Annotated in this window: 45 protein-coding genes and 1 riboswitch (2 of these 46 cut by a window edge); of the genes, 26 read left to right on the top strand and 19 right to left on the bottom strand. The window is 71.1% G+C overall.

Annotated features, from left to right (window positions below; genetic code table 11):
• The 3 genes from ACERZO_RS16370 to ACERZO_RS16360 all read right to left on the bottom strand — a co-directional run.
• On the bottom strand, nt 1–231 hold the start of the coding sequence (locus tag ACERZO_RS16370) for a SigB/SigF/SigG family RNA polymerase sigma factor (RefSeq protein ID WP_372665492.1). Its footprint begins 561 nt before the window's first position; only the first 231 of its 792 coding nucleotides appear in the window; its start codon is at nt 229–231; its stop codon lies off the left edge, out of view.
• On the bottom strand, nt 228–677 hold the full coding sequence (locus tag ACERZO_RS16365) for an ATP-binding protein (protein WP_372665491.1): 450 nt from the start codon (nt 675–677) through the stop codon (nt 228–230). Before ACERZO_RS16365 ends, ACERZO_RS16370 begins: the two co-directional genes overlap by 4 nt.
• 62 nt (nt 678–739) lie before the next feature.
• Entirely contained in the window at nt 740–1,069 is a 330-nt protein-coding gene (locus ACERZO_RS16360) for a plasmid stabilization protein (RefSeq protein ID WP_372665490.1), read from the bottom strand.
• Nucleotides 1,070–1,189: 120 nt separating this feature from the next.
• On the opposite strand from ACERZO_RS16360, the gene ACERZO_RS16355 reads away from it, so the two are divergent.
• Nucleotides 1,190–2,152 carry an LLM class F420-dependent oxidoreductase gene (locus ACERZO_RS16355; protein ID WP_372665489.1) on the top strand — a complete coding sequence of 321 codons (963 nt, stop codon included), beginning with the start codon at nt 1,190–1,192 and terminating at the stop codon, nt 2,150–2,152.
• A gap of 82 nt (nt 2,153–2,234) precedes the next feature.
• Nucleotides 2,235–4,007 (top strand): aa3-type cytochrome oxidase subunit I, encoded by a 1,773-nt coding sequence (gene ctaD, locus ACERZO_RS16350; protein ID WP_372665488.1) that lies wholly within the window; start codon nt 2,235–2,237, stop codon nt 4,005–4,007.
• 96 nt (nt 4,008–4,103) lie between these two features.
• Here the strand turns inward: ctaD and ACERZO_RS16345 are convergent, their stop codons facing one another.
• On the bottom strand, nt 4,104–4,469 hold the full coding sequence (locus tag ACERZO_RS16345; protein WP_372665487.1) for an STAS domain-containing protein: 366 nt from the start codon (nt 4,467–4,469) through the stop codon (nt 4,104–4,106).
• Nucleotides 4,470–4,767: 298 nt separating this feature from the next.
• Here ACERZO_RS16345 and ACERZO_RS16340 point away from each other — a divergent pair, with 298 nt between their 5' ends.
• Nucleotides 4,768–5,499, top strand: coding sequence for an ANTAR domain-containing protein (locus tag ACERZO_RS16340; protein ID WP_372665486.1), 732 nt, complete (start codon nt 4,768–4,770; stop codon nt 5,497–5,499).
• Nucleotides 5,500–5,545: 46 nt separating this feature from the next.
• Here the strand turns inward: ACERZO_RS16340 and ACERZO_RS16335 are convergent, their stop codons facing one another.
• Complete coding sequence (locus ACERZO_RS16335) at nt 5,546–5,755, bottom strand: hypothetical protein (RefSeq protein ID WP_372665485.1); 210 nt, start codon at nt 5,753–5,755, stop codon at nt 5,546–5,548.
• Nucleotides 5,756–5,947: 192 nt separating this feature from the next.
• On the opposite strand from ACERZO_RS16335, the gene ACERZO_RS16330 reads away from it, so the two are divergent.
• From ACERZO_RS16330 to ligD (ACERZO_RS16315), 4 genes are all read left to right on the top strand, one after another.
• On the top strand, nt 5,948–6,145 hold the full coding sequence (locus ACERZO_RS16330) for a hypothetical protein (protein WP_372665484.1): 198 nt from the start codon (nt 5,948–5,950) through the stop codon (nt 6,143–6,145).
• 140 nt (nt 6,146–6,285) lie between these two features.
• Nucleotides 6,286–7,212 (top strand): non-homologous end joining protein Ku, encoded by a 927-nt coding sequence (gene ku, locus ACERZO_RS16325; RefSeq protein ID WP_372665483.1) that lies wholly within the window; start codon nt 6,286–6,288, stop codon nt 7,210–7,212.
• Nucleotides 7,213–7,217: 5 nt separating this feature from the next.
• Nucleotides 7,218–8,162 carry a non-homologous end-joining DNA ligase gene (gene ligD / locus ACERZO_RS16320; protein WP_372665583.1) on the top strand — a complete coding sequence of 315 codons (945 nt, stop codon included), beginning with the start codon at nt 7,218–7,220 and terminating at the stop codon, nt 8,160–8,162.
• Nucleotides 8,159–9,022: a non-homologous end-joining DNA ligase gene (gene ligD, locus ACERZO_RS16315; RefSeq protein WP_372665482.1), complete on the top strand. Its 864-nt coding sequence runs from the start codon at nt 8,159–8,161 to the stop codon at nt 9,020–9,022. The genes ligD (ACERZO_RS16320) and ligD (ACERZO_RS16315) overlap by 4 nt, the downstream gene beginning before the upstream one ends.
• On the opposite strand, the gene ACERZO_RS16310 is transcribed toward ligD (ACERZO_RS16315), so the two are convergent.
• Nucleotides 9,015–9,647 (bottom strand): UdgX family uracil-DNA binding protein, encoded by a 633-nt coding sequence (locus ACERZO_RS16310; RefSeq protein WP_372665481.1) that lies wholly within the window; start codon nt 9,645–9,647, stop codon nt 9,015–9,017. The two genes, ligD (ACERZO_RS16315) and ACERZO_RS16310, sit on opposite strands and share 8 nt — an antisense overlap.
• A gap of 89 nt (nt 9,648–9,736) precedes the next feature.
• Here ACERZO_RS16310 and ACERZO_RS16305 point away from each other — a divergent pair, with 89 nt between their 5' ends.
• Nucleotides 9,737–10,153, top strand: a complete 417-nt coding sequence (locus ACERZO_RS16305) for a CBS domain-containing protein (RefSeq protein ID WP_372665480.1) — start codon at nt 9,737–9,739, stop codon at nt 10,151–10,153.
• Between the two features lie 43 nt (nt 10,154–10,196).
• Nucleotides 10,197–11,324: an NAD(P)-dependent malic enzyme gene (locus ACERZO_RS16300; RefSeq protein WP_372665479.1), complete on the top strand. Its 1,128-nt coding sequence runs from the start codon at nt 10,197–10,199 to the stop codon at nt 11,322–11,324.
• On the opposite strand, the gene ACERZO_RS16295 is transcribed toward ACERZO_RS16300, so the two are convergent.
• The 6 genes from ACERZO_RS16295 to ACERZO_RS16270 form a co-directional block, all read right to left on the bottom strand.
• Entirely contained in the window at nt 11,321–11,632 is a 312-nt protein-coding gene (locus ACERZO_RS16295; RefSeq protein ID WP_372665478.1) for a DUF3040 domain-containing protein, read from the bottom strand. The two genes, ACERZO_RS16300 and ACERZO_RS16295, sit on opposite strands and share 4 nt — an antisense overlap.
• Nucleotides 11,633–11,712: 80 nt before the next feature.
• Nucleotides 11,713–13,479, bottom strand: coding sequence for an IlvD/Edd family dehydratase (locus tag ACERZO_RS16290; protein ID WP_372665477.1), 1,767 nt, complete (start codon nt 13,477–13,479; stop codon nt 11,713–11,715).
• A gap of 516 nt (nt 13,480–13,995) precedes the next feature.
• Nucleotides 13,996–15,360: a GH1 family beta-glucosidase gene (locus tag ACERZO_RS16285; protein ID WP_372665582.1), complete on the bottom strand. Its 1,365-nt coding sequence runs from the start codon at nt 15,358–15,360 to the stop codon at nt 13,996–13,998.
• Between the two features lie 44 nt (nt 15,361–15,404).
• Entirely contained in the window at nt 15,405–16,262 is an 858-nt protein-coding gene (locus tag ACERZO_RS16280) for a carbohydrate ABC transporter permease (protein WP_372665476.1), read from the bottom strand.
• Nucleotides 16,259–17,248, bottom strand: coding sequence for a carbohydrate ABC transporter permease (locus ACERZO_RS16275; RefSeq protein WP_372665475.1), 990 nt, complete (start codon nt 17,246–17,248; stop codon nt 16,259–16,261). The genes ACERZO_RS16280 and ACERZO_RS16275 overlap by 4 nt, the downstream gene beginning before the upstream one ends.
• A 4-nt stretch (nt 17,249–17,252) precedes the next feature.
• A complete protein-coding gene (locus ACERZO_RS16270) occupies nt 17,253–18,554 on the bottom strand; it encodes an ABC transporter substrate-binding protein (protein WP_372665474.1) in 1,302 nt (433 codons plus the stop codon).
• Nucleotides 18,555–18,805: 251 nt separating this feature from the next.
• Here ACERZO_RS16270 and ACERZO_RS16265 point away from each other — a divergent pair, with 251 nt between their 5' ends.
• From ACERZO_RS16265 to ACERZO_RS16250, 4 genes are all read left to right on the top strand, one after another.
• Nucleotides 18,806–19,801, top strand: a complete 996-nt coding sequence (locus ACERZO_RS16265) for a LacI family DNA-binding transcriptional regulator (RefSeq protein WP_372665581.1) — start codon at nt 18,806–18,808, stop codon at nt 19,799–19,801.
• A gap of 481 nt (nt 19,802–20,282) precedes the next feature.
• Nucleotides 20,283–23,210, top strand: coding sequence for a glycoside hydrolase family 48 protein (locus ACERZO_RS16260; protein WP_372665473.1), 2,928 nt, complete (start codon nt 20,283–20,285; stop codon nt 23,208–23,210).
• A gap of 10 nt (nt 23,211–23,220) precedes the next feature.
• Nucleotides 23,221–24,768, top strand: coding sequence for a cellulase family glycosylhydrolase (locus tag ACERZO_RS16255; RefSeq protein WP_372665472.1), 1,548 nt, complete (start codon nt 23,221–23,223; stop codon nt 24,766–24,768).
• A 31-nt stretch (nt 24,769–24,799) separates the two neighbouring features.
• Complete coding sequence (locus tag ACERZO_RS16250; RefSeq protein ID WP_372665471.1) at nt 24,800–26,608, top strand: glycoside hydrolase family 6 protein; 1,809 nt, start codon at nt 24,800–24,802, stop codon at nt 26,606–26,608.
• A gap of 492 nt (nt 26,609–27,100) precedes the next feature.
• Here the strand turns inward: ACERZO_RS16250 and ACERZO_RS16245 are convergent, their stop codons facing one another.
• On the bottom strand, nt 27,101–28,372 hold the full coding sequence (locus ACERZO_RS16245) for an ABC transporter substrate-binding protein (RefSeq protein ID WP_372665470.1): 1,272 nt from the start codon (nt 28,370–28,372) through the stop codon (nt 27,101–27,103).
• Between the two features lie 116 nt (nt 28,373–28,488).
• On the opposite strand from ACERZO_RS16245, the gene ACERZO_RS16240 reads away from it, so the two are divergent.
• Complete coding sequence (locus ACERZO_RS16240; protein WP_372665469.1) at nt 28,489–29,802, top strand: LacI family DNA-binding transcriptional regulator; 1,314 nt, start codon at nt 28,489–28,491, stop codon at nt 29,800–29,802.
• A gap of 21 nt (nt 29,803–29,823) precedes the next feature.
• Here the strand turns inward: ACERZO_RS16240 and ACERZO_RS16235 are convergent, their stop codons facing one another.
• The gene (locus tag ACERZO_RS16235) at nt 29,824–30,852 is read right to left on the bottom strand and encodes a lytic polysaccharide monooxygenase auxiliary activity family 9 protein (protein WP_372665468.1); all 1,029 of its coding nucleotides are present in this window, start codon (nt 30,850–30,852) and stop codon (nt 29,824–29,826) included.
• Nucleotides 30,853–31,042: 190 nt separating this feature from the next.
• On the opposite strand from ACERZO_RS16235, the gene ACERZO_RS16230 reads away from it, so the two are divergent.
• Both ACERZO_RS16230 and mgrA read left to right on the top strand, forming a co-directional pair.
• The gene (locus tag ACERZO_RS16230) at nt 31,043–32,236 is read left to right on the top strand and encodes an AGE family epimerase/isomerase (protein ID WP_372665466.1); all 1,194 of its coding nucleotides are present in this window, start codon (nt 31,043–31,045) and stop codon (nt 32,234–32,236) included.
• Between the two features lie 32 nt (nt 32,237–32,268).
• Entirely contained in the window at nt 32,269–33,264 is a 996-nt protein-coding gene (gene mgrA / locus ACERZO_RS16225) for an L-glyceraldehyde 3-phosphate reductase (RefSeq protein WP_372665465.1), read from the top strand.
• On the opposite strand, the gene ACERZO_RS16220 is transcribed toward mgrA, so the two are convergent.
• Nucleotides 33,261–34,394 (bottom strand): cellulose-binding domain-containing protein, encoded by a 1,134-nt coding sequence (locus ACERZO_RS16220; protein WP_372665464.1) that lies wholly within the window; start codon nt 34,392–34,394, stop codon nt 33,261–33,263. The two genes, mgrA and ACERZO_RS16220, sit on opposite strands and share 4 nt — an antisense overlap.
• Before the next feature lie 424 nt (nt 34,395–34,818).
• On the opposite strand from ACERZO_RS16220, the gene ACERZO_RS16215 reads away from it, so the two are divergent.
• A complete protein-coding gene (locus ACERZO_RS16215) occupies nt 34,819–36,321 on the top strand; it encodes a cellulase family glycosylhydrolase (RefSeq protein ID WP_372665463.1) in 1,503 nt (500 codons plus the stop codon).
• 47 nt (nt 36,322–36,368) lie between these two features.
• Here the strand turns inward: ACERZO_RS16215 and ACERZO_RS16210 are convergent, their stop codons facing one another.
• The gene (locus tag ACERZO_RS16210) at nt 36,369–39,065 is read right to left on the bottom strand and encodes a cellulose binding domain-containing protein (protein WP_372665462.1); all 2,697 of its coding nucleotides are present in this window, start codon (nt 39,063–39,065) and stop codon (nt 36,369–36,371) included.
• Between the two features lie 344 nt (nt 39,066–39,409).
• Here ACERZO_RS16210 and ACERZO_RS16205 point away from each other — a divergent pair, with 344 nt between their 5' ends.
• Entirely contained in the window at nt 39,410–40,795 is a 1,386-nt protein-coding gene (locus ACERZO_RS16205; RefSeq protein WP_372665461.1) for a sugar porter family MFS transporter, read from the top strand.
• A 289-nt stretch (nt 40,796–41,084) separates the two neighbouring features.
• Nucleotides 41,085–42,269, top strand: coding sequence for a GNAT family N-acetyltransferase (locus ACERZO_RS16200; RefSeq protein ID WP_372665460.1), 1,185 nt, complete (start codon nt 41,085–41,087; stop codon nt 42,267–42,269).
• An 8-nt stretch (nt 42,270–42,277) separates the two neighbouring features.
• Here ACERZO_RS16200 and ACERZO_RS16195 read toward each other — a convergent pair whose 3' ends face one another.
• Complete coding sequence (locus ACERZO_RS16195; protein ID WP_372665459.1) at nt 42,278–43,132, bottom strand: TIGR03619 family F420-dependent LLM class oxidoreductase; 855 nt, start codon at nt 43,130–43,132, stop codon at nt 42,278–42,280.
• 207 nt (nt 43,133–43,339) lie between these two features.
• Nucleotides 43,340–43,418: riboswitch (S-adenosyl-L-homocysteine riboswitch) on the top strand.
• A 14-nt stretch (nt 43,419–43,432) separates the two neighbouring features.
• On the opposite strand from ACERZO_RS16195, the gene metH reads away from it, so the two are divergent.
• On the top strand, nt 43,433–47,062 hold the full coding sequence (metH, locus tag ACERZO_RS16190) for a methionine synthase (RefSeq protein WP_372665458.1): 3,630 nt from the start codon (nt 43,433–43,435) through the stop codon (nt 47,060–47,062).
• On the opposite strand, the gene ACERZO_RS16185 is transcribed toward metH, so the two are convergent.
• Entirely contained in the window at nt 47,044–48,195 is a 1,152-nt protein-coding gene (locus ACERZO_RS16185) for an FAD-dependent monooxygenase (RefSeq protein WP_372665457.1), read from the bottom strand. The genes metH and ACERZO_RS16185 overlap by 19 nt on opposite strands.
• A 199-nt stretch (nt 48,196–48,394) precedes the next feature.
• Between ACERZO_RS16185 and ACERZO_RS16180 the strand changes: the two genes are divergently transcribed.
• Nucleotides 48,395–50,278, top strand: coding sequence for a hypothetical protein (locus tag ACERZO_RS16180; RefSeq protein WP_372665456.1), 1,884 nt, complete (start codon nt 48,395–48,397; stop codon nt 50,276–50,278).
• Nucleotides 50,279–50,346: 68 nt separating this feature from the next.
• Here the strand turns inward: ACERZO_RS16180 and ACERZO_RS16175 are convergent, their stop codons facing one another.
• Nucleotides 50,347–51,747, bottom strand: coding sequence for a hypothetical protein (locus ACERZO_RS16175; RefSeq protein WP_372665455.1), 1,401 nt, complete (start codon nt 51,745–51,747; stop codon nt 50,347–50,349).
• 129 nt (nt 51,748–51,876) lie between these two features.
• Between ACERZO_RS16175 and ACERZO_RS16170 the strand changes: the two genes are divergently transcribed.
• From ACERZO_RS16170 to ACERZO_RS16150, 5 genes are all read left to right on the top strand, one after another.
• Nucleotides 51,877–52,308 carry an LppU/SCO3897 family protein gene (locus ACERZO_RS16170; protein WP_372665454.1) on the top strand — a complete coding sequence of 144 codons (432 nt, stop codon included), beginning with the start codon at nt 51,877–51,879 and terminating at the stop codon, nt 52,306–52,308.
• Nucleotides 52,309–52,312: 4 nt separating this feature from the next.
• The gene (locus ACERZO_RS16165; protein WP_372665453.1) at nt 52,313–52,918 is read left to right on the top strand and encodes a hypothetical protein; all 606 of its coding nucleotides are present in this window, start codon (nt 52,313–52,315) and stop codon (nt 52,916–52,918) included.
• A gap of 201 nt (nt 52,919–53,119) precedes the next feature.
• Nucleotides 53,120–55,684, top strand: a complete 2,565-nt coding sequence (locus tag ACERZO_RS16160; RefSeq protein ID WP_372665452.1) for an AAA family ATPase — start codon at nt 53,120–53,122, stop codon at nt 55,682–55,684.
• Nucleotides 55,685–55,814: 130 nt separating this feature from the next.
• On the top strand, nt 55,815–57,227 hold the full coding sequence (locus ACERZO_RS16155; protein WP_372665451.1) for a hypothetical protein: 1,413 nt from the start codon (nt 55,815–55,817) through the stop codon (nt 57,225–57,227).
• Between the two features lie 47 nt (nt 57,228–57,274).
• Nucleotides 57,275–57,671, top strand: partial view of a dynamin family protein gene (locus tag ACERZO_RS16150; protein ID WP_372665450.1) — the 5' end (the start) only. 1,442 nt of this gene lie beyond the right edge of the window; 397 of the gene's 1,839 nt are visible here — the first part of the coding sequence; it begins with the start codon at nt 57,275–57,277; its stop codon lies off the right edge, out of view.

Here is a 57,671-nt window from a genome sequence, read left to right as displayed (position 1 = left end):
GTTGATCAGGCCGATCCGCGCCACCTGCACCAGGTCTTCCCGGGGCTCGCCGCGCCCGGAGAAGCGGGTCGCGATGTGCTCGGCCAGCGGCAGGAGCTCGGTCACCAGCTTGCTCCGGACCGCCTCCCGCCGCGGGTCGCCGTCGTCGAGGGTCCCCAGCTCCTCGAACAGCGGTTCGCAATGGGCGTATTCGTCCGGGCGGTGGAGGAGGGTTTTCCGCTCGCCGCTCACGCGCTCGTTCCCGGGTTCAGCACCAGCTCGATCGTGACGATGCCCGCGCCTCCACCGGGAAGGACGTCGCAGTGCGCGGTCACCGACCGGCTCAGCGTGGTGAGCACGTGCCAGCCGAACGTGCGGTCGCTGGGCGGCCGCGCGTCGCTCGACCGGGTGGAGACGACGACGTGCAGGCCGTCCTCCTTCTGCACGAACCGGCAGTGCAGCTGGGAGCCGAGCTCGGCCAGCTGGACGAGCTGCGCGCAGGCCTCGTCGACGGCCATCTTCGCGTCGGCGATGGCGTCCAGCCCGAAGTCCGCGCGCGAGACGACGCCGTGCGTGAGCATGCGGACCAGCGGGATCTGCTCCGCCATGGCGGGCAGGCGCAGCTCCACCGGCTCTTCGAGCAGCTCGTCCAACGTCGGCTTGCCGCCGTGCGAGCTGCCGCTTCGTGTTTCTTCCATGCGGGAGGTACTACCCATCTGGGGGAATGGTGACACTTGCTGATCAGGTGTTTCCGGTTTCGTCACCGGCCCAGCGCCCGTTCGAGTTCCTTCTTGGTCATCGTCGAGCGGCCGTTGATGTTCCGCTTCTTCGCTTCGTTGTACAGCTGGTCCTTGGTCGGGCCGCCGGGACCTTTGCGGTTGCCGGAGCGCTCACCGCCGCGCTTCTGCGGCGACTTGTCCTTGACCGACGTCTTGCTGGCCTGCCGGGACTCGCCCGACTGCGCGCGGTTCTTGTTCACGGTCCGGGCGGCGATCTCCTTGGCCCGTTTCGTGCTGGCCCCGCGGTCCTCGGCCGAGTCCTTGACGTGCTCATATTGCCGTTCGCGCTTGGCGCTCCACGACTGGGGCATGGCACACTCCCTTCTCTTCGCGGGCGGGATACCCGGTTGATCACCCGGTAAACCCCCGCGACGGTCGGTTACCCGCGCCACCGGGCGGGTACGCGGGGAGCTGACCGAGAGGAGGCGCCGATGAAGATCGGCTACACGCTGATGACCGAGCAGGCCGGCCCGAACGACCTGGTCCGGTTCGCCGCCGGTGCGGAACAGGCCGGCTTCGACTTCGAGGTCATGAGCGACCACTACTCGCCCTGGCTGGACGAGCAGGGGCACGCGCCCTACGCCTGGAGCGTGCTCGGCGCGGTCACCCAGAGCACCGAGCGCGTCGAGCTGATGACCTACGTGACCTGCCCGACCATGCGGTACCACCCGGCGGTCGTGGCGCAGAAGGCCGCGACGATCCAGGCGCTCTCGGGCGGCCGGTTCACCCTCGGGCTCGGCGCGGGGGAGAACCTCAACGAGCACGTCGTCGGCCGCGGCTGGCCGCCGGCGAACGTGCGGCACGACATGCTCGCCGAGGCCCTGCAGATCATCGGCGGCCTGTTCGACGGCGGCTACTTCGACTACGAGGGCAAGCACTTCCGCGTCGACTCCGCGAAGCTGTGGGACCTGCCGGAGCGGCGGACGCCGATCGGCGTCGCGGTGTCCGGTGCGCAGTCGGTCCGGCGGTTCGCCCCGGTCGCCGACGCGATGATCGCCGTCGAGCCGAAGGCCGAGCTGGCGAGCGAGTGGGACGCGACGAAGCCCGGGCCGCCGAGCCGCAAGATCGGGCAGATGCCCGTGTCCTGGGGCACCGACCGCGACGCGGCCGTGAAGCGCGCCCACGAGCAGTTCCGCTGGTTCGCGGGCGGTTGGAAGGTCAACGCCGAGCTGCCGGGCCCGGCCGGGTTCGCCGGCGCCACGCAGTTCGTCCGGGAGGACGACGTCGCCGGGTCGATCCCGTGCGGCCCGGACGTCGAGCCGATCGTCGAGGGCCTGCGCGAGTTCGAGAAGGCCGGTTTCACCGACGTCGCCCTGGTCCAGATCGGCGGCGACCAGCAGGACGGCTTCCTCGACTTCGCCGAAAAGGAGCTGCTCCCGGCCCTGCGGAGCTAGTTTCACCCGTCCGGGGGAACGCGGTGCACGGTCATCAGGAGTAGTACGCGGTTACGGGACAGTCCGGCGACAGGAGTTGCGGATGACCGAGGTGAAGCCGGCACCGAGCCTGCGGGCGGTGCCCCTGGCGGTGGCGCGGCGGGGACCGAAGGGCGGGACGCTGCTCGCCCTGTTCCGGACCACCGACCCGAAGCAGATCGGCCTGCTGTACCTGACGACGTCGTTCGCCTTCTTCATGGCGGGCGGCGCGATGGCGCTGCTGATGCGGGGCGAGCTGGCCCGGCCGGGGCTGCAGTTCCTCTCGCCGGAGCAGTACAACCAGCTGTTCACCATGCACGGCACGATCATGCTGCTGCTCTACGCCACCCCGAACCTGTTCGGGTTCGCCAACTACATCCTGCCGCTGCAGATCGGCGCGCCCGACGTCGCGTTCCCCCGGCTCAACGCGTTCGCCTACTGGCTCTACCTGTTCGGCGGGCTGATCGTGATCAGCTCGTTCCTCACCCCGGGCGGCGCGCCCGACTTCGGCTGGACGGCCTACACGCCGCTGTCCAACGCGATCCATTCGCCCGGCATCGGCGGCGACCTGTGGATCATGGGCCTGATCGTGTCCGGGCTCGGCACCATCCTCGGCGGGGTCAACATGGTGACCACGGTCGTCTGCCTGCGCGCGCCCGGGATGACGATGTGGCGGATGCCGATCTTCACCTGGAACATCCTGTTCACCGCCGTGCTCATCCTGCTGGCGTTCCCGATCCTCACCGCCGCGCTGTTCGGCCTGGAGGCGGATCGCCGGCTCGGGGCGCACGTGTTCGACCCCGAAAACGGCGGGGCGATCATGTTCCAGCACCTGTTCTGGTTCTTCGGCCACCCCGAGGTCTACATCGTCGCCCTGCCGTACTTCGGGATCGTCACCGAGATCGTCCCGGTCTTCAGCCGGAAACCGCTCTACGGCTATCGGCTGATGGTGTTCGCGACCGTCGCGATCACCGGGCTGTCGGCGGTCGTCTGGGCGCACCACATGTTCGCTACGGGCGCGGTGCTGCTGCCGTTCTTCTCGATCATGACGTTCTTCATCGCGGTGCCGACCGGGATCAAGTTCTTCAACTGGATCGGCACGATGTGGAAGGGGCACCTGACCTTCGAGACGCCGATGCTGTGGTCGGTCGGGTTCATGGTGACGTTCCTGTTCGGCGGCCTCACCGGCGTCATCCTGGCGTCGCCGCCGCTGGACTTCCACGTCACCGACTCCTACTTCGTCGTCGCCCACTTCCACTACGTCCTGTTCGGCACGATCGTGTTCGCGACGTTCGCCGGGATCTACTTCTGGTTCCCGAAGATGACCGGCCGGATGCTCGACGAGGGCCTCGGCAAGTGGCACTTCTGGACGACGTTCATCGGGTTCCACACGACGTTCCTGATCCAGCACTGGCTGGGCGACGAGGGCATGCCCCGCCGGTACGCGGACTACCTGACCTCGGACGGCTTCACGACGCTGAACACGATCTCGACGATCGGCGCGTTCATCCTCGGCGCGTCGACGCTGCCGTTCATCTGGAACGTCGTGAAGAGCTACCGCTACGGCGAGCAGGTATTGGTCGACGACCCGTGGGGCTTCGGCAACAGCCTCGAATGGGCGACGACGTGCCCGCCGCCGCGCCACAACTTCCTGGACCTGCCGCGGATCCGCTCCGAGCGGCCCGCCTTCGAGCTGCACCGCCCGGAGGCGGTGGAGCGGATGAAGGAGGAGCGGCACGTCCGGTCGAAGCGGGCCAAGGCGAAGGTGCTGGACCCGGGCGCCGACCCGGCCGGGTCCCGGGAAGGCCACGCGGGCACGGCGGGCTCGTCCCGCTGACCCGACGGGTGCCCGCCCGGACGTCTTGAATGACTCATTCAGGTCGCCGGAGGTCTTGAATGACTCATTCAGGGCACCCGAGAGGCGGGCCGGGGCTCAAGCCGGTGCGGGCTCGGGCCGGGCGGCCGAGATCGCCAGCCGCTGATCGGCCCCGGTCACCTCGAGCGCGCGCCGGACCGTGGGGCTCGGGCCGATGTCCACCAGCAGCTCCGTGCCGTTCTGCTCGGCCTGCAGGGCCGCGTGCAGCAGCACCCGGATCCCGGCCACGCCGAGGAAGTCCACTTCGGACAGATCGAGGACGAGCCGCTCCGGGACCGCGCGGAGGCGGTCGGACAGCAGGGTGGCGAGGTCCGCCGCCGTCGCCGTGTCGAGGGCTCCGCGGGCGGTGACCAGCACCGCGTGCGGGGCGGGCCACGTCGCGCGCAGCCGGAGTGCGGGATTGCGGGGTCGGGGGATCTTCATGCCGGTTCGCCGCCGTCCTGGGGTGCGCGGCACTCTTGCCGCGCTCGAGGGTGTGCCGAGGCCGGCTGCTGTGCTGAACCGTCATCCGAGCGTAACCCCGTTCGGAGCAGCCGCAACCGGCGTTGCTCCGAACGGGCGCGTGCCGTGCCACGGGCGGTGACCGCTTGCGCCTGGGGTAACCGGGATGCAGTAATCTCGCGCTGGACCCGTTAAAGCGCTAGCGGCCCACTAGTGGCGCGCGCCCGGGTCCTCCCTGGATGAGAGCGCCCTGAGCACCGAGTAGAGGGGCGTCACCAGGATGACGGGCGGCGATGAGCGGCTCACCGCGCGGTTGGACGAGGTCACGCTGGCGATGGAGTCGCTGACCGCGATGCTGGACACCGAGCTGGACCTCGGGCAGATGCTGCAGTCGGTGTGCGACCACGCCGTGCAAGTCGTGCCGGGGGCCGACATGGCCAGCATCACCCTGGTGCGCGAAGGCGTGCCCGAGACGGTCGCCAGCACCGACCAGCGCGCGGTGAACTTCGACCGCGAGCAGTACCGGATCGGGGACGGGCCGTGCCTGCGCGCCGCCGAGACCGGGCAGCCGGTCCGCGTCGGCGTCGGGGCGGTGGGGGACCTGTGGCCGCAGTTCGTGTCGTCGGCCGAGCAGCTCGGGGTGGCCAGTTTCCTGGCCGCGCCGCTGACCGTGGACGACGACATGTCCGGCGCGGTCAACCTCTTCGGCTTCGGCGAGCACGGCTTCAGCGAACTGGGCACGAAGATCCTCGAGCTGTACACGGCGACGGTGGTGATCGGCCTGCGCAGCGCGCGCCGCTACTTCGCGGCCCGCGAGCTGATCGACCAGCTGAACCGGGCGCTCGAAACGCGCGCGGTGATCGACCAGGCCAAGGGGATCCTGATGGCCGCGCACCGGATCACCGCGGAGGAGGCGTTCCAGCGCCTGGTCAAGCGGTCCCAGGACGGCAACCGGAAGCTCCACGAGGTGGCGGCGGAGTTCGTGGCGGCGGTGGCGACCACGACAGCGTGAAAACCGGGCTTCGCGGGCGGGAAGGCTTCTTCAGCCCACCCGGCCGCTAGCCGGCCGGGACCTCGTCCGGCGGCGCCTCGGTCTCGGCGGGCGCGTCGGGGCGGTGCCGGCCGCGCTGGCACGTCGTGCAGATCAGCGTGCGGCCGAGGATGCTCCCGTCGTCGGCCACCACCTGCGCGACGTGCATCGTCGGGAAGCCGCACACCTCGCAGGGCAGCGAACCGTCCTCGCGGCTGATGCGGAGCTGGGTGCCCATCCGGCCTCCTGGGTGTGACGCGGGTCTCACATACCTTGCCGGTTCCCTCGTCAGAACCGGGTGAATTCACTCGTTCGGCCCAGTGCGGGCTGTCTCCGGGAACCCGATCGGTGCCTCTTGTGTTGGGTGGGATGAGACCGGGTAATCGGCCGGCGACCGGGTTCACCGGGGGATTGCCGGAGGGGAGCGAACATGCGAGACAAGCGGAACGACCTGCGACCGGTGGCGGACCTCCTGCTCGAGGGCGGGGACACGCCGGCACAGGCCGACACCCGGCGCAGGGCGGCATTGGCCGTCGCCGCACGGGCGAAGGACTCCGAAGACTGCGCGCAGCTGCTCGACATGCTGGGCCTGCACCGGTCCGGCGGCCGCAGCAGCGAAGTCGCCTGACGCACGACCCGCCGAGCCCGTCGCGACCACCGGTCCCGGCGGGCTCCGGCTTTTCCGGCGCCGGGCCGTCACGCTCCGCGACGACCCGGCGTTTCGAGCCGTGGTCGCGCGGGTATCGCTGCCGGTGAGGAGGTCGAGACATGGCCAGACCGGTCTGGAGCGGTGCCCTGAGCCTGGGGCTGGTCACCGTCCCGGTGGAGCTGTACCCCGCGGTGGCGGACCACACGATCCACTTCCACCAGTTCGAACGCGGGACGTCGGACCGCATCCGCAACCGGCGGGTCAACGAGCGGACCGGCGACGAGGTCACGCAGGACGAGATCGTCAAGGGCTACGACCTCGGCGGCGGCGACCACGTGCTCGTCGAGCCCGACGAGCTGGACGAGATCGCGCCCGAGCGGTCCCGGCGGATCGACATCGAGCAGTTCGTGGAGCTCGACGAGATCGACCCGTGGTTCTTCGACCGCACGTACTGGCTCAAGCCGGCGAAGGAGGACTTCGCCAAGGCGTACGGCCTGCTGCTGCAGGCGATGGACCGCAGCGAGAAGGCCGGGATCGCGAAGTTCGTGCTGCGCGGCAAGGAATACCTCTCGGCGATCCGCGCCGGCGAGGACGTCATGGTGCTCAACACCCTCCATTTCGTCGCCGACCTGCGGAAGCCGGAGGACGTCATGGGCGGCTTGCCCAAGCTGCCCAAGCCGCGGCCCAAGGAGCTCGACATGGCGCTCTCGCTGGTCGACGAGATGACCGCGCCGTGGAAGCCCGACGACTACCGCGACGAGTACTCCGAACGCGTCGAAGAGCTCATCAAGGCCAAGAAGCAGGGCAAGGAGATCGCCCACGAAGAGGAGCCGGAGCCTTCGGCCGACGTCGTCGACCTGTTCGAAGCGCTGTCGCGCAGCGTGAAGAACCGCAAGGGCGGCAGCAAGAAGGCGGCGAAGAAGAAGGAGCCCGACCTCGCCGAGCTGTCCAAGTCCGACCTGGACAAGCTGGCTCGCGAGCAGGGCGTGAAGGGCCGGTCGAAGATGACGCGCGCCGAGCTGGAGAAGGCGCTGAAGGCCTCGTGACCGGGGTGACCGGACCCGGCTGGCGCGAACCGACGCTGGCCACGCTCACCGGCCGCCGGTTCTCCGACGACGGCTGGATTTTCGAGCGCAAGCTGGACGGCGTCCGGGCGATCTGCGTGCGCGACTCGGGTACGCCGACGCTCTACTCGCGCAACCACAAGGTGATGGACAACGCCTACCCGGAGCTCGTCGAAGCGCTGGCGGCCCAGGGCGGCCCGCGGTTCGTGGCGGACGGCGAAATCGTGGCCTTCGACGGCGCCAACACCAGCTTCGCCGCGCTGCAGCCGCGCATTCACGTCAGCGACCCGGACCGCGCGCGGGCCACCGGCGTGCGCGTCTACTACTACCTGTTCGACCTGCTGTACTACGACGACCACGACACGACCGCGCTGCCCCTGCGGCAGCGGAAGGCGTTGCTGCGCGACGCGTTCGACTTCGCGGACCCGCTCCGGCTTTCGGCCCACCGCAACACCGAGGGCGAGAAGTTCTACGCGGAGGCCTGCCGGCGCGGCTGGGAGGGCGTCATCGCGAAGCGGGCGGAGGCGCCGTACCACCACGGACGGTCCCCCGACTGGCTGAAGTTCAAGTGCGCCCAAGGGCAGGAGCTCGTCATCGGCGGCTTCACCGACCCGCAGGGCGCCCGCCACGGCTTCGGCGCCCTGCTGCTCGGCTACCACGAGGACGGCGGCCTGAAGTACGTCGGCAAGGTCGGCACCGGGTTCGACGAGCGGCTCCTGGCGTCACTGCACAGCCGGTTGCGGGAGCGGGAGACCGAGCGGTCGCCGTTCGCCGGCGCGGTGCGGGAGAAGGGTGCGCACTGGGTCCGGCCGGACCTCGTCGCGCAGATCGACTTCTCCGAATGGACGCGCGACGGGCGGCTGCGGCACCCGCGGTTCGCCGGGCTGCGCGAGGACAAGAAGGCGGCGGACGTCGTGCGGGAGCGCGCATGAAGATTTCCCACGCGGACAAGGTGTACTACCCCGGCGACGGGCTGACGAAGGGCGACGTCGTCGAGTACTACCGCGCGGTCGCCGACGTCATGGTGCCGCACCTGCGCGGCCGCCCGCTGACGCTGCGGCGCTACCCCGACGGCATCGACGGCCAGGGCTGGTTCCAGAAGCACCCCGGGGAGCACTTCCCGGACTCGATCCGCGTCGAGAGCGTCCCGCGGCGCGGCGGCGGCACCGACGACTACGTCGTCTGCGAAGACGCGGAAACGCTGGAGTACCTGGCCGGGCAGGGCACGCTGGAGTTCCACGTCTGGCTGTCCACTGTGGACGCGCCGGAGTGGCCGGACCGGCTGGTGCTCGACCTCGACCCGCCGGACGGCACGCCGGTCGCCGAGCTGCGCGCGGTCGCGCGGCGGATCCGCGACCACTACCAGCGCGCCGGGCTGACGCCGTTCGTCCAGGCGACCGGCGGCCGCGGCTTCCACGTGCTCGCGCCGCTGGACGCGAAGGCGGACACCGAGACCGTGCTCGAGCTGTCCCGCGCGCTGGCCGACCGCGTCGCCGCGGACGACCCGGACCGCCTGACCACGGCCCAGCGCAAGGACAAGCGCGGCGACCGGATCTTCCTGGACGCCAACCGCAACGGCTACGCGCAGACGTTCGTGGCGCCGTACTCGCTGCGGGCCCGCCCGGGTGCGGCGGCGGCCACCCCGCTGGACTGGCGCGAGCTGGGCAAGGCGGACCCGAACGGGTGGGGCCTGGCCAAGGAGAAGCAGCGCTTGGCACGCAAGGACGACCCGTGGCGGGACCTGGACGCGCACGCGGCGTCCGCCGAAGCGGCGCTCAAGCAGCTCACTTGAGCAGTTTGCGTGCGGCCTCGAGGTCTTCGACGAAGGCCGCGTAGGCCTCGTCGCGGTCGGGAGCCCGCAGGATCGCCGACGGGTGCACGGTCGCGATCGCGGACGGCACCAGCTCGGCCACGTCGTCGGGCGCTTCCACCGGCTCGCCGCGGTGGGCCGTCAGCTTGAATTTGGTGCCCAGCAGCGACTGCGCGGCCGTCGCGCCCAGCAGCAGCACCAGCTCCGGGCGCACCGCGCGCAGCTCCGCCAGCAGCCAAGGCCGGCAGGCGACCACCTCGGTGCGGCCGGGTTTCTGGTGGATGCGGCGCTTCCCGCGTTCGTCGCGCTTGAACTTGAAGTGCTTGACCGCGTTGGTGACGTACAGCGCCTTCCGGTCGAACCCGGCCTCCGCGAAGGCGCGGTCGAGGAGCTTCCCGGCCGGCCCGACGAACGGCTCGCCCGCGAGGTCCTCCTTGTCACCCGGCTGTTCGCCGACGACCAGGACTTTCGCCTGTTTCGTGCCTTCGCCGAAGACGGTCTGCGTGGCGTCCTGGTACAGGTGGCACCCCTGGCAGCCCGACGCCGCCGACCGCAACCGGCCGAGGTCGGTGGTGTCCGGTGGCTCGGCACCGCGGGTATCCGGCATGTGCTGCGAATTTCCCGCCGGAGCGCACGGGTAAACCCGCGTACACCGGGTAGCCGCGCATTACCGTTCGAGAACGGAAGGAGTTCACGATGACCACCGCACGCGAGATCATGACGTCGGACGCGACCTGTGCCCGGGAGTCGGACACCGTGCACGACGCGGCCCAGACCATGGCCCGGCTGAACGTCGGCGCCCTGCCCATCTGCGGCGAGGACAACCGGCTCAAGGGCATGATCACCGACCGCGACATCGTGGTGAAGGTGCTGGCCGAGGGCAAGGACGTCCGCGCGGTCCACGTCGGCGAGCTGGCCCAGGGCGAGGTCGTCACGATCGGCGCGGACGACGGCGCCGAGGAGATCCTGCGCACCATGTCCGAGCACCGCGTCCGCCGGCTCCCGGTCATCGACGGCCACGACCTCGTCGGCATCGTCGCGCAGGCCGACGTCGCCCGGGCCCTGTCGAACCCGACGGCCGGCGAGCTCGTCGAGGCCCTGTCCTACGACTGAGCGACGGCGATTCCTCCCCGCGCGGTCCGGGTACCCCGCGGGTATGTCACGCAGCCGAGGAAAAGTCGAAGTCGCGACCCGCGTCGCCCTGGACACCCCCGGCGACCTGGCCGAGCACTACACGCCGGGCGTCGCGGACCGGGCGAAGCGGGTCGGTGACGATCCCTCGCTCCTCGCGCGGGAGACGGTCAAGGGCAACTCGGTCGCCATCGTGTCCGACGGGTCCGCCCTGCTCGGGCTCGGCGACCGGGGCCCGGCCGCCGCGCTGCCCGTGATGGAGGGCAAGGCGGCGCTGCTGAAGCGCTTCGCCGACGTGGACGCCTGGCCGATCTGCCCGGTGAGCCGCGAACCCGACGACCTCGTCCGCACCGTGAAGGACCTGGCGACGTCGTTCGGCGCGATCAACCTCGAGGACATCGCCGCGCCGCGGTGCTTCACCGTCGAGCGGCGGCTGCACGACGAGCTCGACATCCCGGTGTTCCACGACGACCAGCACGGCACCGCGGTCGTCGTGCTCGGGGCGCTGCACAACGCGCTGAAGCTGACCGGCCGCGAGCCCGGGGACACGTCGGTCGTCATCGCCGGCGCGGGGGCGGCGGGCAGCGCGGTCGCGCGGCTGCTGCTGCGCGCGGGTTACCGTTCCGATCGCGTCGTCGTCTGCGACAGCGAAGGCGTCCTGCACCCGGACCGGGACCTGATGGGGGAGAAGCACTGGCTGGCGGAGAACACCAACTCTTCCGGTGCCACCGGCAGCGTGCCGGACGCGCTGCGCGGCGCGGACGTGTTCGTCGGCGTCAGCGCCGGCGGCCTCCTCGACCCCGGCGACGTCGCCGCGATGGCGGACCGCGCGATCGTCTTCGCGCTGGCCAACCCCGACCCGGAGGTCGACCCCGGGGCGGCGGGCAAGCACGCGGAGATCGTGGCGACGGGCCGCAGCGACTTCCCCAACCAGATCAACAACGTGCTGGCGTTCCCCGGGATGTTCCGCGGCCTGCTCGACTCGCGCGCGCCGCGGGTGACGGCGGAGATGCTGCTGGCGGCGGCGCACGCGCTGGCGGACGTGGTCGGCGACGACCTGGACGCGGGGCACATCGTGCCGAGCGTGTTCGACGAGGCCCTGGTGCCGGCGGTGGCGGAGGCGGTGGCCGGCGCGGTCCGGGCGGCCGATTAGTCCACTGTGGACCCGGCCGCCGGCGTCCCGTCCTGAGTGGACTGGCCGGCCGTCTCGGCGCGGGCGATGTGCCACGCGACGAGCGCGCCGGCCCCGACCGTGCCCCACAGCACGAGTCCGGCGTCGCGGGCGAACAGGCCGACGACGAGCATGACGACCGCGGTGACGTCGCACAGCACGAGCAGCAGGTTCCAGCGCTTCGACTCGCGCAGGGTGCGGCCGGTGAAGGCGGCGGCGAACGCGGGGTCGCTCGCCTGCAGCTCCGCCTCGATCTCGCGCAGGGCGTGGCGTTCTCGCTCCGGCAGCATGATGGGCCTCCTCGCCTCGGCTACCGCAGGGGGTACCCCTTTCCACCGCGTCCGAAGCGGCGATTTCCCGTGAAAACGCGTCAATGGTTGTCCCGGGGGATGCCCTTCGTCTTCGCGATCCGCTGGTACGCCACGGCCGGGCGCAGCACCATGCCGTCGCAGAGCTGGTCGACCATCGACCGCTGGATCTCCTGCCACGGCGTCTGCGCGTCGGGGACCGGGTACCCGCCCGCTTCGGCCAGCTCCTTGTGGCGCAGCGCGAGCTCTTCGCCGGGGATCAGGACGTCGGCGGTGCCGGCGGTGAGGTCGATCCGCACCCGGTCGCCGGTCCGCAGCACCGCGAGCCCGCCGCCCGCGGCGGCTTCCGGGGAGGCGTTAAGGATCGACGGCGATCCGGACGTACCGGACTGGCGGCCGTCGCCGAGGCAGGGCAGCTCGTGGATCCCGCGCTTGATGAGCTCCGCCGGCGGCCGCATGTTGACCACCTCCGCGGAGCCCGGGTAGCCGAGCGGGCCGGTGCCGCGCATGACGAGCAGCGAGTGCTCGTCGACGCCGAGGTCCGGGTCGTCGATGCGGGCGTGGTAGTCCTCGGGGCCGTCGAACACGACGGCGGTGCCTTCGTAGACGCCGCCGGCCAGGTAGCGGCGGCGGAACTCCGGCGAGATGACGCTGGACTTCATGATCGCCGCGTCGAAGAGGTTGCCCTTGAGGACCAGGAACCCGGCGTCTTCGGTCAGGGCCGTGTCGAAGGTGCGGATGACGTCGCGGTCGCCGGCCTCGGCGTCGCGGCAGTTGTCGCCGAGCGTGCGGCCGTTGACCGTGCGGGCGGCTTCGTGGATCAGGTCGTGCCGCATCAGCTCGTGCACGACGGCGGGGACGCCGCCCGCGCGGTGGAACTCCTCGCCGAGGTACTTGCCGGCCGGCTGGAGGTCGACCAGCAGCGGGACGGCGTGGCCGAGGCGCTGCCAGTCGTCGAGGGGCAGGTCGACGCCGACGTGCCGGGCGATCGCGCCGATGTGGATCGGCGCGTTGGTCGAGCCGCCGATCGCCGAGCTGACGACGATGGCGTTCTCGAACGCCTCGCGCGTCAGGATGTCCGACGGCTTGAGGTCCTCGCGCACCATCTCGACGATCCGTCGTCCGGTCAGGTAGGCCATCCGCGCGCGGTCGCGGTGCGGCGCGGGGATGGCGGCGCAGCCGGGCAGGCTCATCCCGAGCGCCTCGGCGAGCGCGTTCATCGTCGAGGCGGTGCCCATGGTGTTGCAGTGCCCGGGCGACGGGGCCGAGGAGGCGACGAGCTCCATGAACCCGGCGTCGTCGATCTCCCCGGCGGCGAGCAGTTCGCGCGCCTTCCAGACGATGGTCCCGGACCCGGTGCGCTCGCCGTTGTGCCAGCCGTTGAGCATGGGGCCACCGGACAACACGATGGCGGGCAGGTCCACGGTCGCGGCGGCCATCAGGCAGGCGGGCGTGGTCTTGTCGCAGCCGGTGGTGAGGACGACACCGTCGATGGGATAGCCGTAGAGCGTCTCGACGAGCCCGAGGTAGGCGAGGTTCCGATCCAGCGCGGCGGTCGGGCGCTTGCCGGTTTCCTGGATTGGGTGGACCGGGAACTCGATGGCGATGCCGCCGGACTCGCGGATGCCTTCGCGGGTGCGGTCGGCGAGCTGCAGGTGGTGGCGGTTGCAGGGGGACAGGTCGGAGCCGGTCTGCGCGATGCCGATGATCGGCTTGCCGGATTGGAGTTCTTCCCGGGTGAGGCCCCAGTTCATGTACCGCTCCAGGTAGAGGGCGGTCATGCCGGGGTCGGCGGGGTTGTTGAACCAAGCTTCGCTGCGCAGTCCCATACCGGTCAGTTTGGCAATGGTGGGGGTGGAATGCACGCTTCTGGGGGTGGGGTGGGTCGGTGGGGCTTTGGTGCGGCTCTGCTCGCTGTTCCCTTTCACGCCCCTGCCGCGGCTCTGTCCGTTCCGGCTGTTTCTGTGCCGAGCCCTGCCGCGGCTTCGCCCCGGCCCGTCGCGCTCTGCTCGCCGGGTCTCTCAAGCCCTTCCGGCACCCCGAAGCTGTCATTGTGACTACGGCCGGCAACACCGCGTCAAGGCGGGAAAGATGCCTTGACCCGGTGCTGCCGGCCGTGTTCTGGCTTCGGATCGGGGTGCGGGGGAGTCTGGGTTCTCGTCGGTGCCTGTTTTCGAGTTCCCCTTGCGTTTGGAGGCTGGTGTCGGTCGCCTGCCCGGGTAACCCCCGTCCCGGAGGGTGGTGAGGGAAGGCTGGCGGCCGGGCCCGGATCCCTCGGGCCCGGCCGCACCCCTCGGTGGGCGGTGGCGGCTACCCGCGCCGGTCGCCGTCACCGTCGGTGCTCGTCAGCCGAGGCCGTTCAGCCCGATCACCCGGGAGTACCAGTGCGCGCTCTGCTTCGGCGTCCGTTGCTGCGTCTTGTAGTCCACGTGGACCAGGCCGAACCTCTTCGCGTAGCCCTCGGCCCACTCGAAGTTGTCGAGCAGCGACCAGTAGAAGTACCCGCGCAGGTCGACCCCCGCCTCCAGGGCGTCGTGCGCCGCGCGCAGGTGGGAGTCCAGGAACGCCACCCGGTCCGTGTCGACGATGTCGCCGCCGTCCGCCACCACGTCCGGGTACGCCGCGCCGTTCTCCGTGATGTACAGCGGCACGCTGCGGTAGCCGCGGTGGACCTGCAGCAATGACTCCGTCAGGCCGGCCGGCTGGACCTCCCAGCCGGAGTCCGTCCGCGGGGCCGCCGGGTCCGGGACGAAGTGGACGTCGCCCGCGCCGACCCACTCCGGGCCCGCCGGCTCGCTGCCGGCCACCGGGCGGCCCGCCACCCGGTAGTCGCGGTAGTAGTTCACGCCCAGCCAGTCGACGTGCGCGGCGATGACCGCGGCGTCCTCGTCGCGCACCACCTCGCCGAGCCCGAACGGGGCCAGGTCGGCCACCAGGTCGTCCGGGTAGCCGCCGCGCAGGACCGGGTCGAGGAACAGCCGGTTCTGCAGGCCGTCGATGCGCCGGGCCGCCGCTACGTCGGTGACGTTCGCCGGGTCGTGCGGGGCGACCGGGTACAGGTTGAGCGTGATCCCCGCCGGGACGCCCGGTGCGTGCCGGCGGATGATGTCCATCGCCAGCCCGTGGCCCAGCAGCAGGTGGTGCGTGGCGGCGACGGCGGCCGGGTGGTCGGTGCGGCCGGGTGCGTGGATGCCGCCCGCGTAGCCGAGCATCGCCGCGCACCACGGCTCGTTCAGCGTCGACCAGCTGGCGACGCGGTCGCCGAGCCGGGCCAGCACCGTCTCGGTGTACTCGGCGAACCGGTACGCCGTGTCCCGGTTCGTCCAGCCGCCCCGCTCTTCCAGCGCCTGGGGCAGGTCCCAGTGGTAGAGCGTCGCCCACGGCTGGACCCCGGCCTCCAGCAGGCAGTCGACCAGCCGGTCGTAGAAGGCGAGCCCGGCGGCGTTCGGCGCGCCGCCGTCCGGGCGGACGCGGGGCCAGGCCAGCGAGAAGCGGTAGGCGCCGAGGCCGAGCCGGCGCATCAGGTCGACGTCCTCGCCGTACCGGCGGTAGTGGTCGGCCGCCGGGTCGCCGGTGTCGCCGCCCACGACCGCACCCGGACGGCGCGCGAAGACGTCCCAGACCGAGTCGGTGCGACCGTCGTCCGTGGTGGCTCCTTCCACCTGGAACGCCGCGGTCGCGGCGCCCCAGACGAAGCCCGGCGGGAACATCACTGCGGTCTCCGCCCGAACGCTGTCGGGATGTACGGACATGTTCACCCTTTCACGGCACCTTGCATGATCCCGGCCACGATCTGGCGGCCGAGGAGGACGAAGACGATGAGGATCGGGATGGTGGCCAGGGTCGTACCGGCCAGCACCAGCGAGTAGTCGACGTAGTAGCCGCTCTGCAGCTTCTCCAGCGCGACCTGGACGGTCGGGTTGCCCGCGTCCAGGACCACCAGCGGCCACAGGAAGTCGTTCCACGACATCATGAACGTGAACATCGCCAGGATCGCCGCGGCCGGCCGGACCGCGGGCAGGCAGACGTTCCAGAAGATCCGGATCATGCTGCAGCCGTCGACGCGCGCGGCCTCGATCAGCTCGTACGGCAGCGCGTCCACTGTGTACTGCCGCATCCAGAACACGCCGAACGCGGTGACCAGGTTGGGCACGATCACCGCCGTCAGGCTGCCGGTCCAGCCCAGCTCGGACATCGCGATGAACAGCGGGATGATGCCCAGCTGCGTGGGCACCGCGAGCGTCACGACGATGAACACGAACAGCTTGTTGCGCCCGCGGAACCGCAGTTTCGCGAAGGCGAACCCGGCCAGCGACGAGAACAGGACCGTCGTCAGCGTTACCGTGCCGGACACGATGACGCTGTTGGCCAGTGCCTTCCAGAACGGCACGGTGTCGAACACCCGGGCGGCGTTGGCGAAGAAGTTGCCGCCGGGCACGAACGGCGGGATGCGCTCGGTGAGCATCCCGTTGTCGCGGCTGGCCACCAGGAACGACCAGTAGAACGGGAACAGCGAACCGAGCACGAAGATCGCCAGCACGACGTAGGTCGCCTTGCGTGGCTTGCCGAGCGTGGCGACCTTCCGTCGCAGTCCACTTTGGATGGTGGTCATTTCTTCTTCACCGCCTGGGGACGCGCGATCCGGCCGGTGAGGAAGAAGTTCACCAGCGCGATGAGCACGATGATCACGAACAGCACCCAGGCGATCGCCGAGGCGTAACCGAGATCGGCGTTCTGGAACGCCGTCTGGTAGAGGTACAGCGTCACGGTCTGGAACTGGTTGGTGGAACCGCCGTTGTTCGACCCGGGCATGGCGTCGAACAGCTTCGGCTCGGTGAAGATCTGCAGGCCGCCGATCGTCGAGGTGATGGTGACGAAGACGAGCGTCGGCCGCAGCAGCGGCAGGGTGACGTTCCAGAAGCGGCGCCACGTGCCGGCGCCGTCGATCAGCGCCGCTTCGTGCAGTTCCTTCGGGATGGCCTGCATGGCCGCCAGCACGATCAGGGCGTTGTAACCGGTCCAGCGCCAGTTGACCATGATCGCGATCGCGACGTGGCTGCCGAAGCGGCTGGCCTGCCAGTCGACCGGGTCCAGCCCGATGGTCTGCAGGACGCCGTTGATCAGCCCGTACTTCGGGCCGAACAGGTTGGCGAAGATGATGCCGATGGCGACGAGGCTGGCCGCGTACGGCAGCAGGATGCCGACCCGCCAGCCCGTCGCGCCGCGCAGCCGGGCCCCGAGCAGCGCCGCCAGCAGCACGGCGATGATGAGCTGCGGGATGCTCGAGAGCAGGAAGATGCTGATCGTGTTCGTCAGCGCGTTCCAGAACTGCGCGTCGGCGAAGAGCTCCTTGAAGTTGTCGAGGCCGATGAAGTCGGGGTCGTCGCTCCCGGCTTCCCACTTGAACAGCGAGACGTACGCGGTGTAGAGCAGCGGGAACAGCCCGACGATCCCGAAGAGGATGAAGAACGGCGCGATGTAGAGGTACGGCGAGACCTTGACGTCCCACCGGCTCAACCGGTGACGGAAGGTGGGCCGGGGAGACGTGCGCTCCCCGGCCTTACTCCCTTCCGGCGCGACCTTGTCGAGGACGGTCATCGGCTCAGCGCGTGATCTTCTTCGCGGCGTCGACCATCTGGTTCCAGCCGTCGGCAGCCGACTTGCCCTGCTCGACCGCCTGCAGGGCCGGGCTGGACGCGTTCTCCTGGATCTGGCCGTCGCCCGGGCCCTTGTACTGCGGCTTCTGGACCTTCTTGGCCTGCTCGGCGAACAGCTCGCCGACCTTCGTGCCGCCGAAGTAGTCGTCGGTCTTGCTCAGCAGCGCGGGGTCGGTGAGGGCCTTGACCTGGCTCGGGAAGGTGCCCTTCGCCTGGAACGCCTTGATCTGCTGCTCCGGGGCGGTCAGCCAGGCCGCGAGCTCGGCGGCCTCCTTCGGGTGCTTCGACTGCGTCGGCACGGTCAGGTACGAGCCGCCCCAGTTGCCGCCGCCGCCGGGGAAGGCCGCGGTGACCGCCCACTTGCCGGCGTTCTCCGGGCCCGCCTGCTCCTTGATCACGCCGAGCATCCAGGCCGGGCACACCTTCGTGGCGAACGCGCCCTGCTTGAAGCCGGTGTTCCACTCGTTGCTGAACGCGGTGAGCTTGGCCGACTCGCCCTTGGCGACCGCGTCGGTGACCTTGGTCCAGGCGTCCTTGATGCCCTGGTTGCTCTCGACGGCCAGCTTGTCGTCGCTGCCGATGTAGCCCTCGGGGAGCTGGTTGACCATGGCGTTGAAGTTCTGCGCGGCCGAGTCGAACCAGGCCTTCTTGGTCTTGGCGGTGAAGTCGGCGCCGGCCTGGAAGTAGCTGTCCCAGGTGGCGAACAGCGGCTTGACGGCCTCGGGGTCGGTCGGCAGGCCCGCGTCCTTGAACATGTCCTTGCGGTAGCACATGGCGAGCGGGCCGATGTCGGTGCCGTAGCCGATGAGCTTGCCGTCCTTGGTCTTGGCGGCGTCGTACTTCCAGCTCAGCCAGCGGTCGGGCGAGGCGTCGGCCGGGCCGATCTTGCTCAGGTCGTTGAACTTCGAGCCCTTGTCGAGGAAGTCGGACAGGTGGCCCTCTTCGAGCGCCGTCACGTCGGCCAGACCCGAGCCGGCGGCGAGCTTGGTGACGAGGTCCTCGTGGTACGGGCCGCCCTGGCCGGTCTTGCGGTGGGTGATCTTGATGTTCGGGTGCAGCCGCTCGTACTCCGGGATGAGGGCCTCGTAGCCGAACTCGGTGAACGTCGCCAGCGTCAGGTCCACGTGCTCGTTCGGGCCCGCCGCGGGCGGGGTGCTGCTGTCACCGCCACTGCCACAGGCCGAGGCGCCGAGCGCCGTCATCGTGATGCCCAGTGCGAGGACCAGGCCGTTCCGGATCGTTCTCACGTGTTCAACCACCTTGTTGACGGGAATGAGCGCTCTCACTGCTGGGAGCCCGGACTGGGAGCGCTCCCAGGTGCCGCCGAGTCTGCTGGGGGCCTTCACCGGTGTCAAGGGGTCGTAACCGGAGCGTTTCCTGCGAGGAGCGCTCCCGGACGTGCGGGGGCGTGAACGTTAAGCTGGGGCGGTCAGGGTGGTAGCGGGTGATTGAGGGCGGTGCCGTGGGGCCTCGAGCAGGGGATGAAGAACGGCCGACGCTGGAGGACGTCGCGGCGTTCGCCGGCGTGTCGCGGTCGACGGCGTCGCGCGCGTTGAACGACGACGCGTACGTCAGCGCGGCGGCGCGCGAGAAGGTCCTCGCCGCGGCCCGCGACCTGGGCTACTCCCCGAACCAGGCGGCTCGCTCCCTGGTCACGCGCCGGACCGGGGCCGTCGCGGTGGTGCTGTCGGAGCCGGAGGCCCGGCTGCTGGACGACCCGTACCGGACCGCGGTCATGCGGGCCGGCTACCGCGAGCTCGCCGACGTCGGCCGCCAGATGGTGCTCATCTTCAGCGACACGCGCGAGGACCTGAGCAAGACCGTCCGGTTCCTCGAGGGCGGCCACGTCGACGGCGCGCTGGTGTTCGCGCCGCACCGCGCCGACCCGCTGCCCAAGGCGCTGCGGCTGCTGCGGATCCCGGTGGTGTTCGGCGGGCAGGCGGCCGGCATCCGGCGCGGGGTGCACGTCGTCGACTTCGACAACGAAGGCGGCGCCCGGCTGGCGGTCGAGCACCTGGTCGCGAACGGGCGGCGGCGGATCGCCACGATCTCCGGCCCGCAGGACCAGAGCGCCCCGATCGACCGGCTCGCCGGCTGGCGCAAGACGCTGCTCGACGCCGGGCTCGACCCCGCCGACCTGGCCGAAGAGGCCGACTTCACGCTGTCCGGCGGCGCGAACGCGATGTCCGCGCTGCTGGCCCGCCACCCCGACCTCGACGCGGTGTTCGTCGCGAGCGACATGATGGCGGTGGGCGCGCTGCGGACGCTGGACTCGGCGGGCCGCCGCATCCCCGAAGACGTCGCGGTGGTCAGCTTCGACGACAACGCGACCCTGGCCCCGGCGATGGACCCGCCGCTGACGTCGGTCCACCAGGACCCGCGCGAGCAGGTCCACGCGATGGTCGAGACGCTGATGCAGCTGCTCGACGACCAGAGCCTCAAGCCGCGGCAGCACATCCTGCCGGTCTCGCTGGCGGTCCGCGCCTCGAGCTGACGCCCGGCCCCGTCGCCGAGACGTCGCGAACGACCCATTCGCGACCTCGGAGGTCCCGAATGACCCATTCGCGACTTCGGGGTGAGCCTTCGTCCCCCGGCGTGGCCGCCGCGGGAGTACGGGGTGTGGCCGCCGTTCGGGCGTGCCCGGTTCTCACTCGTCCGTGTGCCGCTGCCCGGCCGCGGTGCCGATGGCCGGGAGCGCTCCCCGTTCAGATCTACGCGTTCGGCGCTAAACGCCGTTTCCGCGGCACTCCGAGTGACCACTGCGCTAGGCCGTTCGAGTGAGTGGCCGACTATCGGCGGCGGCTGTTCAGGAGTGTTCAGCAGGCGCTCGTTCGCCGGGCGCGCCGATGTGACGTTCGCGGTCGCCGTGTCCTTCTGACTCGATTCTTTACATCCAGGTTTCCGGCTGGCTACCGTCTGCGCCTGGAAGCGCTCCCAGATCGCTGGCTCCCTACGGACAAAGGAGTTCCGCAGCCATGCGTTCCTCTCCCCGAATGCGCCGGTTGCGCGGCCGGACCCTGGCCCTGGCCTCGGCCACGGTCGCGGTCGCCGCCGCGCTGGTCGCCCCACCGCCCGCGCTCGGCGCGGACATCGCCTGTTCCGTCACCTACACCACCAACGACTGGGACACCGGGTTCACCGCCAACGTTTCGCTCCGCAACGACGGCGCGCCGCTCGACAGCTGGCAGGTCGGCTGGACCTTCCTCGACGGCCAGAGGGTCCAGCAGGGCTGGAGCGCCACCTTCGCCCAGACCGGCGCCGCGGTCACCGCCACGAACCTCTCCTACAACGGCCACCTCGGCACCGGCGCGAGCACGTCGTTCGGCTTCAACGGCTCGAAGGGCTCCGCCAACCGTCCACCCACCGACTTCTCCGTCAACGGCAGCGCGTGCACCGGCGCCAACAAGGCACCCACGGTCACGCTGACCTCGCCGACGTCGACCGGCACGTACTACGCCCCGGCCACGATCCCGCTCGCCGCGACGGCCGCCGACAGCGACGGCACGGTGAGCAAGGTCGAGTTCTACGCCGGCGACACGCTGCTGGCCACCGACACGGCCGCGCCGTTCGAGGGCAACTGGGGCAACGTCCCGGCCGGGACGTACTCGATCACGGCGAAGGCCTACGACAACAAGAACGCGTCGACGACGTCGAGCCCGGTCACCGTGAAGGTGCTGTCCGGGCCCACGATCGTCGCCACCCCGGCGACCGCGCAGGTCAAGCAGGGCGGGACGACGACGTTCGCGGTCAGCCTCGCCGGCGCTCCCACCGCACCGGTCACGGTCGCCGTCGCCCGGACGGCGGGCAGCACCGACCTGACCGCGACGCCCACGAGCCTCACCTTCTCGACGACGAACTGGAACACCCCGCAGAACGTCACGGTGAAGAGCGCCGACAACGGGGGAGACCTGGGCAGCGCGACCTTCACCGCGAGCAGCGGCGGGTACACCGCCGCGACGGTGACGGTCAACGAGATCTCGTCGTCCACTTCGGACTACCAGCTCGCGTTCCTGACCCAGTACAACAAGATCAAGGACCCGAACAACGGCTACTTCCGCAAGTTCGGGAACATCCTGGTGCCCTACCACTCGATCGAGACGCTCATCGTCGAGGCCCCGGACCACGGCCACGAGACGACGTCGGAGGCGTTCAGCTACTACCTGTGGCTGGAGGCGTCCTACGGGCGGGTCACCGGTGACTGGGCCCCGTTCAACCAGGCCTGGACGTCGATCGAGACCTACGCGATCCCGTCCGCGGCCGACCAGCCCGGCAACTCCGGCTACAACGCGAGCAAGCCGGCGACCTACGCGGCCGAGTACCCGAGCCCGAAGCAGTACCCGTCGCAACTGCAGAGCAACGTCTCGGTCGGGGCCGACCCGATCGCGGCCGAGCTGAAGGCGGCTTACGGTTCGGCGGACGTCTACGGCATGCACTGGCTGCTCGACGTGGACAACATCTACAAGTTCGGCCACTGCGAGGACGGCACGAACACCGCGCCCGCGTTCATCAACACCTTCCAGCGCGGCTCGCAGGAGTCGGTCTGGGAAACGGTCACGCAGCCCAGCTGCGACATCCTGAAGTTCGGCGGCAAGAACGGTTACCTCGACCTGTTCACCGGCGACTCGTCGTACGCGAAGCAGTGGAAGTACACCAACGCGCCCGACGCGGACGCCCGCGCCGTGCAGGTGGCCTTCCAGGCCGAGAAGTGGGCCGGCGCGCAGGGCAAGGGCGCCGACGTCGCGGCTGTCGTCAAGAAGGCGTCGAAGATGGGCGACTACCTCCGGTACTCGCTGTTCGACAAGTACTTCAAGAAGATCGGCAACTGCGTCGGCGCGTCGACCTGCGCGGCGGGCACCGGCAAGGACAGCGAGCACTACCTCGTCTCCTGGTACTACGCCTGGGGCGGCTCGATGGACTCGTCCAGCGCCTGGGCGTGGCGCATCGGGGACGGCGCGGCCCACCAGGGCTACCAGAACCCGCTGGCCGCGTACGCGCTGTCGGCGGACCCGGGCCTGAAGGTCACCTCGGCCACCGGCGCGCAGGACTGGGCGACCAGCCTCGGCCGGCAGCTGGAGTTCCTGCAGTGGCTGCAGTCGTCCGAAGGCGGCCTCGCCGGCGGCGCGACCAACAGCTGGGACGGCCAGTACGGCACCCCGCCGTCCGGCACGCCGACCTTCTACGGGATGTTCTACGACCAGCAGCCGGTCTGGCACGACCCGCCGAGCAACCAGTGGTTCGGCTTCCAGACCTGGGGCATGGAACGCATCGCCGAGTACTACCAGGCGACGAACGACGGCCGCGCCAAGAAGATCCTCGACAAGTGGGTTCCCTGGGCGATCGCCAACACCACGGTCGGGGCCGGCGGGAGCTTCCAGATCCCGGCCGACCTCACCTGGAGCGGCGCGCCGGACACCTGGAACGCCACCAGCCCCGGCTCGAACACGAGCCTGCACGTCGCGGTGAAGAACTACAGCAACGACGTCGGGGTCGCGGCCTCGCTGGCCAAGACGCTGCTCTACTACGCGTCCGGGTCGAGCAACGCCCAGGCCAAGACGGTCGGGGAGCAGCTGCTGACGGCGCTGTCGGCCAACACCGACACCAAGGGCATCGCGGTGCCGGAGACCCGGAGCGACTACAACCGGTTCGACGACACCTACAACGCCACCACCGACCAGGGGCTGTACGTGCCCAGCGGCTGGAGCGGCACGATGCCGAACGGCGACGCGATCAACCCGAGCTCGACGTTCCTGTCGATCCGGTCGTTCTACAAGAGCGACCCGCAGTGGCCGAAGGTCCAGTCCTACCTGGACGGTGGCGCCGCGCCGACGTTCACCTACCACCGGTTCTGGGCGCAGTCGGAGATCGCCACGGCGTTCGCCGCGCACGTCGCCCTGTTCGGCTGAAAGGCACTCGATGAAGCGACTGCTCGCACTGGCGGTCGCCGCACTGGCCGGGGGCGCCGTTCTGACGGCGTCCCCGGCCACCGCGGCCCCCACCCCGGCGCTTTCCCGGGAAAGCGCCGCCCTGGCCGGCACCGGCACGGGGTACTGGCACGCCGTCGGCTCCCAGCTCGTCGACTCCACCGGCACGCCGGTCCGGATGACCGGCATCAACTGGTTCGGCGCCGAGACCGGCAACTACTCGCCGCACGGCCTGTGGAGCCGCAACTACCAGGACATGCTCGACCAGATGGCGAGCCTCGGCTACAACACGCTGCGGCTGCCGTACTCGAACCAGCTGTTCGACAGCGGGTCGAAACCGACCAGCATCGACGCCGTGCAGAACCCGGACCTGCAAGGGCTTTCCGGGCTGCAGGTGCTCGACAAGATCATCGCCTACGCCGGCGTCAAGGGCATGCGCGTCATCCTCGACCAGCACCGGCCGGACTCCGGTGCGCAGTCCCCGCTCTGGTACACCAGCGCCTACCCCGAGAGCCGGTGGCTGTCGGACTGGACGATGCTCGCCCAGCACTACAAGGGCAACCCGACGGTGATCGGCGCCGACCTGCACAACGAACCGCACTCGATCCAGGGTGGCGGGGGAGCGTGCTGGGGCTGCGGTGACACCGCGACCGACTGGCGGCTGGCCGCCGAACGTGGCGGAAACGCCGTGCTGGCGGCCAATCCCGACTGGCTGGTCATCGTCGAAGGCGTCGACTGCGTCAGCGGCACCGGCGACCCGCAGTGCGGCTGGTGGGGCGGCAACCTCTCCGGGGCGCGCCAGTTCCCGGTGCGGCTGTCCAAACCGGACAAGCTCGTCTACTCGGCGCACGAGTACGCGACTTCGGTGTTCGCCCAGCCGTGGTTCTCCGACCCGTCGTTCCCGGCGAACCTGCCGGCGCTGTGGGACCACTTCTTCGGCTACCTGCAGAAGCAGAACATCGCGCCGGTGCTGCTCGGCGAGTTCGGCAGCACGCTCGCCGACCCGCGCGACAAGACGTGGTTGCAGGAACTCATGAAGTACGCCGGCACCGGCGCGACCGGGATGAGCTTCACGTACTGGTCGTGGAACCCCAACTCCGGCGACACCGGCGGCATCCTCAACGACGACTGGACGACGGTCAACCAGGCCAAGCAGGCCATCCTGCAGCCGTACTTGATCCCACCGGTGGGCTCGGGTGGCGGGACGACCGACCCGCCGCCCGCGGTGAGCTGCGCGGTCGCCTACCACGTCGACAACACGTGGCAGGGCGGGTTCGTGGCCTCCGTGACGCTCAAGAACACCGGCACCTCGCCGCTCAAGACCTGGGCGCTCGGCTGGACTGCGCCATCAGGGGTGCAGATCACCGGCGGCTGGGGCGCGACCGTCACCCAGAGCGGGCAGCAGGCGAGCGCCAAGGCGCCGTCGTGGGCGCCCGACCTCGCCGGCGGCGCCTCGACGTCGATCGGCTTCCAGGCGACCGGCGCCTCGACCGGCGCTCCGAGCGGCTTCGCCGTCGGCGCGACCGCCTGCACCACCTGACCCACCCACCGAACACGAAGGAGCACACTCGATGAAGAGTGAATTCTGGTCCGCGAGGAGGAAGTCACGGCTCGCCGTGGCGTCCTCGCTGACGGCCGCGGCCGTCGTCTCGGGGCTCCTGGTGGCCGGCGGCAGCCCGGCGACCGCCGCCACGGGCTGCAAGGTCACCTACACCGTCAACCAGTGGGACACCGGGTTCACCGCGAACATCGCGGTGACCAACCTCGGCGACGCCGTCTCGAGCTGGGACGTCCAGTGGGACTTCGCCGGCAACCAGCAGGTGCAGCAGGGCTGGAGCGCCACGTTCAGCCAGACCGGCAAGCACGTGAGCGCGAAGAACCCGTCGTGGGGCGGCAACCTGGGCTCGAACGCGTCGGCGAGCTTCGGCTTCAACGGCTCGTACTCCGGCACGAACGCCGTCCCGACGTCGTTCACGCTGAACGGCGTCGTCTGCGACGGCAGCACGGGCGGCCCGTCCACCACGCCGACGACCCCGACCACACCGACCACCCCGACGACGCCCACGACCCCGACGGGCCCGACCACGACACCCCAGCCGGGGACGCACGTGGAGAACCCGTACTCCGGCTCGAAGGGGTACGTGAACCCGGACTGGTCGGGAGAGGTGTCCGCCGCGGCCGCGGCCAAGGGCGGCACGCTCGGCGCCCAGATGGCCAAGGTGGCCAACACCTCGACGGCGGTGTGGCTCGACCGCATCGCCGCGATCGAGGGCACGTCGAGCGCCCGCGGCCTGCGTGGCCACCTCGACGCGGCGTTGAGCCAGGCGAGCGGCGGGACGCCGGTGACGATCCAGATCGTCGTCTACGACCTGCCCAACCGCGACTGCGCGGCGCTGGCGTCCAACGGCGAGCTGACGGTCGCGCAGAACGGCCTGGCCCGGTACAAGAGCGAGTACATCGACCCGATCGCCTCGATCCTGTCCGACAGCAAGTACGCGCCGCTGCGGATCGTCGCGATCGTCGAGCCGGACTCGCTGCCCAACCTGATCACCAACACCGCGACGGCGAAGTGCGCCGAAGCGCAGTCGAGCGGGGCCTACACCCAGGGCATCCAGTACGCGCTGAACAAGCTCCACGCGATTTCGAACGTCTACAACTACCTCGACATCGCGCACTCGGCGTGGCTGGGCTGGGACAGCAACTTCGGCCCGTTCGTGAACCTGGTCAAGCAGACGCTGCAGGGCACGACGGCCGGGGTGAACAGCATCGACGGCTTCATCAGCGACACGGCGAACTACACGCCGCTGACCGAGCCGAACCTGCCGGACTCGAACCTCAACGTCGGTGGGCAGCCCCTCCGGTCGGCGACGTTCTACCAGTGGAACCCGTACTTCGCCGAGGTTCCGTTCGCGACGGCGATGTACAACGCCTTCGTCTCCGCGGGCCTGCCGAGCGGGATCGGCATGCTGGTCGACACCTCGCGCAACGGCTGGGGCGGCGCGGCCCGGCCGAGCGGTGCGTCTGGGTCCACTGTGGACAGCTACGTCAACTCGGGCCGGATCGACCGGCGGCTGCACCGCGGCAACTGGTGCAACCAGAGCGGAGCCGGGCTGGGCGTGCGGCCGACGGCGTCGCCCGCGGCGCACTTCGACGCCTACGTCTGGATCAAGCCGCCGGGTGAGTCCGACGGCGCGAGCTCGCAGATCCCGAACGACGAGGGCAAGGGCTTCGACCGGATGTGCGACCCGACCTACCACGGCAGCGACCAGGCCAACGGCGGCAACCTGACCGGCGCCCTGCCGAACTCGCCGCTGTCCGGCAAGTGGTTCGAGGCCCAGTTCGAAGAGCTGGTCCAGAACGCGTACCCGCCGGTGTCCTAGCAAGGCTCCCGGGCCGGGCGGTGCCGCGCAGCCGCCGTCCGGCCCGGGTCTCCACCCTCGACTGAGATCTCTGCGGAAGCTGAGCCGGTCCAGCCCCGGCCCGTCGTAGTCGGGCTGGACCGGCACCCCCTCGAACTCCTTCGGCCCTGGTTCGGTGACGAACCCCATCCGGGTGTGGAACGCGTGCGAATCCTTGTTCACCGGCGACGTGATCGCCCGTACCACCGACCGCCCGTTCTCGCGGCTGTAGGCGAAGAAGCGCTCGTACAGCGCGGGGCTGCCGGCGGTGAAGCGCCGGAACATCGGCTTCGACAGTGGCGGTGCGAGCCGGCGGGCGCCTTCGTGCCCGCCTCACCACGAGCCGAGGACGGCGAGCACCGGCAGGTGGTGACCGGGGATCGGACGGGCGGCGTGGCCAAGGAGGGGCGGCAGCGTGATCATGCCGGCCACCCTGCCCACCCCACCTTGGCACGATGGGATTTCGTCCCGGGGTCAGGGCACCACCTGGTGCACCCCGATCAGCACCTGCTGCCAGACGGCGCCCGGGTCGGCGCCGCGTTCGACCGACTTCAGCGCGGGCGCGACCACTTCCTCCTGGATCTTGCCGTCGCCCGGGCCCTTGTACTGCGGCTTCCCGACCTTGCGCGCCTGGGCGACGAAGACCTGCCCGCTCAGCGCGCCGCCGAAGTAGCCGTTCATCTCGCTGAGCAGGTCGGGCGAGGTGAAGGCGTCGACCTGGCTGGGGAACGTCCCGCTCACCCGGAACGCGTGCAACTGCTGCTCGGGCGCGGTCAGCCAGGCGGCGAGCGCCGCGGCTTCGCGCTGGTGCGGGCCCGCGTTCGGGACCGTGAGGTAGGAGCCGCCCCAGTTGCCGCCGCCGTCCGGGAACGCGTCGGTGATCGCCCACTTGCCCGCGTTGCCCAGCCCCGCCTGCTGTTCGATGACGCCCAGCATCCACGCGGGACAGACCTTGGTCGCGAAGGCACCCAAGCGCAGGCCGTTGTTGCCGTCTTCGGCGAAGGCGGTGAGGCCGGCCGACTGTCCCTGCTTCACGGCGGTCGTCACCTGGTCCCACGCGGCGCGGAGCGCGGTGTTCGTCTCGAGGGTCGGGTGGTCGTCGCGGTCGAGGTAGCCGACGGGCAGCTGGTTGACCATCGCGTTGAAGTTCTGCGCCGCGGAGTCGAACCAGGGCTTGCCCTTCGAGCGCTTGACGTACTTCTCGCCGGCCTTGAAGTAGCTGTCCCAGGTCGCGAACATCGTCTTCACCGAGCCGGGGTCGGTCGGCAGCCCGGCGGCCTCGAGGAGGTCCTTGCGGTAGCACATGGCCAGCGGGCCGATGTCCGTGCCGTAGCCGACGAGCTTGCCGTCCTTGCTGCGGCCGGCTTCGTACTTCCACTCCAGCCAGCGGCCGGGCTTGACGTCGGGCGGCCCGATCTCGGCGAGGTCGGCGAACTTCCCGGACTGCGCGAGGACGTCGGCCAGGTGACCTTCTTCGACGGCCTGGACGTCCGCGAGACCCTGTCCACTTCGGAGCTTGTCCAGCAGCTCCTGGTGGTACGGGCCGCCCTGCTCGGCCCGTACCTGGGTGATGGTGATCCCGGGGTGGGTGAACTCGTAGCCGGGGATCAGGTCGTCGTAGCCGAACTCGCCGAAGGTCGCGAGCGTGAGCGTGATCCGCTCGGGCGTTCCGGGGCCGCAGCCGCCGGTCAGGACGAGCAGGACCACGGTGATGGCGAAAGCCACGCGTCTTCGGATGGTTTTCATGCGCACTCCTCACTCCCTCGTGATTGGGAGCGCTCCCGGACGGAGTCTCTGTTCCGGGTGCGGTGGGTGTCAAGCCGCGCGACAGCGGGTGTCCGCGCGGACACGGAAGGGGTGCGATGAAGCGTCCGACGATCACCGACATCGCCCGGGAGGCCGGCGTCTCCAAGGGCGCGGTGTCCTACGCGCTCAACGGCCGGCCAGGGGTGTCCGAGGAAACCCGCCACCGCATCACGCGCATCGCCCGCGAGCTGGGCTGGTCACCGAGCAGCGCGGCGCGCGCCCTGTCCGGCGGCCGCTCGGGGACGATCGGCCTGGTCCTCGACGGGCCGGCGGAGGTGTTCTTCCCGGCGCTGCTCGACGGGTTTTCGCAGGAGCTGCTGCTGCGGGTCGCGGTCGGGCACGAGGCGGCGGTGGCGGTCTACCGCCGCTGGCGCGCGGAGCGGAAGGTCGACGGCGTCCTGCTGACCGGCCCGGACTGCGCGGCGGAAGTGGCGCGGATCGGCTTGCCGGCGGTGGTGCTCGGCGGGCCGGGCGGGTTGCCGGAGGCCCCGTCGGTCCGGGTGGACGACACCGCGGGGGCGGCGGAGGCCCTGGAGTACTTGGCGGCGTTGGGGCACCGGCACGTGGTCCGGGTCGCGGGACCGGCGGCGTTCGCGGACGCGGGGGAGCGGGAAGAGGCGTTCACGACGGTGGCCCGCCGGCTCGGGTTGCACGGCGCGCGGACCGCGGGGGTGCGGGGATCGGGGGAAGGGGAAACCTGGGCTGCCGGGGCGCAAGGCCTCGGTGCGGCGCGACGCGGTGGAAATACGGGGCGGACTGGAGCTTCGGGTGCCGACGGGGCGGGCCTCGGTCCCGCGCGGCGTGGCGGGGCTGCGGGGCCGGCCGGGACTTCGGCCGGCGTGCAGGGCGCCGGCTCGGCGCATCGCCGTGGCGCCGAGCAGGCGGCAACTCCGATCAGCGGCTGGGTCGACGATCCCTGGCGCCCCGGTGTCTGGACCGGGCCCGCGGGCGGCCAGGTCCGCGGCACCCGGCTGGCGGCCGGGATGTGGTCCGTCGGTCCCGAACCCCTCGGCCGTCCCGTCGCCCTCCCCGCCGAGCCCTCCGCCGAAGCCGTCCGTCGCCTTCTCGTCGCCGATCCCCGGCCCACCGCCCTCCTCTGCGACACCGACTCCCTCGCCGTCGCCGCGCTCGTGGCCGCTCGGGAGCTCGGCCTTTCCGTTCCCGGGGACCTCTCCGTCGTCTCCTGGGACGACTCCGACCTCTGCCGGCTCGTGCGGCCCGCGCTCTCCGCCGTGCGCCGCCCGCTCGCCGAGCTCGGGGGGCTCGCCGCCGCCATGCTGCGGGACCTCGTCGCCGGGGAAGACGTCCAGGACGTCTGCGCCTCGCGGCCGCGGCTCGTCACGCGCGGCAGCACCGGCCCCGTCCGCTGAACGGGGCCGGTGCCGCGACACTCAGCTGCCCTGGCAGGTCACCGACGGCTGGGCCGGGTTCGTCCCCGGCGCGTTCACCACCAACCCGAACGTGGTGGACCCGTCCGGGGCGACGCGGCCGTTCCAGTCGGCGTTGCGGACCGTCACCACCGAACCCGACTGGCTCAGCGTCCCGTTCCAGACGCTGCCGATCGTCTGGCCCGACGGCAACGTCCAGCCCGCCTGCCAGCCGCCGTAGGCCGTCGTACCGTGGTTCATCACCGTCACCGTCGCCTGGTAACCGCCGCTCCAGGCGTTCGTCACCTCGTACATCGCCATGCACGAACCGTCCGGCGGCGGCGGGCTCGTGGGCGTCGTCGGCGTGGTCGTCGGGCTGCCCGGCTGGTGCACGCCGGTCACCTCGCCGTGCCCGCCGTCGAACGTCACGTCCGAACAGCCGTAGAACGTCTCCGCGCTGTCGGAGCGCTTCCACACCGAATAGATGATGTGCCGCCCCGACTTGTTCGACGGCAGCGCGCCGGTCCACTTGTACTGCCCGTCGACCGTGCCGACCTGGCCGGTCACCGCCGGGTGGTCCACGGTGAGGAACGGCTGGTCCTCCAGCGAATCCCAGGTGAGCGGCTTCGACGGGTCCCAGCCGTCCTTCGTCACGTACGTGTAGAACCAGCCCGGGTGCGCGGCCCACGCGTTGTACGAGAAGTCGAACGACGCCCCGGCCGTCAGGTGCGTCAGCGGCCAGTCGCCGACCTGGTCGAAGCCGGCGTAACCCGGGTTGCCGCCCGAACACAGCTTGCCGTCCGGGATGAACCCGCGCGTGCGGCCGGCGCCGTCGGAGCGCAGCACGGCGAACCAGTTGTACAGCGAGTTGGCGCCGCTGGTGGTGACCGCGGCCGCGCAGGCCGGGTTCTGCGGGATGATCTGGCCGGTCGAGCTGAGCCCGTCCTGCCAGCACAGGAACGTCCGGCTGCCCGGTTTCATCATGGCGCCGTGCGCTTCGGCGGTGCCCGTGTTCAGCAGGACGGCGGTCAAGCTCGCCAGCAGCACGGTCACGGCGGCGAGGATCGTACTTCGTCTCCTGGTCACGTCAGTCCCTTCGTCGGGTAGCGTGCGTCGAAGACTGGGAGCGCTCTCACGATCAGGATACGCGGCGGTGGTCACTTCCGGAACATCCCGCGGTGACCGCGGCCGGAGCCTTGGCCTACCTTGGCGGAAGGCCGTCGATCACCGAGAAAGGCAGAGAGTGGACATTCCCTCATCGGTTCCCGCGTGGGTGCGCGCCGAACCCGCCCGCCTGCTCGGTTTCGCCGGCCGCGCGGCTCACCCCGGCGGCGGCTTCGCCTGGCTCGACGACGCCGGCCGCCCGGTGCTCGACCGGCCCGCCGAAACCTGGATCACCTGCCGGATGACGCACGTCTTCGCGTTGGCGCGGCTGCAGGGATCCGACACCGGAGCGCAGGTCGCTCACGGTGTCGAGGCGCTGACCGGCCTCCTGCGCGACCCGGACCACGGCGGCTGGTATGCGTCGACAACGTTGTCAGAGAAGCGCGCCTACGAGCACGCCTTCGTCGTCCTGGCCGCATCGAGTGCGGTGGCCGCCGGCGCCGAGGGGGCGGAAGCACTGCTGGCCGACGCGCTCGACGTTGTCGAGCGCCGGTTCTGGGAACCGGGCCCCGGTCGCGTCGCCGACGTCTGGGACCGCGGCTGGACGCACCTGGAGGACTACCGCGGCGCCAACGCCAACATGCACACCGTCGAGGCGTTCCTGGCCGCCGCCGACGTCACCGGCGACCGGGTCTGGGCCGGGCGCGCACTGTCCATTGTGGAGCACCTGGTGCACGGCGAGGCCCGCGCCCACGGCTGGCTGCTCCCGGAGCACTACGATTCCGGCTGGCACGTGCGCCTGGACCACAACCGCGACGAGCCGGCCCACCCCTTCCGCCCTTTCGGCGCCACGATCGGTCACCTCTTCGAGTGGGCCCGGCTGGCCGTGCACCTCAAACACGCGCTCGGGACCGATGCGCCGGCGTGGTTGCGGCCCGACGCCGAGGCGCTGTTCGCGACCGCGGTCCGCTACGGCTGGGCCGTCGACGGGCAGCCGGGATTCGTCTACACCACCGACTTCGCCGGGACGCCGGTCGTGCGCACCCGCCTGCACTGGGTCGTGGCGGAGGCGATCGCCGCCGCGTGGACGCTGCACCAGGAGACCGGCGAGGCGGCCTACCTCGACCGGTTCCGGGAGTGGTGCGACCACGCCGAAGCGTGCTTCGTCGACCGCGAGCTCGGTTCGTGGCACCACGAGCTGGACCCGGAGAACCGCCCCGCGGCGGCGGTCTGGGCCGGCAAGCCGGACGTCTACCACGCCTACCAAGCGACGCTACTGCCCGCCCTGAAGCCCGCCGCGTCGTTCGCCGGCGCGCTGATCACCCGCGGCTAGACTGCGGCCGAGCCCCCTCGACGAGGAGAACCATGTCGCCTTACGCCGCCGCCGAAGACCGCTACGCGGACATGCCGTACCGGCGCGCCGGTCGCAGCGGGCTGAAGCTGCCCGCCGTGTCACTCGGCCTGTGGCACAACTTCGGGGACGACAAGCCCCTCGACGTCCAGCGCGCGGTGCTGCGCCGGGCGTTCGACCTCGGGGTGACGCACTTCGACCTGGCCAACAACTACGGCCCGCCGCCGGGCGCCGCCGAAGCGAACTTCGGCAAGCACTACGCCGCCGACTTCCGCCCGTACCGCGACGAGATCCTGGTGTCGTCGAAGGCCGGCTACCTGATGTGGGACGGCCCGTACGGCGAATGGGGCTCGCGCAAGAACCTCCTGGCCAGCCTGGACCAGAGCCTCGCGCGCACCGGACTGGACCACTTCGACGTCTTCTACTCCCACCGCCCGGACCCGGAGACGCCGATCGAGGAGACGATGGGCGCCCTCGACACCGCGGTCCGCTCCGGGAAGGCGCTCTACGCCGGCATCTCGAACTATTCGCCGGAGCAGACGACGGCCGCGCTGGCCGCGCTGAAGGAGCTCGGCACGCCGCTGCTGATCCACCAGCCGTCGTACTCGATCCTGAACCGCTGGGTCGAGGACGGCCTGCTGGACACCCTGGACGAGCACGGCGTCGGCTCGATCGCGTACTCGCCGCTCAGCCAGGGCCTGCTGACCGACCGCTACCTCGACGGGGTCCCCGCGGATTCGCGGGCCGCCGGCGCCAGCCCGTTCCTCACGACCGACCGGCTCACCGAAGAGACCCTGGCGACGATCCGCGCGCTGAACGACGTCGCCAAGCGGCGCGGCCAGACGCTGGCCCAGCTGGCCATCGCCTGGGTGCTGCGCCGCGGCCGCGTCACGTCCGCGCTGATCGGGGCCAGCAGCGTCGCCCAGCTCGAGAACACCGTCGCGGCGACGAAGAACCTCGAATTCACCGACGACGAGCTGGCCGAGATCGACCGGATCGTCGCGGCCTAGCAGCCGATCCTCGACGCGCCCACGGCCACGTCGTCGAACCACAGCGTGTCGGCGTCCCCGCCGTAGCTCTCCCAGCCGAGCCGCAGGTCCGTCACGGCCGGGTGCCAGGCCCGGGCGAGCCACTGCTGGTCGACGTCGGGGGTGGGGACGCCGTCGACGACGAGCCCGGGCACGGCGGCGGAGCCGAGCCAGGTCCGCAGCTGCCCGGCGGCGCCGTCGATCGCGAACTCGAAGCAGGACCAGGTGCCGGTCGGCAGCGGGACGCTCTGGGCGACGCCGGCCGGGCTCTGCGCGGGCAGCGTCGCGTCGTCGGACTCGCGGTTCCACTGCAGGGCCTGGTTCTGCCCGCCGGCCCGCAGGTCGCGGCCGCCGTCCGCGGTGTCGCGCAGGGCCATGAAGGTGACGTGCCCGGCGGGCAGCGCGGTCGTGTGGCGGACCCAGAACCGGCCGTACAGCACGCCGGAGCCGGACACGTTCGTGCCGAAGAAGGCGTGGTTGCAGTACCCGCCTCCGCCGGCGACCTTCACCGAGCGGGTGCCGGAGTGCGCGACCGCCGTGTCGACGGCGACCGTGCCGGTGCCCTGGCAGTTCGCCGCGCCGACGGTCCAGCGGCCGGCCGGCGCGCCGCCGGTCTGCTGCTCGAAGTCGTCGCAGATCGCCGCGTCCGCGCACCCGGCGGGTGGCGGCGTGGACGTGGTCGTAGTGGGGGTGGTGGCGGTCGTCGTCGGGGGAGCGGTGTCCCCGCACGTCACGCCGTTGAGGGCGAAGTCCGTGGGGTCCGGGCCGGTCGAGGTGCCTTGGAGGCCGAACGAAACCGTGCCGCCGGCGGGCAGTGAAGCGTTGTAGGGCAGGCTCTCCGCGGTCACGGCGGTGCCGGACTGGCGGACGGTGGCGTTCCAGGCCGAGGTGACGGACTGGGACCCGGCGTAGTGCCAGGTGAGCGTCCAGGACGAGAGCGCGGTGGCGCCGTTGGTCACGGTGATCTCGGCGGTGAACCCGGTCTGCCACTGGTTGACGCGGTAGCCGACCGAGCACGCCGGCGCGGCGGTGGCCGGGCCGGCGGTGACGACCGCCGTGGTGCCCGCCGCGGCAAGGCAGATTCCGGCGAGGGCGGCGGCGAACCTGTGCATCGGGGCCTCCCGGGACGCGGACAGGGGCGCCGTGGCTCGCACCACGGCGCCCCTGGGTGGTGGCCGCGTTCGGTTGAGGCGACCTGGCATGGGAGCGCTTCCAGCCGCCGGAAAGGTAACCCCGGTGCGTCGCCGTTGTAAAGCGCGACCCCGACGCGGGCCGACCCGGTGGTCCGTTTTCGGCGATCTTCGCGGTGCCCGCCGGGAACTGAACGCTCCTGAACGGCCGAAGCCTTGAGGTGGCAACGGGTCTTCGCGGTCGCGCTGCGCCACCCGCCAGAGCCGTCCGGTGCCGCCGTTCGAGTGGAATCCGGCAATCCACGCGGAAGATCGGCGCGGGGTTTACATCGCGCGGAAATGCCGGGTACCGTCCACCGCTGCTGGGAGCGCTCTCACGATTCGTCCTGTCCCAAGGGAGTGATCGATGCGTTCCGGACCAGCACTGCTCGGCGCGGTCAGCGCGCTCGCCGTCGTCGGCGCGACGACGGCGTTCACGCTCGGCACGCCTTCGCCCGCCTCGGCGGCGACGGCCTGCGAAGTCGGCTACACGGTGAACGACTGGGGAAGCGGTTTCACCGCGAACCTCACCTTGAAGAACCTCGGGACGGCGCCGCTGTCCGGGTGGCGGATCAGCTACACCTACGCGGGGAACCAGCAGCTGCGGCAGGGCTGGAACGCCACCTGGGCGCAGTCCGGCCGGACCGTCACGGTCACCCCCGCCGGCTGGAACGGCACGATCGCCCCGGACGCGTCGGTCAGCGCCGGCGCGAACTTCGCCTACAGCGGGGCGAACGCGGCGCCGGCGTCGTTCAGCGTCAACGGCGAACCCTGCGGTGGCACCCAGCCGCCCAGCACCACGCCGACGACCCCGGTCACCCTGCCGACCACCACGACCACGACCCCGCCGCCCGGCGGCGCACCGCAGCTGCACGTCTCCGGCAACCGGCTGGCCGACGCCGCGGGCACGCCGGTGACGCTGCGCGGGGTCAACCGCTCCGGCGGCGAGTTCGCGTGCGTGCAGGGCAACGGCCTCTTCGACGGCCCGATGGACGCGGCTTCGGTGGCCGCCATCAAGAGCTGGCACGCCAACGTCGTGCGCGTTCCCTTCAACGAGGACTGCTGGCTGGGACTGTCCAACGTGGACCCGCGGTACGCCGGCGCCACCTACCGTGCGGCCATCAAGTCCTATGTGGACCTGCTGCACCAGAACGGCTTGATCGCGATCCTCGACCTGCACTGGACGCACGGTGTCTACACCGGCAACTCCTCCGCGTGCAGTGACGTCAACGCCACCTGCCAGAAGCCGATGACGGACACCGAGCACTCGGTCGACCTGTGGACCTCGGTCGCGAACGCGTTCAAGGGCGACAACGCGACGATCCTCGACCTGTTCAACGAGCCCTACCTCGACCGCGCGGTGTCCGGCTCGGCGCAGGCGTGGACGTGCTGGCGCGACGGCGGTTCGGCCTGTACCGGCATCGGCTACCCGGTGGCCGGCATGCAGACGCTGGTGAACGCGGTCCGCGCGACCGGCGCGACGAACGTCGTCATGCTCGGCGGTCTCGCCTACTCCAACGACCTGACCGGCTGGCTGCAGTACAAGCCGAACGACCCGGCCGGCAACCTGGTCGCGTCCTGGCACTCGTACAACTTCAACACGTGCAGCTCGTCGTCCTGCTGGGACAGCCAGCTCGCGCCGGTCGCCGCGGCCGTTCCGCTGGTGGCCGGGGAAATCGGCGAGAACGACTGCGCGAGCGGGTACGTCACCGGCCTGATGGACTGGCTCGACCGGCACCAGGCGTCCTACCTCGGCTGGACGTGGAACACCTGGCCGTGCACGTCCGGTCCCGCCCTCATCACGTCCTACGACGGCACCCCGACGGCGTTCGGCGCGGGCATCCGCGCGCACTTCCTCGCCGCCGGCTGACGGGCCGGGGCGGCGGACGCTTCCGCCGCCCCGCTCTCGTTTGCCCGTCAGGATGTGGTGCAGGGGCTGCCGTTGAGCGCGATCGCGATCGGTTTGCCGTTGGTGGTGCCGGACGTGCCGGTGAAGCCGAACTCCGCGCTACCGCCCGGCGCGATCGTCCTGTTCCAGCCCGCGTCGGCCGCCGAGACCGCCGTGCCGGTCTGGGTCATCTGCGCGTTCCAGGCCTGCGTCACGCGCTGACCGTCGGCGAACGACCAGGTGACCGTCCAGCCGTCGACCGCGGTGGTTCCGGTGTTCCCGACCTTCACCCCGGCCTGGAAACCGCCCTGCCACTGGTTCGTGACGGTGTAGGCGGCGGTGCACGGCGAAGACGGCGCCGGAGTGGTGGTGGTCGTGGTGGGCGGGGAAGAAGCCGTACTGGTCGGCGGCTGATCACCGCCCGAGTCGCCCACGATCACGCCTCGCCCGTTCGTGCCCACGTACACCCGGCCGTACACCCGCGGGTCGCCGCTCAGCGCCGCCCCGATGTTGCCGTACTGGTGCTGGTCGTCGTTGATCCGCGTCCACGACACCCCCGAGTCGTCCGACCGGAAGATCCCGCGCACCCCGCCGATCTTCGCAATGGTGTATAACGCCGGATACGTCCGGCCGGTAGCGGCTTTGCCGAACCCGATGTTGTCGGCTTCGGTCACTCCGGTCAGTTTCGTGAAGGACGCTCCGGAGTTCGTGGAGTGCCAGAGCCCGTACGCCGACCCGGATCCGCCGGCCAGCCAGACGTCCCCGGTGGCGCCCGGTACCGCCTTGAAGTGCACTTGGCCGCTCGGCAACCCGGTGGCCGCGGTGGCGGTGAACGTCGCGCCGCCGTCGGTGCTGACGTAGAACCGGCCGGAAGCGAAGCCGTAGAACCGCTTCGGGTCCACGCGATCGGCCTCGACGACCGCGCCGGCGGGGATGCCGGCCGAGGCCGTCCACGAGGAGCCGAAGCCGACGGAGTAGCTGACGCCCGTGCCGTCCGGGCTCCACGCGAACCGGCTGCCGTCGGCGGCCGCGGCCACCGTCCCGCCGCTCGCGCCGCCGCCCGGTTCGGCGCCCTGGAACCAGTTCTTGCCGCCGTCGGTGGAGAAGGCGACGCGGTTGTCGTTCGGCCGGGCGCTCCGGTCGAGGGTGCCGACGCGCACGATCGTCGCCGGGGTCAGCTCGGCGTAGTCCAGGCTGGTGGTCGTCGTGAACACCGGCGAGGTGAACATCGTCGACGGCACGGCGTCGAGGCTGTCGTGCCGGAACCCGCCGATGTCGCCGAGCCCGGAGATCAGCGGTGCGCCCGAAGGCGGGCTGACCAGGTCCAGTACGGCGGTCTCCTCGAGGCCGCCGACGACCGGTTTGAGCGTGATCTTCCCGCCGCTGTCCCACTTGGTGAGGTCGGACGTGCCGTAGATGGTCGCGCCGGTGCCGTAGAGCAGGTGGTTCGAGTCGAACGGGTCGATCTCGACCGACTCGGTCATCCAGCCGAGCTTCGGCGACGGCACCGGGGGAGCGGGCTGGGTGCCGAAGGTCAGCCACGGCACCGAAGAGATGTCCTGGGTGTACCGCAGCGAGCGGTCGGGGTAGCTGGTGAAGTCCCAGATCCGGGTCCAGGTGGCGCCGCCGTCGGTGCTGCGGAAGAAGATGACGTCCGGCCACCACGACACCTGCGTCGCGACCATCAGCGTGTTCGGGTGCTGCCGGTCGATCGTCAGCCCGCTGTAGCCGAAGTAGTCGTCCGCGCTGTCGGACGGGATCGGGCTGATCCGCGTCCAGGCGCCGGTCTTCGTGGCGTACTTCCAGACGTCGCCCTTCGCGCCGTCGTACGGGCCGCCGGTGTCGCTGGTCGCGAGGTAGAGGTAGCCGCCGACCGGGTCGAGGACGCCCTTGTGCGCCAGGAACCCGGTGGGCTGGCCGGCCAGCCGCGCCCACGTCACGCCGCCGTCGGTGCTGCGGTAGACGGTGTTTGCTTTGTCCGCGACGCCGACGTAGATGGTGTGCGTGGTGCTGCCGCGGGTGCCGGTCGACGGGTCGAACGTCACCCAGGTGACGCCTTCGTTGTCGCTCTGGTAACCCGTCGTGTCGCTGGGATCGGGCGCGTAGTTGCCCGGGTTCGGGAAGGCCGTCACCTTCGCCCACGTGACGCCGGAGTCCGTGCTGCGCCAGAGCCCGTTGCCGCTGGGCGCGCCGAGGTACAGGACGCTGTCGCGGTTCGGGTCGATCGCGAGCCGCTCGCCCATGCCGCGGCCGGGCATGTTGCCGCCGAGCTTGAACGGCAGCGCCGAAGCCTGCCAGGTGGCGCCGCGGTCGGCCGAGCGCAGGACGGCGCCGGTGTTCGGGTCCCAGCTGTTGGTGTACATCCCGGCCGCGGCGTAGACCCGGTTCGGGTCGACCGGGTCGGTGGCCAGGCTGACCACGCCGTTGTGGCCCCAGTCGGTCCAGCCGACCGAGTCCAGCAGCGGGACCCACCGCCCGGTGGCGGGGTTCCAGCGGTACGCGCCGCCGATGTCGGTCCGGGCGTAGGCGAGACCCGGTTCGGCCTGGTTGAAGACGATGCCGGGGACGAACCCGCCGCCGCCGATCTCCGCGTTGCGCCACGTGTACGGCGCCGGGGCGGCCGGGGAAGCCGGCGCGCCGACGGTGACCGCGACGGCGACCGGCATCAGGGCGGCCAGCAGGTACGCGAGCAATTGTCTCGGTGATCGGGAACGCGTTTTTCGCACGTTGCCTCCAGGCGTTGACCGGTAGGAGGCTGGGAGCGCTTCCGGAAAACCGTAAACCAGGGCTGCGACCAGGTCAAACCCTTCGACGATTTCGCCCGCGTGATCCGTCCACAGTGGATTTCGTGAACCACCGGAGCCGATCCGCCGTGTCCATTGTGTACCGATTCGGGACCGGAAAGGAGGGTGTGGCGGACGGAGCAACGTTGTGCGCCAAGCGGTATCACATATGTGAACGTCGATCAGGTTTCTGAATCGTTATCAACGACTGTCTTGCCCGGCTTTTTCCGGCGTGTGAGTGTGGTGGCCGCTGGCTGGACTGGACCTACGAAAGAGGCGACCCGGCAATGACGCAGACAGCCCCGGCGCGGCACATCAGCCGAACCACCTTGTACTTCTTCGGCGCGCTCGGCGGCATCCTGTTCGGCTACGACCTCGGCGTGATCTCCGGAGTGCTCCCGTTCATCGGGAAACTCTGGGCACTGACCAGCTGGGACAAGGGCGTGATCACCGCCAGCCTGTCGGTCGGTGCCATCGTCGGCGCGCTGTTCTCCAGCCGCACCAACGAAGCGCTCGGCCGCCGCCGCACGATCCAGGTAGCCGCGGCGATCGTCATCGTGGGCACCCTCGCCGCGACGTTCTCGCCGACGTTCGCGCTGCTGGTGATCTCGCGGCTGGTCATCGGCCTCGGCATCGGCCTGTCGTCCTCGACGGTGCCGACGTACCTCTCCGAACTGGCGCCCGCGCGACTGCGCGGCGCGATGGGCGCGCTGAACCAGATCTTCATCGTGCTCGGCATCCTGATCGCGTTCCTGGTCAGCTACTGGCTCGGCCCGGTGTCGGCCTGGCGGTGGATGTTCGCCGGCGCCATCGTGCCCGCCGTGATCCTGCTCGTCGGGCTGGTGTTCCTGCCGGAGACCCCGCGCTGGCTGGTGAAGAACGGCCGCGAGGAAGAAGCCCGGCGGGTGCTCGCGAGCGCGCACGGCAACACCGTCAACCTCGACGAAGAGATCGCCACGATCAACGAGGTCATCCGGCTGGACACCGAGGACAAGCCGCGGCTGCGCGACCTGTTCTCCGGTTTCGTGCGCCCGATGCTCGTCGTGGCCCTGCTGCTCGCGGTCGGCCAGCAGTTCAGCGGCGTGAACGCGATCAACGCGTACTTCCCGACGATGCTGATCGGCCTCGGCTTCGCCACGCAGGCCGCGCTGCTGTCCGGCGTCCTGCTGGGCGTGACGAAGTTCCTGTTCACCGCGTGGGTCGTGTTCGTGGTGGACCGCTGGGGCCGCAAACCGCTGCTGCTCATCGGCAACGTCATCATGGTCCTCACGCTGGTGGCGGCCGGGCTGGTCGTGCTGAACGTCCACGACACCGGCACCCGCGGCATCCTGATGCTGGTGATGATGGTGCTGTACCTGGTGGGCTACGAGCTAGGCTGGGGCGCGGTCGTCTGGGTGATGATGTCCGAGGTGTTCCCGCTGAAGTTCCGCGCGGCGGGCATGGGCGTCAGCAGCGTGGTCCTCTGGGCCGCCACGGGCATCGTGAGCGCGGTGTTCCCGATCATCTCCGACCCGAAGTCGCTCGGCATCGGCGGCTCGATGTTCCTGTTCGCCGGCATCAACGTGGTGCTGTTCGTGCTCACCAAGTGGCTGGTCCCGGAGACGAAGGGGCGCACGCTGGAGCAGATCGAGCTCGACCTCCGGGCGCGACAGGGGGTCGCGGCGAAGAGCTGACCCGGGGGGTCACCGCGGCGGGGCACGACGGCGACGTCGGGCCCCGCCGCGTTATGGCGAACGGGTAAGCAGGGCCAGTCGAGAACCCGAGCACCATCGAAACCCAGGCCTCCCGCAACCCCGATCCGAAGCCAGAACACGGCCGGCAGCGCCGGGTCAAGGCATCTTTCCCGCCTTGACGCGGTGTTGCCGGCCGTAGTCACAATGAAGGCTTCGGGGTTGCGAAGAAACACGGCACGCCGCGTTATCCGCTTGCCCACCGGCGGCCCAGCCCGGCACTGTGACCCCAATGGAGATCCGCCCCACCACCGAGCACGACCGCGACACGTTCATCGAAACGCTCTTCGCCGCCTTCGGGCGCTTCCCGGCCGAAAACGACCGTGTCTGGTCGGCCCTGGAGATGGACCGCGCCCTGTTCGCCGTAACGCCGGAAGGCCGCCCCGTCGGCACCGCGGCGGCGTACTCCTTCGAGCTGACGTTGCCCGGGGAAGCCGTCGTGCCGGCCGGGGGCGTGACCGCCGTCGGCGTCCTGCCTTCGCACCGGCGCCGGGGCTTGCTCACGGCGATGATGCGGCACCAGCTCGCCGACGCGCGGGCGCGCGGGGAGTTCCTGTCCGTCCTGCTGGCCAGCGAGGCCGTGATCTACCGCCGGTTCGGCTACGGGCCGGCGACCACGACGCACCGGCTGACCGTGCAGCGGAACCAGGCCGCCCGGCGGAGCACCGCAGTCCCGGCGGCCGGTTCGATCGAGGTGCTGCGGCGCGCGGAGTGCGGTGAGCTGCTGGAAGACGTCTACGACCGCTACCGCCGGGCCCGGCCGGGCGCGCTGTCCCGGCCGCACCGCTGGTGGGCCGCCGGTGCCGGGCAGCCGCCGATCTCCGCGGCCCCGCGGTACGTCGCCCTGCACCGCGATCCCGGCGGCGTCCCGGACGGGTACGCGACCTACCTGCTGGACGGCACGTTGACGGTCGACGAGACGATCGCCGCCGACGACGCCGTGGCGACGGCGTTGGCCCGCTTCCTGCTCGACCACGACCTGGCCACCCGCGTCGTGTTCAAGCAGTGCCCGCCGGACCACCCGCTGCGCTGGCAGCTCGCGGACTTCCGCGCCGCCGAGGTGAGCGACGAGACGGACTGGCTGTGGGTGCGCCTCCTGGACGTCCCCCGTGCGCTGACGGCGCGCGGCTGGTCAGCCGACGGCGACCTCGTCCTCGACGTCGAGGACCCGTTCCTGGGCGAGCACGGCCGTTACCTGCTGACGGTCCGGGACGGCACGGCCGAGTGCGTCCCGACCGGCCGGGAGCCGGACCTGTCCCTCGACGTGACCGACCTGGGCTCGGTGTACCTCGGCGGGGTCGCGCCGAGCACGCTCGCGCGGGCCGGGCACCTCCGCGTCCACCATGCGGACGCGGCCGCGCTCGCCGACACGCTGTTCCGCACCGAGCGGGCCCCGCACTGCCTGCACTGGTTCTGAGGCGGTTATCAAAGGGTGACGGCGAGCCCGAGCTTGCCGGCCAGCCGGCCGATCCACGCCTCGACCTCGTCCGGCGAACGGTCCGGCAAGCCGAAGATCGTCTCGGTGACGCCGAGGGAATCCAGGTGCGCCAACCGGTCCGGGTCGGGGCGTTCCCCGAGCGCGCAGATCCGTGGCACCCCCGTCCGTCCTTCGTCGAGCCAGATCTCCTTCAGCAGAGCCACGTGCCCGTCGAGGTCGCTGTCGGCCGGGGTGGTGATCCAGCCGTCCGCGTGGCGGGCGATCCAGCGGAACGTCTTTTCCGTCGGGCCCGCGCCCAGCAGCACCGGGATGTGCGCCTGGACCGGCTTGGGCCACGCCCAGCTCGGTCCGAAGGAGACGAATTCCCCGGCGTAGGAGGCTTCTTCCTCCGTCCACAGTGCACTCATCGCTTCGAGGTACTCGCGCAGCGCCGTGCGCCGGCGGTTGCCGGGGACGCCGTGGTCGGTCAGCTCGTCGACGTTCCAGCCGAAGCCGGTCCCGAGCGTGACGCGCCCGCCGGAGAGGTGGTCGAGGCTCGCGATCGTCTTGGCCAGCGTGATCGGGTCGCTCTCCACCGGCAGGGCCACCGCGGTGGACAGCCGGATCCGTGACGTCACCGCGGCCGCCGTCGCCAGCGCGACCCAGGGGTCGAGGGTGCGGCTGTAGCGGTCGTCGGGCAGGGACGCGTCACCGGTGCGCGGGTGCGGCGACTCGCGTTTCACCGGGATGTGCGTGTGCTCGGGCACGTAGAAGGTGGCGAACCCCGCGGCCTCCGCGGCGCGCGCCGCGGACGCCGGGGTGATGCCCCGGTCGCTGGTGAACAGCACGATTCCGTAGTCCACGCGAGGAGCGTATTAGAACGTGTTTCAGTTTTCAAGGAGGGCAGTCGATGAGGTGAGCGCCGCCGTCGCCGCGAGGAGGATCGGTGGGCGGAGGTGCAGGGTGAACGCAGTGCTCCACTGTGGACGGTCGCGGCCGGTGTCCCGGATCGTGGACGCTCGGCCCGACCGGGATGGCCAGCCGGGGGCCGGTTCCACTATCCTGGTCCACGGGTCGAGAGGCGCTGCAACGGACCGCCGGGTCCGCCACGCTCGGCCCGCTTCACCTGACCAAGGGCGCCTCCCGACCGAGGGAGGCTGCCGGTGAACACCCCGCATGAACCCGAAGCGCGTCTGCGCGAGCTGCTCGAACAGCGGGTGGCGGTCCTCGACGGTGCCTGGGGCACCATGCTGCAGGGCGCCGGGCTCACCCCGGCCGACTACCGCGGCGACCGCTTCGGCGAGCACACCCACGACGTCACCGGTGACCCCGACCTGCTGAACCTCACCCGCCCGGACGTCATCCTCGACGTCCACCGCCAGTACCTCGCGGCCGGCGCGGACATCACCACGACGAACACCTTCACCGCCACCAGCATCGGCCAGGCCGACTACGGGCTGCAGGCCTGTGTCCACGAGATGAACGTCCGCGGCGCGCAGCTGGCCCGCCAGGCCGCCGACGAGGCCGGCGGCAAGTTCGTCGCCGGGTCGATCGGGCCGCTGAACGTCACGCTCAGCCTGTCGCCCAAAGTCGAGGACCCGGCGTACCGCGCCGTCACGTTCGAGCAGGTCAAGGCGTCCTACGCGGAGCAGATCGCCGGGCTCGCCGAGGGCGGCGTCGACCTGCTGCTGATCGAGACGATCTTCGACACGCTCAACTGCAAGGCCGCGATCGCCGCCGCCCGAGAGGTCGCGCCGCACCTGCCGCTGTGGATCTCGGTCACCATCGTCGACCTGAGCGGCCGCACGCTCTCGGGCCAGACCGTCGAGGCGTTCTGGAGCTCGATCGAGCACGCGAAACCGCTGGTCGTGGGCGTGAACTGCTCGCTGGGCGCCGAGGAGATGCGCCCGCACGTCGAGGAGCTCGCGCGGATCGCCGACGCCTACGTCGCCTGCCACCCGAACGCCGGCCTGCCGAACGCGTTCGGCGGCTACGACCAGACGCCCGAGGAGACCGCCGGGCTGATCGGCGGGTTCGCCCGCGACGGCCTGGTCAACCTGGTCGGCGGCTGCTGCGGCACCACCCCGGAGCACATCGCGAAGATCGCCGCCGCGGCGAAGGACGTCTCCCCGCGGGAGGTCCCGGCGCCGCGCACGCACACGCGGTTCAGCGGGCTCGAGCCGTTCGGCATCGGCGCCGACACCGGGTTCGTGATGATCGGCGAGCGCACCAACGTCACCGGCTCGAAGCGGTTCCGCCGGCTCATCGAGTCCGGCGACCACCAGGCCGCCGTCGACGTCGCGCTGGAGCAGGTCCGCGGCGGGGCCAACCTGCTCGACGTCAACATGGACGCCGACCTGCTCGAGTCCGAGCAGGCCATGACGACGTTCCTCAACCTGATCGCCACCGAGCCCGAGGTCGCGCGGATCCCGGTGATGGTCGACAGCTCCAAGTGGAGCGTGCTCGAAGCCGGGCTGCGCTGCCTGCAGGGCAAGGGCGTGGTCAACTCGATCAGCCTCAAGGAGGGCGAGGAGCCGTTCCTCGCCCAGGCCCGGACGATCCGCAACTACGGCGCCGGCGTCGTCGTGATGGCGTTCGACGAGCAGGGCCAGGCCGACACCGCCGACCGGAAGGTCGAGATCTGCGGCCGCGCGTACGACCTGCTCACGCAGAAGGCCGGCTTCGCGGGCGAGGACATCATCTTCGACCCGAACGTCCTCGCCGTCGCCACCGGCATCGCCGAGCACAACGGCTACGCGAAGGCGTTCATCGACGCGCTGCCCCGGATCAAGGAACGCTGTCCCGGCGTCCACATCTCCGGCGGCATCTCGAACCTGTCGTTCTCCTTCCGCGGCAACGACGTCGTCCGCGAAGCGATGCACTCGGCGTTCCTGTTCCACGCCATGCAGGTCGGCCTGGACATGGGCATCGTCAACGCCGGCCAGCTCGCCGTCTACGAGGACATCCCCAAGGAGCTCCTCGAGCTGGTCGAGGACGTGCTGTTCGACCGCCGCGAGGACGCCACCGACCGGCTCGTGAGCTTCGCCGAGAACGTCAAGGGCAGCGGCACCAAGCGCGTCGTGGACCTCGCGTGGCGCGATGGCACGGTCGGCGAGCGGCTGTCCCACGCGCTGGTGCACGGCATCGTCGACTACATCGAGGACGACACCGAAGAGGCGCGGCAGCAGCTGGCACGGCCCCTCGACGTCATCGAGGGCCCGCTGATGGACGGCATGAAGATCGTCGGCGACCTGTTCGGCTCCGGCAAGATGTTCCTGCCGCAGGTCGTGAAGAGCGCCCGTGTGATGAAGCGGTCCGTCGCCTACCTCGAGCCGTTCATGGAGGCGGAGAAGGAGAAGGCGCGCCAGGAGGGCCGGCTCGCTTCGAACGGCGGCCAGGGCAAGATCGTGCTGGCCACGGTGAAGGGCGACGTCCACGACATCGGCAAGAACATCGTCGGGGTCGTGCTCGGCTGCAACAACTACGAGGTGATCGACCTCGGCGTGATGGTGCCCGCCGGGAAGATCCTCGACACCGCGGTCACCGAGGGCGCCGACGCCGTCGGGCTGTCCGGGCTGATCACGCCGTCGCTGGACGAGATGGTCGCCGTCGCCACCGAAATGCAGCGGCGCGGGCTGAAGCTGCCGCTGCTGATCGGCGGCGCCACGACGTCCCGCCAGCACACCGCGGTCAAGATCGCGCCCGCCTACGACAACGCGACGGTCCACGTGCTGGACGCCTCCCGCGTCGTCGGCGTGGTGTCCGACCTGCTCGACCCGGACCGCTCGATCGCGCTCGCGGAGAAGAACCGCGCCGATCAGGAGGTGCTGCGCGAGCAGCACGCGAGCAAGCAGCGCCGGCCGATGCTCACGCTCGAGCAGGCGCGGCTCAACCGCGAGCAGGTCGTGTTCGCCGACCTGCCGACCCCGCTGTTCACCGGCTCCCGCGTCGTCGAGCCGTCGATCGCGGAACTGCGCGAGATGATCGACTGGCAGTTCCTGTTCCTGGCCTGGCAGCTCAAGGGCAAGTACCCGGCGATCCTGGACCAGCCGGTCGCCCGCGAGCTGTTCGACGACGCGAACAAGCTGCTCGACCAGATCATCGCCGAAGGCAGCTTCATCGCGAAGGGCGCGTACGCGTTCTGGCCGGCGCACAGCGAGGGCGACGACATTCGGCTCGACGGCGAGTTCGCCCACGTCGGGTTCCCGATGCTGCGGCAGCAGACCTCGAAGCCGGAGGACCGCGCCAACCGCTGCCTCGCCGACTACATCGCCCCCGAAGGCGACCACCTCGGCGGCTTCGCGGTCGCGATCCACGGCGCCGAGACCCTCGCCGCGAAGTACGAAGCCGAGCAGGACGACTACCGCGCGATCATGGTCAAGGCCCTGGCCGACCGGCTCGCCGAGGCCTTCGCCGAGCACATCCACCTGCGGGCCCGCCGCGACTGGTTCGAGCCGGACGCCGAGCCCGTGCTGGCCGACCTGCACGCGGAGCGCTTCCGCGGCATCCGCCCGGCGCTGGGCTACCCGGCCAGCCCCGACCACAGCCAGAAGCGCGAGCTGTTCGAACTGCTCGAAGCCGATCGGCTGGGGATGGACCTGACCGAGTCGTTCGCGATGACGCCGGCGGCGAGCGTGTCCGGGCTGATCTTCGCGCACCCGGACTCGCGGTACTTCACCGTCGGCCGGCTCGGCCGCGACCAGATCGAGGACTACGCCCGCCGCAAGGGCGTCGAGGTCGCCGAGGTCGAGCAGTGGCTGCGGCCGAACCTGGCCTACGAGCCCGAGGCGTAGTCGGTCAGCTCGATGTCCGTGGCGAACTTGTCGGTCGCCTTGAGCATCAGGCCGAGCAGGAAGCGGGACTTGAACGTCCAGTCCCGCAGCTTGATCCGCGCCCGCGACGGCGGCGCGAGAAAGGGGCCCGCGCTGCCGCGCTGCGAGATTTTCGCGTAGCCGCGGAGCTGTTCTTCGTAGCGGGCGAAGGCGACGCGGTGGTCGCCGTTCGCGGACCGGAGCTCGCCGGCGAGCACGTACGCGCCGACGATCGCCAGGCCGGTGCCGAAGCCGCCGAGGGTGTTGCCGTAGGCGGCGTCGCCGAGCAGGACCACCCGGCCGCGCGAGTAGCGGTCGATCGTGACGCGGGCGAGGGAGTCCAGGTAGAACTCGCGGGCGCCCGCGAGCTTCGCGATCAGTTCGGGCACCCGCCAGCCGGCGCCGCGGTAGGCCTCGGCCACCAGCTTCCGCTGGGTGGCGGTGTCGCCGCGGTCGTAGTCCAGCTCGGGGGAGGCGAAGACGAAGAACGCCGACGCCTTCGGCCCGCCGACCGCGGCCATCCGGCCCGGCTCGTTGTACATCACGGCCTCGCCCCCGCCGACCTGCTCGCCCAGCTCGGCGAGGGCGTAGTAGTGGCCGAGGAAGCGGACGTAGTCGCGCTCCGGGCCGAAGGCCAGCCGCCTGACGTTCGAATGGATGCCGTCGGCGCCGACGACGAGGTCGAACCGGCGCGGCTCGGCGTGGGCGAAGGTGACGTCGACGCCGTCGGGCGTCTCGGTCAGCGCGGTGATGGTGTCGCCGAAGAGGTACTCGCAGTCCGCGTGCTCGTAGAGGATGTCGGCCAGGTCGCCGCGGCGGATCTCGATGTCGCCGCCGGTGAACTCGCCGGGGATCACGGCCTGGGTCCGGCCGTCGGCGTCGATGATCGTCTGGTCGGTGCCGCCGGTCCGGCGGGCCAGGACGTCGTCGAGGATGCCCATGCGTTCCAGGACGGTCCGGTGGGTGGCGCCCTTGAAGTCGACGGCCTGGCCGCCGGGGCGCACCGAAGGCGCGCGTTCGACGACGGTGACGGCGTAGCCGTAGCGGGTCAGCCAGAGGGCGAGGGCGGGGCCGGCGATGCTCGCGCCGGAGATCAGGACGGTCGGGTTTTTCATGCCTCGAACCTTCGCGAGGAGGGCTTACCGGTCCCTGGCGAAGCGCTGACGACGGCCGTCAGCGACTGTCGCGAGTGGACCGCGCGCGGACCGTGACGGCGGAAAATTCCCGGCCGCGACCAGGGCTTTCCCGCCGGTTTTCGCACGTTGACCCCCGCCGGTCGCGCGGGCACCATTTCCCGGGGGAGAGGGGGCGGCGATGCTGGACAGCGATACGCGACCGGCGGCCACCGCGCTCGGTGAGCTGCTGCGCAACGGGGAGCGCGCACTCGAGGCCGACGGCGATCTGCGTGCCGGCCGGGAGTGGTTCGACCGGGCTTACCGGGCAGCGGAGGCCGAGTGCGACGGGACCGGGATGGCGCGGGCCGCGCTGGGCCTGGCCGGGCTGTGGGTCCACGAACACCGGAGCGCGGCCGCGGCCGCGTTGCTGCAGGCGCGGTTGCGCAGCGCGCGGACCGCGGTCGACCCGGGGTCGTCGCTGGCCCTGCGGCTCAAGGCGCGGCTCGCGGGCGAAGCAGACTACGTGGCGGGGGACAGCAACGAGATCCTCGCGGTGCTCGAAGAAGCCAAGCGCGCCGGGGATCCGGTCGCCTGGGCCGAGGCCGCCAGCCTGGCCCACCACTGCCTGCTCGGGCCCGACCACGGCGGCCAGCGCCGCGCGCTCGCGCAGGAGCTGATCACCGAGGGGTTCCGCACGGACCGCCGCAGCGACCTGCTGATGGGCCTGCTGTGGCGCACGGTCGACCTCTTCCTCGACGGGGACCCGCACGCGCAGCGCGGCCTGGCCGACCTGCGGGGGCTATTGGCCGAGCGCGACCACCTCGCGGTCGGGTTCGTGCTCGACGCGATCGACGTCATGATCGGCATCCGCGCCGGCCGGTTCGCCGAAGCCGAGAACCGCGCGGCGGCCTGCGCGCTGCGCGGCGAGCAGGCGGGTGACGCCGACGCGATCGGCTGGTACACCGCGCAGCTCGGGTCGGTCCGCTGGTACCAGGGGCGCGTCGCCGAACTGCTGCCCGTGCTGCGGGAGACGGTGCACTCGCCGACGCTCAGCGCGGTCGACAACGCGCTGATCGCCGGGCTGGCCGTCGCCGCCGCGGCGGCCGGGGACGAGCGCGAGGCCGCCGGGGCACTCGCCCGGCTGCGCGGCCGGGACCTGGCGCTGCTGCCGCGGTCGAGCAGCTGGCTCGTGTCGATGTACGGGATCGTCGAAGCCGCCGACCTGATCTCGGACGTCGAATCGGCGCTCGCCGCGTACGCGCTGCTCACGCCGTTCGCGCGGCTGCCGATGACGGCCAGCCTCGGCGTCGCCTGCTTCGGCTCGGTGCAGCACGCGCTGGGCGTCGCGATGCTGACCGCGGGCGAGCCCGAGCGGGCCGCCGAGCACTTCCGGGCGGCGGTGCGTGACAACCTCGCGCTGGCGCACTGGCCGGCCGCGGCGCTGTCCCGAGCCCGGCTCGCCCAGGCGCTGGGACCGGCCTCGGCCGAAGGCGCGCGGGAGCTGGCCGCGGCGACGCGGGAGGCGGAGCAGCTCGGGATGGTGCTGCCCGCGTTCGCCTCCGGCGCCGCGCGCCGGCGCGTCACGTGCCGCCGCCAGGGCAGCCACTGGCTGTTCGCCCTGGACGGGCGGTCCGCGCTGGTCGAGCACAGCGTCGGCATGGGCTACCTCGCGACGCTGCTGGACAACCCGGGCCACGAGCTGACCGCGGTCGAGCTGGCGCACGGGGTGGTGGCCGAGGCGACGTCCGCGCAGCCGGTGCTCGACCAGGAGGCGACCGGGCACTACCGGCGCTGGCTCGCGAACCTCGAAGCCGAGCTCGACGAGCACGAAGCCAACCACGACACCGGCCGCGCGGAGCAGGTCCGCACCGAACGCGACTGGCTGCTGGGCGAGCTGTCGGCGGCCGCGGGGCTGGCCGGCCGCGTCCGCGAGTTCGCGGGCGCGGAGGAGAAGGCGCGGATCGCCGTAGGCAAGGCGATCCGCCGCGCGCTGACCCGGATCGCCGCGGCGGACGCGGTGATCGGCGACGTCCTGCGCGACGGCGTCCGCACCGGCACCCGCTGCAGCTACGACCCCACCTGAAACGTCTTGAATGAGTCATTCAGGACCTCCGAAGACCTGAATGACTCATTCAAGACCTCTGGCCGGGGTTACTCGACGGCGCTGGTCAGCAGGTTCTGGTACCAGGTGTCGTACGGGTGGTTGGTCGCCGGGTAGTTCGCCAGTGGTGTCGTCGCGTCGCCCGCCGAGTCGAAGTCCCAGCCGCGGACCAGCTTGCCCGACTGGCGGGCCGAGGTGATGAACGCCGACTCCGTCGCGGGCGCGCCGTAGAAGAGCGCGCCCTGCTGCAGCTCCGCGCTGTCGCCCTTCTGGAACTCGTCGAACGCGACCTGCCGGTAGCGGATCCGGTCGCCGGTGACGCTCGCGGTGTCGACGCGCAGGGTGTTCGACGGCGTCGGGCCGTCCGCGCCCGTCCACACCTTCACGCGCCGGGTGCCGTTGACCGCGGTGTCCTTGGCGTACCGCGCGTCGGACGTCTTGGCGTTGCCGGTCCACGTCACCGTCGCGCCGGCGAGGGCGCCGTTCCACGTCCAGTTCTGGCTGCTGCTCTGGCTCTGGTGGATTTCCCGCACGTGCGTCGCGTCGGTGAAGGCGACCGTCGGCTGGACGCCGTTGTCGTACTGGTGGCTGGCCTGCCAGGTGATCTCGCCGTCGCTGCCGAGCTTGCCGACGTGGTACCAGAGCGTGGTCGCGGTCTGGGACTGGTGGACCTCGACGAGGTCGCCGTTGTCGTTGAGCGCGACGGCGGGCGTCTGGCCGCTGTCGTACTTCCCGTGCCGCAGCCAGGTGACGCGGCCGTCGGCGCCGTAGGTCCCGGTCCAGTACCAGAGCCCGCCGCCGCCGGAGTCGTGCACCTCGACGATCTGACCGCGGCCGTTCAGCGCGACCGCCGGGTGGTAGCCGACGTCCCGCTTGTACTCGCTGCGGCTGCCCCCGTCGCCCGACAGCAGCGGCAGCACGCGCCCGCGCAGCGCGTCCACGGCCGGCGAGCCGGCCGGGTAGTCCTGCGCCCGCAGCAGCCGGCTGCCGAAGACCGACTCCAGCTCCTGGTTGACGGCGGTCAGGTTGCCCGCCGCGAAGTTCGCGTTGTCGGTCAGGTCGTCCTTGAGGTCGAGCATGACGACGATCGGCGCCGCCGACGGGTGGGCCGCGGACCAGGTGTTCACCACCGACAGCCAGTCGCGCAGGTTGTTCGACGCCGGGTTGCCGCCGCTGTGGTCGACGGCGTTGCCGGGCGAATCGTGGCCGACCCCGTAGTCGTGGGTGGTCGCGTAGCCGTTGTCGTGGATGTCGTACTCGATGAACCGGACGCCGTGGTCGAGCTGGTAGGCGATCGAGTCCTTCGCGCCGTCGACGTCGCCCGAGTAGCTGTTGTGCGTGGCGCGGAAGACCGACGCGGTGAACGGCGGGCTCGCGGCTTCGGCGGTCCCGCCGGTCAGGAGCGCGGCGGTGGCCAGCGCCGAGACGGCCAAAGCGGGCAGTCGGGTCATCCTCGGGTCCTCACGTCGGGGAACGGGGCGGTCCCATCTTGGCGGGAACGCCGGAACAGCGGGTGGAACACCGTGGAACACGGGTGGAACGCCTAGAAGGGGACAGCTGGACATCGAGGGAGGAACGTCATGACCTACGCGGGAGGACCCCAGTTCCCGGAACCGACCGGACCCGTGCCGCCGCAGGCCGGGGTGCCCGGCCCGGCGCAGCCGCCGGCCGCCGCGCCGAAGAAGTCCAAGCGGCGGCAGAAGATCGTGCTCACCGTGTTCCTGATCCTGGTCGCCGCCGTCCTCGCGCTGGTCTGGGTGGCCACCCGGTCCAACGGCGAGAACGCCCAGACCGGCGACTGCGTCACCGAGAGCGGCGACAACTACGTGAAGATCGTCGACTGCGGGGCGCCCGAGGCGACGCTCAAGGTCGTCGCGCGGATCGAAGACAAGACGCGGATCGAAGCGCAGATCAGCGCGTGCACGCCGTACCCGGACGCCGACCAGGTGTTCTGGCAGGGCAAGGAAGGCGAGACCGGCGTCGTGCTCTGCCTGGCGAAGACCGGCAAGTAGCCCGATGGCCGCCGGGAAGTTCTCGTTCACCGGCTCCGGCGGAATCCTGGTCTCGAGCGGCGGGCGGACGCTCGCCGCGGCGAGCGATGTGATCGTGATCGGGGACCGGGTCTTCCCGCTGGCCGAGGTGGACCGGGTCGCCTACGACGCGGCGGCCCGGCCGCGCCAGGCCAGCTACGCGCTCGGCCTGGCCCGCGGCCCGGTGCGGAGCCGGTTCGTGTTCGACGCCTTCGGCAGCGGCGAGCTGGCGGACGCGCGCGAAACGTGGCGGCGGCTGGTCGAGCTGGTCGAGTCGGCGGTCTGCCCGCGGATCGCGCGGGCGGCGGTCGACGCGATCACCGCCGGTGCCACCGCCCGGTTCGGCGCGGGCGGGCGCCGGCGGATCGACGCGGACGCCGGCGGACTGCGCCGGTGGCGGTGGTTCGCGCCGAAGGTGCCGTGGGCCGGCGTGCTGGGCACCGACCTGCGCGCCGGCGAGGTGCGCGTGTGGACGGGCGGCCCGGAGCCGGCGCTCGTCACCGGCATGGCCGGCTGGAACGCGGTGGTGTTGCCGCGCGTCGTAGGAATGATGGTGTCACTGGAAAAAGAATCACCGGAAAAGCGGGGATAACGGTATTTCCCCGATTCTCGGTAACTGCTCACGAAATGGGAGATCGACTGTCCGTTGTTTCGCATTTGCGACAACCGTTCGTCGATTTATGCCAAATCGCCGCGCGGATTCGGTACTCGACCGGGCCGCGCGTGCTCATTATCCGAAGAACGAGTGTGCGCGGGTGCGGAACGCCCGTGAGGGGTTGGGGAGGCAGTGGGTGTGGCGAACGACTGGCCGCTGGTCGGCCGCGAACAGGAACTGGCGTTCGCGCGCCGGGCGGTGGCCGATCCCGAGGTGTGCGGGCTGCTGCTGACCGGCCGCGCCGGCGCGGGAAAGACGCGCCTGGCCAAGGTGTTGCTGGCCGAGCTGGCCGGCGGCGGCGCGCGCACGCACTGGGTGCGCGCGATGTCTTCGGCGTCGACGATCCCGTTCGGCGCGTTCGCGCACCTGCTGCCCGGCAGCGCGGACGGTTCGGGGGACCGCGCGCACCGGCTCAACCAGGTCGCCGGCCACCTCACCCGCGGCGCGGAGGGGCGCCGGCTGGTGCTGTGCGTCGACGACGCGCACCTGCTCGACGACCTGTCCGCGACCCTGGTCCACCAGCTGGCCGCGACGGCGTCGGCGTTCGTGATCGTCATCGCGCCGCACGGCGTGAGCGTGCCCGACCCGGTGTTCGCGATGTGGAAGGACCGCGTCGCCGAGCGGCTCGACATCGGCGAGCTGACCCGCCCGCAGACCACCGAGCTGATCACCGCGGTCCTCAACGGACGGCTCGACGACGGCGCCGAGCACCGCCTGTGGGGCCTGACGCTGGGCAACCCGCTGTTCCTGCGCGAGCTCGTACAGGGCGGCCTCGACAGCGGTTCGCTGTCGGCCGAGGACGGCGTGTGGCGGTGGAGCGGGGCGCTCGCGGCGACCCCGCGGCTGGTCGAGCTGATCGAAACCCGCACCGATCGGGTCGACGCCGACGAGCGGCGGCTGCTGGAGCTGCTCGCCTTCGGGGAGCCGCTGGGCTGCGAACCGCTGGTGCGGCTCGGCGCCGCGCGCGTCCTCGCCACGACCGAGCAGGCCGGGCTGGTCGTGTCCGAACGCACCGGGCGGCGGCTGAACGTCCGGCTGGCGCACCCGCTCTACGCCGAGGTGATCCGCCGCCGGACGTCACCGCTGCGCCAGCGCGACACCTACCGGATCCTCGCACAGACCCTGGACCTCACCGGCGCGCGGCGCGCCGAGGACAAGCCGCGGCTGGTGCGCTGGCGGCTGGCCGCCGGGCTGCCGACGGACCCGCAGCTGGTCCGGGCGGCGGCGGAGACGTTGCTGCGCAAGGACTTCCCGCAGGCCGAGCAGCTGGCGGCGGAAGCCGTCCGGATGGGCGGCGGGTTCGGCGCGAAGTTCCTGCTCGCCCAGGTCCGGATCGCCGGCGGCCGACCCGCCGACGCGGACTCGCTGCTGTCCGAGCTGGCGGGCGAGACGGTGTCCGACGCGCAGCACGCCCGCGTCGCGGCCACGCGGGCGCGGAACCTGGCGTTCGGCCTGAACCGGTTCGAGGAGGCTTCGGCGGTCTTGGACACCGCGGAGACGGCGGTGTCCGGGACCCAGGACGACCTCGTGGCCGCCCGCGCGGCGCTCTTGGCGGCATCCGGTGCGTCGCGCGCGGCTTTGGAGCTGCTCGGGCCGGTGCTGGACCGCAACCGGCGCGGCGACGCGCTGCGGCTGTCGGCGCTGGTCGTCGCGGCCGGGGCGCTGGCGTCGACCGGGCGGACGGAGGCGTGCCTCGGCGTCGTCGACGAGGGGCTGGAGATCGCGTCGCGGATCTCGGACGCGTTCGCGCCGGGCGCGCGGGTCCGGCTGGAGCACGCCCGGGTCGTCGCGCTGTGCCGGGCGGGCCGGCTCGAGGAGGCCGAGGACCTGGCCGGCGACGACTACCGCGACGCCGTCCGGGACCGCTGGGGCCCGGCGGTGGCGGGCGCGGCGGCGTCGCTGGGAACGGTCGCGCTGGCGTACGGCAACGTCCGCGGCGCGATCCGCTGGCTGCGCGAGGCCCTGGCGGCCGACGCGCACGACCAGCCGCACGAGTTCCGCCCGGCGGTCGCCGCGGCGCTGGCCCGGGCGACGGCGATGAGCGGCCGGATCACGGAGCCACTGGGTGAGTGGGACGGCGCGTGGGTCGCCGTGGCGCGCGGCGAGCTGTCGCGCGCTTCTTCGCTGGGGGCGTCGGCCGCATCGGCCGCTGAGGCGGACGGCAGGCTCGCGGTGGCGGCCGAGATCCGCCACGACTTGCTCCGCTTCGGCGCGGACCCGGGGGAGATCCCGCCGGCGGGCGGGATGGCGGCGCTGTACTCGGCCCACGCGGCGGCTCTCTCGGACGCGTCGGCCTTGGACGCGGTCGCGGCGTCGTTCGCGGACGTCGGCGCGCGGTTGCTCGCGGCGGAGGCGTCGGCCCAGGCGGCCCGGGCGTACCGGGCAGAGGGCAAGAACGGCAGCGCGGCGACGTCGGCCCAGCGCGCGCGGGCGTGGCTGGCGTCCTGTGAGGACGCCGCGACGCCGGCCTTGTCGCTTTTGGACACGCCGCTCGACTTGACGGTCCGGGAGCTGGAGATCGCCAGGCTGGTGGCGACGGGCCTGACGAGCCGCGCGGTGGCGGACCGGCTGGTCGTGTCGGTGCGGACGGTCGACAACGTGCTGCACGGGGTCTACGCGAAGCTGGGTATTTCCGGGCGCCGTGAGCTGGCTTCGGTGGTGGGGCCGCTGGTGTCGGGGAGTAGTCCCGGCGACGGTCCATAGGTAGATCGCGGCCGGAACCGCACGGAAGCCGAGTAGCGCGCTACTCATGACCCGGGGGCCCGTCGGCTCGAGACTGGATGACAACGGAGGGGCACGGGCTTCACCGATCCGAATGTCAGGAGTGCACACGATGACGACTTCATCGGGCGACGTTTTCCAGAACGAGCAGGGTTCCGGCGGTTCCGGGGGAAACCAGTTCAACGAGCAGGCTTCGACCGGGGGCTCGGGGAACATTTTCCAGAACGAGCAGGGCTCGGGTGGGCACGGTGGGAACCAGTTCAACGAGCAGGCGTCGACGGGCGGCCGGGGGGACATCTTCCAGAACGAGCAGGGCTCGGGTGGGCACGGTGGGAACCAGTTCAACGAGCAGGCCTCGACGGGTGGCCGCGGTGGCGACATCTTCCAGAACGAGCAAGGCTCCGGCCGCGGCGGGAACCAGTTCAACGAGCAGGCGTCGACGGGTGGCCGGGGGGACATCTTCCAGAACGAGCAGGGCTCGGGTGGGCACGGTGGGAACCAGTTCAACGAGCAGGCCTCGACGGGTGGCCGCGGTGGCGACATCTTCCAGAACGAGCAAGGCTCCGGCCGCGGCGGGAACCAGTTCAACGAGCAAGCGTCGGCCGGCCACCACGGTGACGTGTTCCAGAACGAGCAGGGTTCGGGTGGTCACGGCGGGAACCAGTTCAACGAGCAGGCCTCGACCGGCGGCGGCGTGGGAGACATCTTCCAGAACGAACAGGGTTCGGGTGGTCACGGCGGGAACCAGTTCAACGAGCAGGCGTCCACCGGCGGTCGCGGTGGCGACATCTTCCAGAACCAGCAGGGTTCGGGTGGCCACGGGGGAAACCAGTTCAACGAGCAGGCCTCGACCGGCGGCCGCGGTGGCGACATCTTCCAGAACCAGCAGGGTTCGGGTGGCCACGGGGGCAACCAGTTCAACGAGCAGGCGAGCACCGGTGGCTCGGGGAGCATCTTCCAGAACGAGCAGGGTTCGGGTGGCCACGGGGGAAACCAGTTCAACGAGCAGGCCTCGACCGGCGGTCGCGGTGGCGACATCTTCCAGAACCAGCAGGGTTCGGGTGGCCACGGGGGAAACCAGTTCAACGAGCAGGCGAGCACCGGTGGCTCGGGGAGCATCTTCCAGAACCAGCAGGGTTCCGGCGGTCACGGCGGGAACCAGTTCAACGAGCAGGCCTCCACGGGCGGCCACGGGAGCATCTTCCAGAACGAGCAGGGCTCGGGTGGCCACGGCGGCAACCAGTTCAACGAGCAGGCGAGCACGGGCGGCCACGGCAACATCTTCCAGAACGAGCAGGGCTCGGGTGGCCACGGCGGCAACCAGTTCAACGAGCAGGCCAGCACAGGCGGCCACGGCAACATCTTCCAGAACGAGCAGGCCCACGGCCACCACGGCCACGGCGGCGACCAGTTCAACGAGCAGGCGTCCACCGAGCACCACGGCCACGAACACGAGCACCACCACGGCGGCGAGCACCACCACGACCACCACGCCGACCACCACCACGACGTCGAGCACTACTGAGCCGGCGCAAGCAAGTCACGCAAGCAAGTAAGCACGAGGGAGCGGTCATGCAGGAGCCGAGCGGCGGGGGGCACATCGCCCTCGACACCCTCGACCTCGCCGTCAAGGGGGCGAAGGCCTACGGGCGGGACGATCTCGTCCAGCGCCTCGCCGACGCCCGGCGCCTGCTGTCCGAACCGGACATCACCGTCTACGTCGTCGGGGAGTTCAAGCAGGGCAAGAGCTCGCTCATCAACGCCCTGCTGACCGCGAAGATCTGCCCGGTCGACGACGACATCGCGACCGCGGTGCCGACTGTCGTCCGCTACGCGCCGGAGTCCGGGGCTCTGGCGACCTACGAGCCGGCCGACCCGTCGTCGCCGCCGTGGACCGAGCGGATCTCCCTCGAAGACCTGCCCAACCACGTCTCCGAAGCCGGGAACCCCGGCAACGTCCGCAAGCTGA

Source organism: Amycolatopsis kentuckyensis (genome assembly GCF_041679295.1).
Lineage (GTDB): Bacteria > Actinomycetota > Actinomycetes > Mycobacteriales > Pseudonocardiaceae > Amycolatopsis > Amycolatopsis kentuckyensis_A.
This window is presented reverse-complemented; position numbering and strand designations above follow the sequence as displayed.

Coding starts and splice junctions, on each gene's coding strand:
- ACERZO_RS16175 (WP_372665455.1), bottom strand. CDS start 51,747: ATGACCCGACTGCCCGCTTTGGCCGTCTCGGCGCTGGCCACCGCCGCG.
- ACERZO_RS16155 (WP_372665451.1), top strand. CDS start 55,815: ATGACGACTTCATCGGGCGACGTTTTCCAGAACGAGCAGGGTTCCGGC.
- ACERZO_RS16250 (WP_372665471.1), top strand. CDS start 24,800: ATGAAGAGTGAATTCTGGTCCGCGAGGAGGAAGTCACGGCTCGCCGTG.
- ACERZO_RS16185 (WP_372665457.1), bottom strand. CDS start 48,195: ATGAAAAACCCGACCGTCCTGATCTCCGGCGCGAGCATCGCCGGCCCC.
- ACERZO_RS16215 (WP_372665463.1), top strand. CDS start 34,819: ATGCGTTCCGGACCAGCACTGCTCGGCGCGGTCAGCGCGCTCGCCGTC.
- ACERZO_RS16360 (WP_372665490.1), bottom strand. CDS start 1,069: ATGCCCCAGTCGTGGAGCGCCAAGCGCGAACGGCAATATGAGCACGTC.
- ACERZO_RS16345 (WP_372665487.1), bottom strand. CDS start 4,469: ATGAAGATCCCCCGACCCCGCAATCCCGCACTCCGGCTGCGCGCGACG.
- ACERZO_RS16305 (WP_372665480.1), top strand. CDS start 9,737: ATGACCACCGCACGCGAGATCATGACGTCGGACGCGACCTGTGCCCGG.
- ACERZO_RS16340 (WP_372665486.1), top strand. CDS start 4,768: ATGACGGGCGGCGATGAGCGGCTCACCGCGCGGTTGGACGAGGTCACG.
- mgrA (WP_372665465.1), top strand. CDS start 32,269: ATGTCGCCTTACGCCGCCGCCGAAGACCGCTACGCGGACATGCCGTAC.
- ACERZO_RS16180 (WP_372665456.1), top strand. CDS start 48,395: ATGCTGGACAGCGATACGCGACCGGCGGCCACCGCGCTCGGTGAGCTG.
- ACERZO_RS16205 (WP_372665461.1), top strand. CDS start 39,410: ATGACGCAGACAGCCCCGGCGCGGCACATCAGCCGAACCACCTTGTAC.
- ACERZO_RS16285 (WP_372665582.1), bottom strand. CDS start 15,360: ATGTTCCCGCCGGGCTTCGTCTGGGGCGCCGCGACCGCGGCGTTCCAG.
- ACERZO_RS16170 (WP_372665454.1), top strand. CDS start 51,877: ATGACCTACGCGGGAGGACCCCAGTTCCCGGAACCGACCGGACCCGTG.
- ACERZO_RS16310 (WP_372665481.1), bottom strand. CDS start 9,647: ATGCCGGATACCCGCGGTGCCGAGCCACCGGACACCACCGACCTCGGC.
- ku (WP_372665483.1), top strand. CDS start 6,286: ATGGCCAGACCGGTCTGGAGCGGTGCCCTGAGCCTGGGGCTGGTCACC.
- ACERZO_RS16200 (WP_372665460.1), top strand. CDS start 41,085: ATGGAGATCCGCCCCACCACCGAGCACGACCGCGACACGTTCATCGAA.
- ACERZO_RS16165 (WP_372665453.1), top strand. CDS start 52,313: ATGGCCGCCGGGAAGTTCTCGTTCACCGGCTCCGGCGGAATCCTGGTC.
- ACERZO_RS16260 (WP_372665473.1), top strand. CDS start 20,283: ATGCGTTCCTCTCCCCGAATGCGCCGGTTGCGCGGCCGGACCCTGGCC.
- ACERZO_RS16365 (WP_372665491.1), bottom strand. CDS start 677: ATGGAAGAAACACGAAGCGGCAGCTCGCACGGCGGCAAGCCGACGTTG.
- ligD (WP_372665482.1), top strand. CDS start 8,159: ATGAAGATTTCCCACGCGGACAAGGTGTACTACCCCGGCGACGGGCTG.
- ACERZO_RS16330 (WP_372665484.1), top strand. CDS start 5,948: ATGCGAGACAAGCGGAACGACCTGCGACCGGTGGCGGACCTCCTGCTC.
- ACERZO_RS16290 (WP_372665477.1), bottom strand. CDS start 13,479: ATGGGACTGCGCAGCGAAGCTTGGTTCAACAACCCCGCCGACCCCGGC.
- ACERZO_RS16255 (WP_372665472.1), top strand. CDS start 23,221: ATGAAGCGACTGCTCGCACTGGCGGTCGCCGCACTGGCCGGGGGCGCC.
- ACERZO_RS16275 (WP_372665475.1), bottom strand. CDS start 17,248: ATGACCGTCCTCGACAAGGTCGCGCCGGAAGGGAGTAAGGCCGGGGAG.
- ACERZO_RS16280 (WP_372665476.1), bottom strand. CDS start 16,262: ATGACCACCATCCAAAGTGGACTGCGACGGAAGGTCGCCACGCTCGGC.
- ACERZO_RS16300 (WP_372665479.1), top strand. CDS start 10,197: ATGTCACGCAGCCGAGGAAAAGTCGAAGTCGCGACCCGCGTCGCCCTG.
- ctaD (WP_372665488.1), top strand. CDS start 2,235: ATGACCGAGGTGAAGCCGGCACCGAGCCTGCGGGCGGTGCCCCTGGCG.
- ACERZO_RS16355 (WP_372665489.1), top strand. CDS start 1,190: ATGAAGATCGGCTACACGCTGATGACCGAGCAGGCCGGCCCGAACGAC.
- ACERZO_RS16335 (WP_372665485.1), bottom strand. CDS start 5,755: ATGGGCACCCAGCTCCGCATCAGCCGCGAGGACGGTTCGCTGCCCTGC.
- ACERZO_RS16245 (WP_372665470.1), bottom strand. CDS start 28,372: ATGAAAACCATCCGAAGACGCGTGGCTTTCGCCATCACCGTGGTCCTG.
- ACERZO_RS16295 (WP_372665478.1), bottom strand. CDS start 11,632: ATGCTGCCGGAGCGAGAACGCCACGCCCTGCGCGAGATCGAGGCGGAG.
- ACERZO_RS16240 (WP_372665469.1), top strand. CDS start 28,489: ATGAAGCGTCCGACGATCACCGACATCGCCCGGGAGGCCGGCGTCTCC.
- ACERZO_RS16220 (WP_372665464.1), bottom strand. CDS start 34,394: ATGCACAGGTTCGCCGCCGCCCTCGCCGGAATCTGCCTTGCCGCGGCG.